The 56,436-nt window shown below is 67.8% G+C and carries 51 protein-coding genes, 1 tRNA gene and 1 riboswitch (1 of these 53 only partly in view); of the genes, 20 read left to right on the forward strand and 32 right to left on the reverse strand.

What is annotated here, in order from left to right; genetic code table 11:
* Positions 1-58 precede the first annotated feature (58 nt).
* From IE191_RS05230 to IE191_RS05245, 4 genes are all read right to left on the reverse strand, one after another.
* Positions 59-604, reverse strand: a complete 546-nt coding sequence (locus IE191_RS05230) for a hypothetical protein (protein WP_191323315.1) — start codon at positions 602-604, stop codon at positions 59-61.
* Between the two features lie 71 nt (positions 605-675).
* Positions 676-2,211 carry a methyl-accepting chemotaxis protein gene (locus IE191_RS05235; protein WP_191323316.1) on the reverse strand — a complete coding sequence of 512 codons (1,536 nt, stop codon included), beginning with the start codon at positions 2,209-2,211 and terminating at the stop codon, positions 676-678.
* Positions 2,212-2,330: 119 nt separating this feature from the next.
* Positions 2,331-3,050, reverse strand: a complete 720-nt coding sequence (locus tag IE191_RS05240) for a response regulator (RefSeq protein WP_191323317.1) — start codon at positions 3,048-3,050, stop codon at positions 2,331-2,333.
* Positions 3,047-4,591: a DUF4118 domain-containing protein gene (locus tag IE191_RS05245; RefSeq protein ID WP_229815123.1), complete on the reverse strand. Its 1,545-nt coding sequence runs from the start codon at positions 4,589-4,591 to the stop codon at positions 3,047-3,049. The genes IE191_RS05240 and IE191_RS05245 overlap by 4 nt, the downstream gene beginning before the upstream one ends.
* A gap of 179 nt (positions 4,592-4,770) precedes the next feature.
* Between IE191_RS05245 and IE191_RS05250 the strand changes: the two genes are divergently transcribed.
* The gene (locus IE191_RS05250; protein ID WP_229815124.1) at positions 4,771-6,735 is read left to right on the forward strand and encodes a potassium transporter Kup; all 1,965 of its coding nucleotides are present in this window, start codon (positions 4,771-4,773) and stop codon (positions 6,733-6,735) included.
* Positions 6,736-6,875: 140 nt separating this feature from the next.
* On the opposite strand, the gene IE191_RS05255 is transcribed toward IE191_RS05250, so the two are convergent.
* Genes IE191_RS05255 through modA form a run of 3 tightly spaced genes read right to left on the reverse strand, consistent with a single transcriptional unit; the run spans position 6,876 to position 8,964 of the window.
* Positions 6,876-7,496: an ATP-binding cassette domain-containing protein gene (locus tag IE191_RS05255; RefSeq protein WP_191323318.1), complete on the reverse strand. Its 621-nt coding sequence runs from the start codon at positions 7,494-7,496 to the stop codon at positions 6,876-6,878.
* On the reverse strand, positions 7,486-8,181 hold the full coding sequence (modB, locus tag IE191_RS05260; protein WP_373299243.1) for a molybdate ABC transporter permease subunit: 696 nt from the start codon (positions 8,179-8,181) through the stop codon (positions 7,486-7,488). The genes IE191_RS05255 and modB overlap by 11 nt, the downstream gene beginning before the upstream one ends.
* Before the next feature lie 6 nt (positions 8,182-8,187).
* The gene (gene modA, locus IE191_RS05265) at positions 8,188-8,964 is read right to left on the reverse strand and encodes a molybdate ABC transporter substrate-binding protein (RefSeq protein WP_191323319.1); all 777 of its coding nucleotides are present in this window, start codon (positions 8,962-8,964) and stop codon (positions 8,188-8,190) included.
* Between the two features lie 194 nt (positions 8,965-9,158).
* Between modA and IE191_RS05270 the strand changes: the two genes are divergently transcribed.
* From IE191_RS05270 to IE191_RS05280, 3 genes are all read left to right on the forward strand, one after another.
* Positions 9,159-9,878 carry a DsbA family protein gene (locus IE191_RS05270; RefSeq protein ID WP_191323320.1) on the forward strand — a complete coding sequence of 240 codons (720 nt, stop codon included), beginning with the start codon at positions 9,159-9,161 and terminating at the stop codon, positions 9,876-9,878.
* Positions 9,879-9,945: 67 nt separating this feature from the next.
* Positions 9,946-10,401 carry an Lrp/AsnC family transcriptional regulator gene (locus IE191_RS05275; RefSeq protein WP_191323321.1) on the forward strand — a complete coding sequence of 152 codons (456 nt, stop codon included), beginning with the start codon at positions 9,946-9,948 and terminating at the stop codon, positions 10,399-10,401.
* 21 nt (positions 10,402-10,422) lie between these two features.
* On the forward strand, positions 10,423-11,514 hold the full coding sequence (locus tag IE191_RS05280) for a serine hydrolase domain-containing protein (protein WP_191323322.1): 1,092 nt from the start codon (positions 10,423-10,425) through the stop codon (positions 11,512-11,514).
* Here IE191_RS05280 and IE191_RS05285 read toward each other — a convergent pair whose 3' ends face one another.
* Together IE191_RS05285 and IE191_RS05290 are read right to left on the reverse strand one after the other, a co-directional pair.
* Positions 11,515-12,981, reverse strand: a complete 1,467-nt coding sequence (locus IE191_RS05285; RefSeq protein ID WP_191323323.1) for an MFS transporter — start codon at positions 12,979-12,981, stop codon at positions 11,515-11,517.
* 107 nt (positions 12,982-13,088) lie between these two features.
* The gene (locus tag IE191_RS05290; protein WP_191323324.1) at positions 13,089-14,123 is read right to left on the reverse strand and encodes a LacI family DNA-binding transcriptional regulator; all 1,035 of its coding nucleotides are present in this window, start codon (positions 14,121-14,123) and stop codon (positions 13,089-13,091) included.
* A gap of 370 nt (positions 14,124-14,493) precedes the next feature.
* Between IE191_RS05290 and IE191_RS05295 the strand changes: the two genes are divergently transcribed.
* The 5 genes from IE191_RS05295 to IE191_RS05315 all read left to right on the forward strand — a co-directional run bounded on the left by IE191_RS05295 (position 14,494) and on the right by IE191_RS05315 (position 24,540).
* Entirely contained in the window at positions 14,494-17,328 is a 2,835-nt protein-coding gene (locus IE191_RS05295; RefSeq protein ID WP_191323325.1) for a TonB-dependent receptor, read from the forward strand.
* Positions 17,329-17,448: 120 nt separating this feature from the next.
* Entirely contained in the window at positions 17,449-18,969 is a 1,521-nt protein-coding gene (locus tag IE191_RS05300) for a tryptophan halogenase family protein (protein WP_191323326.1), read from the forward strand.
* A complete protein-coding gene (locus IE191_RS05305; protein ID WP_191323327.1) occupies positions 18,966-20,849 on the forward strand; it encodes an alpha-amylase family glycosyl hydrolase in 1,884 nt (627 codons plus the stop codon). The genes IE191_RS05300 and IE191_RS05305 overlap by 4 nt, the downstream gene beginning before the upstream one ends.
* Positions 20,846-22,471: an alpha-glucosidase gene (locus IE191_RS05310; protein ID WP_191323328.1), complete on the forward strand. Its 1,626-nt coding sequence runs from the start codon at positions 20,846-20,848 to the stop codon at positions 22,469-22,471. Before IE191_RS05305 ends, IE191_RS05310 begins: the two co-directional genes overlap by 4 nt.
* Before the next feature lie 5 nt (positions 22,472-22,476).
* Positions 22,477-24,540 (forward strand): glycoside hydrolase family 97 protein, encoded by a 2,064-nt coding sequence (locus tag IE191_RS05315; protein WP_191323329.1) that lies wholly within the window; start codon positions 22,477-22,479, stop codon positions 24,538-24,540.
* Positions 24,541-24,838: 298 nt separating this feature from the next.
* On the opposite strand, the gene IE191_RS05320 is transcribed toward IE191_RS05315, so the two are convergent.
* Positions 24,839-25,282: a c-type cytochrome gene (locus IE191_RS05320; RefSeq protein WP_191323330.1), complete on the reverse strand. Its 444-nt coding sequence runs from the start codon at positions 25,280-25,282 to the stop codon at positions 24,839-24,841.
* Between the two features lie 184 nt (positions 25,283-25,466).
* Positions 25,467-26,444 (reverse strand): GAF domain-containing protein, encoded by a 978-nt coding sequence (locus tag IE191_RS05325; RefSeq protein WP_191323331.1) that lies wholly within the window; start codon positions 26,442-26,444, stop codon positions 25,467-25,469.
* Between the two features lie 240 nt (positions 26,445-26,684).
* Here IE191_RS05325 and IE191_RS05330 point away from each other — a divergent pair, with 240 nt between their 5' ends.
* On the forward strand, positions 26,685-27,734 hold the full coding sequence (locus IE191_RS05330) for an aldo/keto reductase (RefSeq protein WP_191323332.1): 1,050 nt from the start codon (positions 26,685-26,687) through the stop codon (positions 27,732-27,734).
* Between the two features lie 183 nt (positions 27,735-27,917).
* Here IE191_RS05330 and IE191_RS05335 read toward each other — a convergent pair whose 3' ends face one another.
* Complete coding sequence (locus tag IE191_RS05335) at positions 27,918-28,100, reverse strand: Flp family type IVb pilin (protein ID WP_054130878.1); 183 nt, start codon at positions 28,098-28,100, stop codon at positions 27,918-27,920.
* A gap of 228 nt (positions 28,101-28,328) precedes the next feature.
* Entirely contained in the window at positions 28,329-28,793 is a 465-nt protein-coding gene (gene queF / locus IE191_RS05340) for a preQ(1) synthase (RefSeq protein ID WP_191323333.1), read from the reverse strand.
* A 209-nt stretch (positions 28,794-29,002) separates the two neighbouring features.
* Between queF and IE191_RS05345 the strand changes: the two genes are divergently transcribed.
* The 4 genes from IE191_RS05345 to IE191_RS05360 all read left to right on the forward strand — a co-directional run bounded on the left by IE191_RS05345 (position 29,003) and on the right by IE191_RS05360 (position 33,437).
* Positions 29,003-30,214, forward strand: a complete 1,212-nt coding sequence (locus IE191_RS05345; RefSeq protein ID WP_191323334.1) for a hypothetical protein — start codon at positions 29,003-29,005, stop codon at positions 30,212-30,214.
* Positions 30,215-30,356: 142 nt separating this feature from the next.
* Positions 30,357-31,214 (forward strand): 3-mercaptopyruvate sulfurtransferase, encoded by an 858-nt coding sequence (gene sseA / locus IE191_RS05350; RefSeq protein WP_191323335.1) that lies wholly within the window; start codon positions 30,357-30,359, stop codon positions 31,212-31,214.
* Between the two features lie 52 nt (positions 31,215-31,266).
* Positions 31,267-32,499 (forward strand): cystathionine beta-lyase, encoded by a 1,233-nt coding sequence (gene metC, locus IE191_RS05355; RefSeq protein WP_191323336.1) that lies wholly within the window; start codon positions 31,267-31,269, stop codon positions 32,497-32,499.
* The gene (locus IE191_RS05360; RefSeq protein WP_191323337.1) at positions 32,496-33,437 is read left to right on the forward strand and encodes a mechanosensitive ion channel family protein; all 942 of its coding nucleotides are present in this window, start codon (positions 32,496-32,498) and stop codon (positions 33,435-33,437) included. The genes metC and IE191_RS05360 overlap by 4 nt, the downstream gene beginning before the upstream one ends.
* Here IE191_RS05360 and IE191_RS05365 read toward each other — a convergent pair.
* The 9 genes from IE191_RS05365 to IE191_RS05405 form a co-directional block, all read right to left on the reverse strand.
* Positions 33,405-34,691, reverse strand: coding sequence for a chloride channel protein (locus tag IE191_RS05365; protein ID WP_373299244.1), 1,287 nt, complete (start codon positions 34,689-34,691; stop codon positions 33,405-33,407). The genes IE191_RS05360 and IE191_RS05365 overlap by 33 nt on opposite strands.
* 40 nt (positions 34,692-34,731) lie before the next feature.
* A riboswitch (Fluoride riboswitch) is annotated at positions 34,732-34,820 on the reverse strand.
* A 41-nt stretch (positions 34,821-34,861) separates the two neighbouring features.
* Positions 34,862-35,194, reverse strand: coding sequence for a hypothetical protein (locus IE191_RS05370; protein WP_229815125.1), 333 nt, complete (start codon positions 35,192-35,194; stop codon positions 34,862-34,864).
* 124 nt (positions 35,195-35,318) lie between these two features.
* Entirely contained in the window at positions 35,319-35,552 is a 234-nt protein-coding gene (locus IE191_RS05375; RefSeq protein ID WP_191323338.1) for a GCG_CRPN prefix-to-repeats domain-containing protein, read from the reverse strand.
* A 99-nt stretch (positions 35,553-35,651) separates the two neighbouring features.
* A complete protein-coding gene (locus IE191_RS05380) occupies positions 35,652-36,797 on the reverse strand; it encodes a DUF1501 domain-containing protein (protein ID WP_191323339.1) in 1,146 nt (381 codons plus the stop codon).
* A 2-nt stretch (positions 36,798-36,799) separates the two neighbouring features.
* The gene (locus IE191_RS05385; protein ID WP_191323340.1) at positions 36,800-38,239 is read right to left on the reverse strand and encodes a DUF1800 domain-containing protein; all 1,440 of its coding nucleotides are present in this window, start codon (positions 38,237-38,239) and stop codon (positions 36,800-36,802) included.
* A gap of 74 nt (positions 38,240-38,313) precedes the next feature.
* Positions 38,314-38,754: a periplasmic heavy metal sensor gene (locus tag IE191_RS05390; protein WP_191323341.1), complete on the reverse strand. Its 441-nt coding sequence runs from the start codon at positions 38,752-38,754 to the stop codon at positions 38,314-38,316.
* Positions 38,751-39,143, reverse strand: a complete 393-nt coding sequence (locus tag IE191_RS05395) for a hypothetical protein (protein ID WP_191323342.1) — start codon at positions 39,141-39,143, stop codon at positions 38,751-38,753. Before IE191_RS05395 ends, IE191_RS05390 begins: the two co-directional genes overlap by 4 nt.
* Positions 39,136-39,693: an RNA polymerase sigma factor gene (locus IE191_RS05400; protein WP_191323343.1), complete on the reverse strand. Its 558-nt coding sequence runs from the start codon at positions 39,691-39,693 to the stop codon at positions 39,136-39,138. Before IE191_RS05400 ends, IE191_RS05395 begins: the two co-directional genes overlap by 8 nt.
* 54 nt (positions 39,694-39,747) lie before the next feature.
* On the reverse strand, positions 39,748-40,185 hold the full coding sequence (locus IE191_RS05405) for an EF-hand domain-containing protein (protein ID WP_191323344.1): 438 nt from the start codon (positions 40,183-40,185) through the stop codon (positions 39,748-39,750).
* 143 nt (positions 40,186-40,328) lie between these two features.
* Between IE191_RS05405 and cobA the strand changes: the two genes are divergently transcribed.
* The 6 genes from cobA (at position 40,329) to IE191_RS05435 (ending at position 45,856) form a co-directional block, all read left to right on the forward strand.
* Entirely contained in the window at positions 40,329-41,096 is a 768-nt protein-coding gene (gene cobA / locus IE191_RS05410) for a uroporphyrinogen-III C-methyltransferase (protein WP_191323345.1), read from the forward strand.
* 8 nt (positions 41,097-41,104) lie between these two features.
* The gene (locus IE191_RS05415; RefSeq protein ID WP_191323578.1) at positions 41,105-41,401 is read left to right on the forward strand and encodes a DUF2849 domain-containing protein; all 297 of its coding nucleotides are present in this window, start codon (positions 41,105-41,107) and stop codon (positions 41,399-41,401) included.
* A gap of 2 nt (positions 41,402-41,403) precedes the next feature.
* Positions 41,404-43,038, forward strand: a complete 1,635-nt coding sequence (locus IE191_RS05420; RefSeq protein WP_191323346.1) for a nitrite/sulfite reductase — start codon at positions 41,404-41,406, stop codon at positions 43,036-43,038.
* Positions 43,031-43,471 carry a DUF934 domain-containing protein gene (locus tag IE191_RS05425; RefSeq protein ID WP_191323347.1) on the forward strand — a complete coding sequence of 147 codons (441 nt, stop codon included), beginning with the start codon at positions 43,031-43,033 and terminating at the stop codon, positions 43,469-43,471. The genes IE191_RS05420 and IE191_RS05425 overlap by 8 nt, the downstream gene beginning before the upstream one ends.
* A 4-nt stretch (positions 43,472-43,475) precedes the next feature.
* Entirely contained in the window at positions 43,476-44,273 is a 798-nt protein-coding gene (locus tag IE191_RS05430; protein WP_191323348.1) for a phosphoadenylyl-sulfate reductase, read from the forward strand.
* A 188-nt stretch (positions 44,274-44,461) separates the two neighbouring features.
* Positions 44,462-45,856, forward strand: coding sequence for an MFS transporter (locus IE191_RS05435; protein WP_229815126.1), 1,395 nt, complete (start codon positions 44,462-44,464; stop codon positions 45,854-45,856).
* A 12-nt stretch (positions 45,857-45,868) separates the two neighbouring features.
* Here IE191_RS05435 and IE191_RS05440 read toward each other — a convergent pair whose 3' ends face one another.
* The 10 genes from IE191_RS05440 to ftsZ form a co-directional block, all read right to left on the reverse strand.
* Positions 45,869-46,804 carry an NAD-dependent epimerase/dehydratase family protein gene (locus IE191_RS05440; RefSeq protein WP_191323349.1) on the reverse strand — a complete coding sequence of 312 codons (936 nt, stop codon included), beginning with the start codon at positions 46,802-46,804 and terminating at the stop codon, positions 45,869-45,871.
* Positions 46,805-46,829: 25 nt separating this feature from the next.
* Positions 46,830-47,963 carry a glutamate 5-kinase gene (gene proB / locus IE191_RS05445; RefSeq protein ID WP_191323350.1) on the reverse strand — a complete coding sequence of 378 codons (1,134 nt, stop codon included), beginning with the start codon at positions 47,961-47,963 and terminating at the stop codon, positions 46,830-46,832.
* A gap of 221 nt (positions 47,964-48,184) precedes the next feature.
* Positions 48,185-49,240, reverse strand: a complete 1,056-nt coding sequence (obgE, locus tag IE191_RS05450) for a GTPase ObgE (protein WP_191323351.1) — start codon at positions 49,238-49,240, stop codon at positions 48,185-48,187.
* A gap of 182 nt (positions 49,241-49,422) precedes the next feature.
* Positions 49,423-49,498, reverse strand: a tRNA-Ala gene (locus IE191_RS05455).
* A gap of 258 nt (positions 49,499-49,756) precedes the next feature.
* Complete coding sequence (locus IE191_RS05460; RefSeq protein WP_191323352.1) at positions 49,757-50,512, reverse strand: hypothetical protein; 756 nt, start codon at positions 50,510-50,512, stop codon at positions 49,757-49,759.
* Between the two features lie 232 nt (positions 50,513-50,744).
* The gene (locus IE191_RS05465) at positions 50,745-51,488 is read right to left on the reverse strand and encodes a Bax inhibitor-1/YccA family protein (RefSeq protein WP_191323353.1); all 744 of its coding nucleotides are present in this window, start codon (positions 51,486-51,488) and stop codon (positions 50,745-50,747) included.
* Positions 51,489-51,623: 135 nt separating this feature from the next.
* The gene (locus IE191_RS05470) at positions 51,624-52,430 is read right to left on the reverse strand and encodes a pyrroline-5-carboxylate reductase family protein (protein WP_191323354.1); all 807 of its coding nucleotides are present in this window, start codon (positions 52,428-52,430) and stop codon (positions 51,624-51,626) included.
* Between the two features lie 16 nt (positions 52,431-52,446).
* Entirely contained in the window at positions 52,447-52,950 is a 504-nt protein-coding gene (locus tag IE191_RS05475) for a type III secretion system chaperone family protein (protein WP_191323580.1), read from the reverse strand.
* 303 nt (positions 52,951-53,253) lie between these two features.
* The gene (locus IE191_RS05480) at positions 53,254-55,245 is read right to left on the reverse strand and encodes an SPOR domain-containing protein (RefSeq protein ID WP_191323355.1); all 1,992 of its coding nucleotides are present in this window, start codon (positions 55,243-55,245) and stop codon (positions 53,254-53,256) included.
* Positions 55,246-55,369: 124 nt separating this feature from the next.
* Positions 55,370-56,436, reverse strand: the 3' portion of a protein-coding gene (gene ftsZ / locus IE191_RS05485; protein WP_191323356.1) for a cell division protein FtsZ. 403 nt of this gene lie beyond the right edge of the window; the window shows 1,067 of its 1,470 coding nt (coding positions 404-1,470); its start codon lies off the right edge, out of view — the gene reads right to left on this strand; its stop codon occupies positions 55,370-55,372.

A 56,436-nucleotide genomic window follows, 5' to 3' on the forward strand; every position in this document is an offset into this window, starting at 1 on the left:
TGAATCAGCGATTTTACGCCTTGGGAATCCCAAAAATCACACTTCTGCCAAAGTAGTGCTAGAGTACGCGGCTGCGGATAAGCGCAGTTTGCGGCAGCGAGGCCATAATGGCCCTTATCTCAGTCAGACCCAACTCCGCCCACCGAGACCGGCACGTATCTTGAAAATGGACGAACCTGATCCGATCGACGTCTTTTGTGTCGTCAGCGACGTTTTCAAAAACCAACGTTACTGTATCCGAATCATCGTACGCATAAGTACATCCGCGGGGCAGGAACACCTCGTTCCGAGCTGGGGGGCGGAACGCAGCAATGCGCATCCTCAGCGCGCTTACTTGACTGCCACTTAATTGAATTTTCTCAGTTTTTACAAGTTTCCCGGTTGGGTTGCGCGATTCCACTACGATGATCCCGTTGGGTCGAAACTCCAACGTTAAGCTCGATGCTCCCTTGGCGTTGCTGGCCATGCCAATTGCGAAGGACTCATTGGTGCCCAGCGGCTCAAGCGGAGCGTTTCCATCTCCCATTGCTTCACGAAATTTGAGCTGAGGCGACCTTTCACAACTCATTAGCAAAACCGCAATGAAGATGAACAGTTTCCTCATGCAAGCGAGATTGCACCGGCAGCCGAACGTCTGCAAGGGGCGCATCCTGCCGTTGGCATTTGCCCGAGCCCCTAGAATTCCGACCAATCATCCTCAGACAGCGCGGCATTGCCGACGCTGCGGGGAGCAGGCGATGGCTTCGGGCGCGGTGGGGCAGCCGGAGTGGGCGCGGGCACGGCCGCAAGGGGGGCTGCTGGAACTGCCGCCGGCAGAGGCGCTGCCCGCACTGGCGCCGGAGCGGGAGCGGATGCGGGTATGGATGCAGGTGCCGGGGCGGCTGCGCGGGAGGTGACAGGCGCACGCGCCATGCTCTGCCCCCCGGCGAAACGGAACTTGCCCAGCTCGCGGGCCATCACCCCGGCCTGATCGGCCAGGTTGCGCGCGGTTGCCGTCGCTTCTTCGGCCATGGCGGCGTTCTGCTGGGTGATCGAATCGACATCGCGCACCGTGGCGTTGATCTGGCCCAGTGCGCCGGCCTGCTCGCTCGACGTGCCGGTGATGCGCTGCATCACATCGTTGATTTCGCCCACGCTGGCGGCGATCCGTTCCAACGCGTCGCCGGTGGCGGTGACCAGGCCCACGCCGTTGGAAACCTGTTCGGTGGAACTGCCGATGCGGGCGCGGATGTCGCGCGCGGCATCCCCGGCCCGCTGCGCCAGGGCGCGCACTTCGCTGGCGACCACGGCGAACCCCTTGCCGGCATCCCCGGCGCGGGCCGCTTCGACGCCTGCGTTCAGGGCCAGCAGGTTGGTCTGGAACGCAATAGCGTCGATCACCCCGACGATCTCGGCAATTTCCTGCGAGGATTTCTCGATCGCGGCCATCGCCTCGATCGCGCGCCCGACCACGTCGCCCGATTGGCGCGCCTCGTCCAGCGTGGTCTGCACCATGGTGCTGGCATGGCCAGCTTCCTGCGCCGATTTCTGCACGCTTTCGCTGATCTGGCGCAGTGCCGCGGCGGCTTCCTCAACGGCCGCCGCCTGCTGCTCGGTGCGGGTGGACAAGTCTTCCGATCCCGCCAGGATTTCCGAAGACCCATTGGCCACCTGCTCGGCAATGCCGCCAACCGAGCGCATCGCGCCGGCCATGGCATCGACTGCCGCGTTGAAGCTGGTGCGCAGGCACTCGTAGTCCTGCCGGAACGCGCGCGTCAGCCGGCAATCGAGATCACCCCCGGCCAGCCGCTCCAGCCCTTCGCGCAGCGCGTCGACCACCGCGGAGGTTTCGGCCTGGCTCTGCACCTGAATCATCAACGCATCGCCGCCATCGATCTGGATCGGCGTGAGCGTCACCAGCATGCGCAGCGGCTGCCCGTTGCGATCGACATTGAGCCACTCGAAGCGCGCAAAGCCGTTGCGCTGCGCTTCGGCCAAGCGCTCGCCAACATGCTCGGAAGAAGGGCGGCCATCGGCCTGGCGTGGCGCGGCCAGGGCATCGGGCGTGGCGCCGATGATCTCGTGCCGGGTGCGTTGATAGACCCGCTCGGCCGCCGCGTTGCACAGGGTGAAGCGGCCGTTCTGGAGCAAGAGGAAGCCATCGGCAGCGTGTTCGAACACGGCCTGCGCGAAACGGGTTTCAAGTGGAACGACAACGCGCCTTTTGAACATGCAACCTTTCCCCGGTTCCGCCGTCTGGAATGACAGGGAGCGGCGCTATCACCCCCGCGCTCAAACGGGCCTTAAGCCAAGGCCACGTAAAGGCCCGTGGGGGTCGCTTCAGGCTTGCCTCATCCCCGTGTCAGATCAAGGCGATAGCCGATGCCGGGTTCATTACGCAGCGCCGATTGGCCGGGCGGGCGATCGCTTTCCAGCTTGCGCCGGATACCCCGCGCGGCCACGCGCAGATACTCGACATCGGTTTCGTGGCCCGGCCCCCAGATCGTGCGCAGCAGTTGCGCATGAGTCACCACGCGGCCGGGATTGCCCGCCAATTCGGCCAGGAACGCATATTCCTTGGGCGCCAGATGCACTTCGGCCCCGCCCTTGCGCACCTGCCGCGCGGCCAGGTCGATCTCCACGTCGGCAAAGCGCAGCACGGCCTGCCCACCCGGTCCACCGGCCAACCGGGCGCGATGGCGCAGCGCCGTGCGCACGCGCGCCAGGATTTCCTCTGGATCGAACGGCTTGGTCACGTAATCGCTCGCCCCCAGATCGAGCGCAGCGACCTTTTCCGCCGTAGCGTCGCGGGCGGACAGCACCACCACCGCCACGCCGGCTGCGACCAGTTGCGGCAGGATTTCCAGGCCGTCGCGATCGGGCAAGCCCAGATCGAGCAAGGCCAGGTCGGGTGCCCGCGCAGCGCGCTCGGCCAGGGCCTGGGCCGCACTGCCGGCCTCGCTGACGCCATAGCCGGCGTGGCTTAGCGTCTGGCGCAGCAGCGCGCGGATGGCCGGATCATCATCGATCAGCAAAACGCCCGCGCTGCCGCCCTCGCCCGGCCCGCTCATGCCGGCACCACCACGGGACGGATCAGCGCCGGCGGCACGTGCAGGGCAAAGCGTGCGCCGCCATCGGGCCGGTTCGCAGCCGTTACGCGCAGCCCCATCGCCTCGGCAAATCCTTTGACGATCGCCAGGCCCAACCCCGTGCCACCCTGCCGATCCGAGCCTTCCAACCGCGTGAACATGCCGAAAATCCGCTCCTCCTCGCCGGCCGGCACGCCCGGCCCGCGGTCGCACACCGCCAGTTCGACGCCGCCCTGGGCGTCGGCCCCGGCCTCCACGCGGATGCCCCGCCCGCCGCCGTGGCGCGCGGCATTGTCGATCAGATTGATCAGGCAGTGGTGCAACAGGCGCGGATCGGCCAGCACCAGCGGCAGGTCTTCGGGCACGGCACGCTCGACGCCCGCCGCCGAAACGGCCGGGGCCAGGTGATCGAGCGCCGCGTCACAGGCCTCGGCCAGATCGACCGCTTCCGGCTCGCGCTGCACGGCGCCGATTTCCAGGCGCACCATCTCGATCAGGTTGGCCACGAAGCGATCGAGCCGCTCCGCCTCGCTGCGCGCGCTGGCCAGCGCCACCGTCTGCGCCGGGCTCAGCGGCCGCAGCGCGCGCAGCGTGCCGAGCACGGTGGTGAGCGGCGTGCGCAGATCGTGCCCGATCGACGAGAGCAGCGCGCTGCGCAGCCGCTCGCGCTCCTGCACCCGGCCCAGCGCGAGTTTCTCTTCCTCCAGCGTGATGCGGGCCAAAGCCAGCCCGGCTTGCGCCAGCAGGCTTTCCAGCAAGGGCGCCTGCGCGCCGTGCAACGGCAGATCGGCATCGGGATTACCCACGCCCACCACTGCCAGCGGCCCCTGCGTGCCGGGCACCGGCATGAACAGCCATTCCGACGCGGTCGGCACCTGCCCGCCCGGCCCGGCGGAGCGCCCGCTGTCGAGGCACCATTGCGCCGCCGCCGCTTCCAGCAAATCCAGCCGGTCCTGCGCCGGGCGCGCAGTGACCAGTTCGACCACCCCTTGCGCATCGGGCACGGCAACCAGCACGCGCACGCCAAACAGCCGCGCCACTTCCTGCGCCAGCATCGCCCACAGCGCGTCGCGCCGCGTCACGCCCATCAGGCGCCCGGCAAATCCGGCCAGCAGCGCATCGCGCCCGGCCTGGGCCTGGGCCAGCATCGCCTGTTGCCGCAGCCGCGCCGCCATCTGGCTACCCACCAGCGCCACACCCAGCAGGATGACCAGCGTGATGAGATGCGAAGGATCAGCCACCGCCAGGGTAAAGCGCGGCGGAATAAAGAAATAGTTATAGCTGAGCGACGACAGGGCCCCCGCCGCCAGCCCCGGCCGCAGCCCCAGCCGGATGGCGGCAAACATCACCGGCACCAGATAGAGCAGGCCAATATCGGCCAGATCGCCCCGCGCCAGCAGCGTCAATCCCAGCAGCGTGGCCAGCCCGACCAGCGCCACCATGGCCAGCAGCCCCGCCGCCAGGCCGCCGCCCTGGTCAGCGCCGGGCGCGGGTGCAATGCTGTGGGCGTGGGCCAGGGTCATGGCACTGGCATGCCGCAGCAAGGGGGGCGCTGTCGAGGGGCAGGCTTGTCACGGCCTGTCAATGCCGCGCGACACATGCGCGCCCGGCGTCCCGCCTTGTGACAAACACGCCGTGAAGCGGCGTAAAGAATGCATAAATTTCGTCGCACGCGGATCGGGCTGGGCGTAGCGGCGCCGCCATGACTGCCATGCCTCTTGCTGCGGGCTCTGATTCCGCAGCCGCGCGCGCCGCCGATGCGCCGGCCCAACCCTGCGAAGTTCAGGACACCGACCACCATGATGACCACCATGGCCAGGGCCTGGTGCCGCTGGCCGTGGGCGCGATCGGGGTCGTGTTCGGCGATATCGGCACTTCGCCGCTCTATTCGCTGAAGGAAAGCTTCATCGGCCACCATCGCCTGGCGGTGGATTCCGATCACATCTTCGGCGTCCTTTCGCTGATGTTCTGGACCATGACGCTGATCGTCACGGTCAAGTATGTCTTCGTGATCCTGCGGGCCGACAACAAGGGCGAAGGCGGCAGCCTGGCACTGCTGGCGCTGATCGGGCGGCAGTTGAAGCCGGGCAAGTGGACCGCGTTCACCGCCGTGCTGGGGATTGTCGCCACTGCGCTGTTCTATGGCGATGCGATCATCACCCCGGCGGTTTCGGTGCTTTCGGCCGTGGAAGGGCTCACCGTGGTGCACCCGGCCTTTGCCGAAGTGGTGCTGCCGATCTCGATCGCCATCCTGATCGGCCTGTTCGCGATCCAGTCGCGCGGCACGGCGGCGGTGGGCAAGCTGTTCGGCCCGGTCATGCTCGTCTATTTCGTGGTCATTGCGCTGCTTGGTCTTGGCGGCATTGTCCGCGCGCCGGAAATCCTGCTGGCGGTGAACCCCTGGTATGCGGTGAAGTTCTTCACTCTCGACCCGCTGCTCGCGTTCCTCGCGCTTGGCTCTGTAGTGCTGGCGGTGACCGGCGCGGAAGCACTCTATGCCGATATGGGTCACTTCGGCCGCCGCGCGATCATGGTCGCCTGGCTGTGGGTGGCGTTCCCCTGCCTGCTGATCAACTATGCCGGCCAGTCCGCGCTGCTGCTGCGCAATCCGGCCATGGTCGAAAACCCGTTCTTCCTGATGGCGCCGGACTGGGCGCGCCTGCCGCTGGTGATCCTGGCGACGCTGGCCACGGTCATCGCCAGCCAGGCGGTGATCTCGGGCGCGTTCTCGGTCTCGCAACAGGCGGTGCAACTCGGCTTCCTGCCGCGCATCCGCATCCTCCACACCAGCGCCAGCGCTGCCGGCCAGGTCTATGTGCCGCTGGTCAATTGGGTGCTTCTGGCCATGGTCATCCTGCTGGTGCTGGCGTTCCGCACCTCCAGCAACCTGGCCTCGGCCTATGGCATCGCCGTGACCGGCACGATGTTCATCACCGCCTGCATGCTCGGCGTGCTGACCTTTGCCGTGTGGAAATGGCATCCGCTGGTCGCGGGCGTGGTGACCGGTACGTTCCTGGTGATCGACGGCGCCTATTTCGCGTCCAACGCCACCAAGATCCCCGACGGCGGCTGGTTCCCGCTGCTGGTGGCGGCGATCACTTTCACCGCGCTCACCACCTGGGCCACCGGCCGGCGCATCCTGCGCGAGCGGCTGGCCGAAGATGCCATGCCGTTCGATCTGTTCCTCGGCTCGGTGTGCGAACGGGTGCGCCGCGTGAAAGGCACGGCGGTGTTCATGGCGTCGACCGTCGAGGGCATTCCCCCTGCCCTGTTGCACAATCTCAAGCACAACCACATCCTGCACGAGCGCGTTGTAGTGCTGACCGTGGTGACCGCCGGGGTGCCCCACGTGCCCGATCACAAACGGCGCGAGGTGGAAGACATGGGCCATGGCTTCTACCGCATGATCGTGCGCACCGGTTTCATGGACGAGGCCGACATTCCCGCCGAGCTGGCCGCCGAGACGCGCGCAGGCGGTCCGTTCAAGCCGATGGAAACCAGCTATTTCCTCGCCCGCCAGACACTGATCGCGTCCAAGCGGCCGGGCATGGCGATCTGGCGCGAAAAGCTGTTCGCGTGGATGGTGCGCAATTCGGAAAGCCCGATGCAGTTCTTCCGCCTGCCCACCAACCGCGTGATCGAACTGGGCAGCCAGTTGGAGATCTAGCACAGCGCATGCTCCCCCTCCTCTTCAGAGGAGGGGGTCGGGGGGTGGTGGATATCAAGCGCGAGGGTTCGCACCACCCCCAGCCCCTCCTCTGAAGAGGAGGGGAGAAAAGGCTCTTTGTGCAATCCCTTATCGCCGGTCTAAAGCGCCACGATGCGGTCCGCCAGCCGCGCCACCTCGTCCTGCTGGTGCGACACTAGCAGAACCGGCAAGGCGAAGGCATCGCGGATGCGGCCGATCAGGGCCATCACCCCTTCCCGCCGCGCCGGATCGAGCGCGGTCAGCGGTTCGTCCATCAGCAGGAAGCGCGGGGCGGACAGCAGCGCCCGGCCGATCGCCACCCGCTGCGCTTCCCCACCCGATAGCGTGTGCGGGCGGCGCCCAAGCAAGGGCGCGATGTCCAGAAACCCGGCCACCTCGTCCAGCCCCAGCACGCGGCGATCGGGCGCGGCGTGGCGCCAGCCGAACAGCAGGTTGTCGCGCACCGTCAGATGCGGAAACAGGCGCAAGTCCTGGAACACATAGCCCGCCGCGCGAGCATGGGGCGGCAGGTCGATGCCTTGGCCTGCGTCGAACAGCACGGTGCCGCCCACCGCGATCCGGCCCGAAACCGGGCGCAGCAGGCCCGCCACGGCATCGAGCGTGCTGGTCTTGCCTTGGCCAGAGGGACCAACCAGCGCGGTAATGCCCGCCGCGCCCGCCACGCGCACGGCAAATTCCCGCTCTCCCCGCGCCAGCACCACGTCGATTTCAAAGGACATGCGCGCCCTTTCCACCCTGGCGGCGGGCGAGCAGTTCCGAGGCGACCAGCGCCACCACCGAGAGCACCACCGCCACCACCGCCAGGCGCCATACCGTGGCATCGCCGCCGGGCACCTGCAACGCGGCGTAGATCGCCAGCGGCAAAGTCTGGGTTTCACCCGGAATGTTGGAGACGAACGTGATCGTCGCGCCGAATTCGCCCAGCGAACGGGCAAAGCCGAGCACGGCGCCCGCGACGATACCGGGCGCGCAGAGCGGCAGCGTGACGCGCCAGAACGTGGCCCACGGCCCCGCGCCCAGCGTGCGCGCCGCCTGTTCCAGCCGGGGATCGACCGCTTCGAGCGACAGCCGGATCGCCCGCACCATCAGCGGCAGGGCCATGATCGCGGCCGCAAGCGCCGCCCCGGTCCAGCGGAACAGCAACGTCACGCCCAGCGCGCGCCACAGCCAGCCACCCAGCGGACCGGCGGGCGCGAAGGCAACCAGCAGCATCCAGCCGATCACCACCGGCGGCAGGACGAGCGGCAGGTGAACCAGCGCATCTAGCAGAACGCGCCCGCGAAAGCGCCCCCGCGCCAAGGCCCAGGCCAGGCCAAACGCGATCGGCAACACGCCGGCAATGGCCACCCCGCTGACTTTGGCAGACAGCGCGACAACGCCCCATTCCTGCGCCGAGAGCAGCATGGCCTGTCAGTGCGCCACAAAGCCGAAGCGGCGGAAGATCGCCTTGCCCTGCGCCGAGAGCAGGAACCGGCGGAACGCTTCGGCATCGGGATGGGTCGAGCCGCTCAGCCGCGCCACGGGGTACGTGATCGGCGCGTGGCTGCCGGCAGGAAACACGCCGACCACTCTCACGCCCGGCTCGGCACGGGCATCGGTGGCATAGACAATGCCCAGCGGCGCGGCACCATGGGCGACCAACGCAAGCGCGGCGCGCACGTTTTCCGCCCGCGCCACCTGGCCCTGCACCAGGCTCCACACGCCCAGCCGTTCCAGCGCCGCTTTGCCATAGCGGCCGGCGGGCACCGCATCGGGATCGCCCATGGCCAGCTTGCCACCGCCCAGCGCGCGCGCCAGCGGAAAGCCCGGCGCCGGATAGAGGCGCAAGGCGCTGCCCGCCGGGGCCACGATCACCAGGGCATTGGTCACCAGCCGGGCGCGGCTGCGCGGGGCGAGCAGACCGGCGCGGGCCACGTCGTCCATCCAGTCTTCATCGGCCGAAACGAACAGATCGGCCGGTGCCCGCGCCTCGATCTGGCGCGCCAGCGCAGAAGACGCCGCAAACGACAGCACCGGGCGCGGATGGCCCAGCGCGGCCCAGCGATCGGCCGCCGCATTCATCGATTCCTGCAAGCTCGCCGCAGCCAGCACCAGTGGCCCTTTGCCGGCCGACTGCGCCTCGGCCGGGGCGAAAGAGGCGGCAACTACTCCAAGCAGGACAAGAAGACGAAGCAAAAGGCGGCCCATGGCATCTCCGCCAGCCCGCAGGCTGTATTTCAAGGGATATATTCAGCAGCCCTACAGGCAGCGGGCGCGAAATGCAAAGCGCGCGGGTTGCGCGCCGGGGGGCTTGCTGCCCGCAGCGGATTGCGCAACAGCACGGGCAAGGTTTGACGATGCAAGGAACAGCAATGCGCGCACGGTTCTGGGCGACGGCCCCAATGGCAATAGTCCTGGCAACGATCCTGGCGGTAGCGCCCACGCTGGCAGTGCCCGCCCTGGCGCAGGCTGCGGCGCAGACGCCCGACATTCCCGCCCCTTGGCGCAGCGTGCCCGATCTGGGCAACCTGCTGGCGCAGGACCGGGTCAGCGGCCCGGCCCAGGCGCCGATCAGCGTGGTCGTCTGGTCGGATCCGGAATGCCCCTATTGCAAGCAGTTTTCGGGCGTTCCCGATGCCGCCATCGCCCGCGCCAAGGGCAAGGCGAACCTCGCCATCCGCATGCTGCCCCTGCCCTTCCACGGCGCGGCGGCGGTGCTCGGCGGCATGGCCGCGCTCTGCGTGGCCGACCAGGGGGGCACGGCGGCCTATTACCGCTTCCTGGGGGATTACTTTGCCCAGACCGGCGGCAACGGACGCGGCCTGCCCGGCGGGCGGGCGGCGGTGGTCGCCCTGGCCCGGCAGGACGGCGCGGGCGATGGCGCCAAGCTCGACGCCTGCCTGCGCAGCGATGACACGCTGGGCCGCCTCTCTGCCGAAGGGGACGCTGCCGAGCGCGCCACCGTGCAGGGCACCCCGGCCGTTGCCGTGCGCAACAATACCACCGGCGAAACGATCATGGTCGATGGCGCGATCGATGGCGAAACCCTGGACGAAGCGATCGCCCTGATGGCCACGCGCAGCACGCGGCGCGGCCCGCCACCGGCCGATTATTCGCGTTGATCCAGAACGAGCCAAGCCTTCCCGCGAATCAGGCTTCAAACGCCAAGATTTTGCGCTAAACGGCGCCATGGACCGTATAGATCGTAAGCTGCTCGCCACGTTGCAGGCGGATTCGCAAAGTTCGCTGGCGCAATTGGCGGACCGGGTGGGGCTATCCAGCTCCGCCTGCCACCGGCGCATGCGCGCGCTGGAAGAAAACGGCACGATCACTGGCTATGGCGCGCGGGTGGACGCGGGCAAGATCGGCCTCAACCTGCATGCGCTGATCGATATCACGCTGGAAAGCCAGAGCCGCGAGGCGATGGAACGGTTCGAGCGCGCCGCGCTGGATTCGACCGAAATCCTGGAATGCTATCTCATCTCCGGCGTGGCCGACTATCGCCTGCGCATCGCCGCGCGCGACATGGCCGATTACGATCGCCTGCACCGCGATTGCCTGGCCCGCCTGCCCGGGGTGAGCGCGATGCACACCAGCTTCGTGATTCGCCCGATCAAGGCGTGGAACGGCTATGCCCTCGCCTGAGCGCGGCGCGCCGGCCCCGCGATGACCATGGCGCGGCGCGGCATCCTGGGCTGGCTGGCCGGGTTGCCGCTGGCCGGTTTGGGCTTGGGCAGCATGGCGCAAGCCGCAGCGCCTGCCTTCCCCCGCACCGCATCTGCCGCCCGGCGCCTGCGCCGCCAGTTGGGTGTGCCCGCACTGGCCGCCGGCTGGCGCAATGCCGGGGATGGCGGCGAAACCTGCGCCGGGCTGCGCATGGCCAGCGCCAAGGAGGCGCCGGTCCTGGCCGGAGATGCCTGGCACTGGGGATCGATCACCAAGCCCGTCACCGCCACGCTGATCGCCCAGGCGGTGGAAGCGGGGGAACTGGCGTGGGACGAACCGCTGGTGACGCGGCTGGCCCTGCCCGATGCCGATGCCTGGCACGGCGTTACCCTGCTGCACCTGCTGTCGCATACGAGCGGCTTTGCCCGGCTCGATCTCGACACCGAGATGGATGCGTTCCCGGCCGACGAGGCCGATCCGCGCGCCAGCCGCGTGGCACTCACCCGCATGACTCTGGCCCGCGCGCCGCAGGCCGCGCCGGGTGCGCGCTTCATCTATTCCAACCGCAATTACGTGGCGGCCGCCGCGATGCTGGAGGCTGCCTGCGGCGCGCCATGGGAAGACCTGCTGCGCCAGCGTCTGTTTCCGGCATCAGGCATGACCGGCGCCGGGTTCGGCGCGCCGGGCACGCCGGGACGGCTGGACCAGCCGGTCGGCCACGCCTGGTGGCCCGGCGAACACGGCACGCCCCATCCTCCGGGGGTGCCGCCCACCGACAATCCGGCGGTTGCCGGGCCGGCGGCAAGGCTCCACGCGCCGATCGCGGCCATGACCGCGTTTCTTGACGCGCACCGCACCCGCGCCCCGTTGCTGCGCGCGGAAACCTGGCAAAGGCTGCACACCCCGCCGTTTGGCGGCAGCTATGCGCTGGGCTGGGTGGTGCGCGCCGACGGCAGCCTGTGGCACGATGGCAGCAACAACCTGTGGACCGCGCAAGTGCTTGTCAGCCCAAGCGAAGCGCGGGCGATCGCCACCAACTGGGGCGATCACCAGCGCCTGGCCACGCCGCTGGAAGCCGCCTTGCGCGCCTGATCAGTCCTGTTCCTGCACCCGCGCCATGGCGATCACCGCACCGGCCATGACCAGCGCGGCCACCAGCATCGTCCACTTCGGCTGGTCGGGAAAGAAGCTGCGCATCACCCCGCCCATCGCCGTCGCCACGATCAATTGCGGGATCACGATGAACAAGTTGAACAGGCCGATATAGATGCCGAACTTGCGCGCAGGCAGCACCCGCGTGAGAATCACATAGGGCATGCCCAGGATCGAGGCCCAGGCCACGCCGACCAGCGCCATCGGCAGCAGCAACCATTGCGCGTCGCGGATCACCAGCAGCAGCAGGAACGCCAGCGCCCCCGCGCCCAGCCCGACCATGTGGGTGCGCACATTGCCGATCCGCCGCGCCAGCACCGGCAGGGCAAAGGCCGCCAGCGCCGCCACGCCGTTGTAGAACGCGAACATCACCCCCACCCAATCGGCCCCGGCATTATAGGCCGCGCCGCTGGTGTCGGTGGCATGGAACACTTCGCGCGTGACCACCGGCGTCGTGTATATCCACAGGATGAACAGCGCCACCCAGGTGAAGAATTGGGCCAGCGCGAGTTGCCGCATCGCGCGCGGCATTTGCGCCAGATCGCTCACCACATGGGCCAAGGCCCCGGTGCTGGCCCGCGCCCGTACCACCACCTGCAACAGGCCAAACGCCACCAGTCCACCGCCCAGCACCAGCAATTGCTTGTCCAGCCCCAGCGCGAGCACCAGGCCCAGCAGCAGCGCCCCGCCAAGCATCCACAGCGCCCCGCGCGCGGGATAGACCAGCGGTTCGTGGCTGGCCGAGTGTTCCGGCTCGTCGGCAAAGGCGGCCATTTCTGCCGGGCTGTATTCCTTCACGCGCAGCGCCGTCCACGCGACGGCGGCAACCATGGCCAGGGCGCCGAGGTAGAAGCTGTAGCGCACCGAGGGCGGGATGACCCCTTCGGGCGCAGTATTGGCAATGCCCATGGCCTTGAACGCCGCCGGCGCCAGGCTGCCGAGCACGGCGCCGGCACCAATGAACCAGGTCTGCAAGGCAAAGCCCTGGGCGCGCTGATGCGGCGGGGTCATGTCTCCCACAAAGGCGCGAAACGGCTCCATCGCCACGTTGAGCGAGGCATCGAGCACCCACAGGAACAGCGCCGCCACCAGCAGCAGCGGCGTGTTGGGCAGGCCCAGCAGCGCCAGCGCCGCCAGAACCGCGCCCGCCACGAAATAGGGCCGTCGGCGGCCAAACCGGCCCCAGGTGCGATCGGACCAGTGCCCGATCAGCGGCTGCACCACCAGCCCCGTCACCGGCCCGGCGATCCACAGGAACGCCAGGTCGTCCACCTTGCTGCCCAGCGCCTGGAAAATGCGGCTGACATTGGCGTTTTGCAGCGCGAAGGCCAGTTGGATGCCGAAAAAGCCGAAGCTGGTGTTCCACAAGCCCCAGAATGTCTGCGCAGGCTTTTGTGCCGAGCCCATGGCGTCCTCTCTTTTCATGTCCTGCCTGCCGCGATGCGCCAGAGTGGCCGCCGGGGCGATATGCATACGAATGCTATGCAGGAGGTTGCGGCAGACTCCTCACCACCCTACCCTCCCGTGCTCGCCCGCACCACGAGCCGGGTGGGCAGCACGGCGGGCGGCGGGATGCGCTCCTCGATCTGCGCCAGCACCGATTCCACCAGCGCTTCCCCGGCCAGGCGAATATCCTGCACCACGGTGGTCAGCGGCGGATTGGCAAAGCCAGCCGCCGGGATGTCGTCGAAGCCCACGATCGCCACGTCTTCGGGCACGGCGAGCCCGGCATCGGCCAGCACGCGCTGCGCGCCGATCGCGATCAGGTCGCTGGCGGCAAAGATCGCGTCGAACGGCACCCCGCGCGAAAGCAGCGTACGCGCCGCGCCGTGGCCGGATTCCTCGGAACTGATCGCGTCGACCACCAGGGCCGGGTCTTGCGACAGTCCGGCAGCGGCCAGCGCGCGCAGCAGGCCGGCGTGGCGCTGCTCGAATTCGGGATAGTGGCTGTCGGCCTGGCCCAGGAAGGCAATCCTCCGCCGTCCGCGCGCGATCAGGTGCTCGCCCGCGAGGCGCCCGGCGCCGAAATTGTCCGATCCCACGGTCGCTCCGATCGTGCCCTCGTCCACCGATCCCCAGCGCACGAAATGCGTGCCGGCCTTCACCAGTTGGCGCAGGCGGGATTCATACAGCGTGTAATCGCCGTAGCCGAGCAGGATCAGCCCGTCGGCGCGGTGACTTTCCTGATAGCGGCGATGCCAATCATCCTCCAGCTTCTGGAACGAAACCAGCAGGTCCAACCCCTTCGCCGCGCAATGCCGCGTGATCGATCCCAGCATCGAGAGAAAGAACGGATTGATGTTCGATTCGTCCGGCGTCGGATCCTCGAAGAACAGCAGCGCCAACGTGTTGGAGCGCTGTGTGCGCAGCGACGAGGCGTTCTTGTCGACGGTGTAGTTCAACTGGCGGGCGATCGCCTCGATTTTCTCGCGTGTCGCCTTGCTCACCGACCTGCTGCCGCGTAGCGCCCGGCTCACCGTGGGCTGTGACACCCCGGCGAGATAGGCGATCTCGAAACTGGTCGGCTTGTTGGATGGCTTGCGCCCCATGGCCTGCTCTCCCGCACCCCATTGTTAACCCGCACCATGCGCATAATTTCTAATTTATGCAACAAGGTGCGAGGTGCGCCTGCATGATGTGCATGAAGCACAATTCTATACGCATGGAAAAAAACAGATTTTTCCGCATAAGCGAAACGCATCCCCATGCATGGTATACGTATGCCTTATTCGCTCAAGGCCTGGATCGGCGTAATTTGAAACCAAGCGAGATCCGGTGGAACCAGATGTCACATCATCGCAAGGCGGGGTGGACGCATCTGGCGGGTGTCGCGCTTCTTGCCCGCCGCCACTTTTGGCGATGGGCACGCCAACAAGGTTCGTAGCCGGCGCGATGCCGGCTGGGGGAGTGGAAGGTATCATGGCACATCACGCAGTTTCTGCGGGCGGCTTGCGCTGCTCGCTGGTCGCGCTGGCGACCGTTCTGGCCGGCAGCAGCCCGGCCCTCGCCCAGGAAGCGCCCGCCGCAACGGCGCCGCAGGCAACCGCAGATGCCGCCCCCGAACAGGGCGCCATCGTGGTGTCGGGCATTCGCGCCTCGCTCAATGCCTCGGCCTCGATCAAGCGCAACTCGATCGCCATTGTCGAAGCGGTGTCGGCCGAAGACATCGGCAAGCTGCCCGACGTCTCGATCGCGGACTCGCTGGCCCGCCTGCCCGGCGTGACCGCGCAGCGCCTGGAAGGCCGCGACCAGCGCCTGTCGATCCGTGGCCTTGGCCCGGATTTCTCGACCACGCTGCTCAACGGCCGCGAACAGGTCACCGTGGGTGACAACCGCGGCGTGGAATACGACCAGTATCCGTCGGAGTTCTTCAAGAACGTGGTGGTCCACAAGGCCGCCGATCCCTCGCTGATCGCGGCGGGCATTTCCGGCACCGTCGATCTGCGCATGCTGCGTCCGCTGGCCCAGGCCGGCCGCGTCATCGCCGTGCAGTTGCGCGGCCAGATGAACGGCATGAAGAAGCTCAATCCCGATGGCCAGCGCTATGGCTATCGCGCTTCGGCAACCTATGTCGACAAGTTCGCCGACGACACCTTCGGCATCGCCATCGGCCTGTCGGCCACTTCGGCCCCGTCGCAGGACGAACGCTACAACGCCTGGGGCTTCCCAACGGTGTCGGACACCGACAAGACGCTCGTTCTCGGCGGCGCCAAGCCCTATGTGCAGTCCAACCTGCTCAACCGCTATGGCGCGGTGGCGACGCTGGAATACCAGCCGAACGACAACTGGCATTCGACGCTCGACGTGCTCTATTCGCACTTCAAGGAAACGCAGTACCTGCGCGGCATCGAATTCCCGATCTATCCCGGCTGGTCGGCGCTGACCAATACCGACACCACGGCGATCCAGCCGGGCTACACGGTGAAGAACGGCTTCGTCACCGATGCCACGATCACCAACGTCAAGGCGGTGATGCGCAACGACTACAACCAGCGCAAGGCCGACAACTTCTCGATCGGCTGGAACAACGTGATCGGCCTGTCCGACACGATGCACCTGACGGTCGATGCCAGCTACAGCCACGCCAAGCGCACCGACTTCCTGCTCGAAAACTATTCGGGCACCGGCTACATCACCGGTGGCGCACGCGACACGCTGCACATCACCCAGAACGGCAACGGTACGTTCGATATCGTCCCGACGCTGGATTATGGCAATGCCGCCAACTTCGGCATCACCGATCCGCGCGGCTGGGGCTACAACGGCACCACGGCCGTGGTCCAGGCAGGCTTCCTCAACAAGCCCAGCTTCAAGGACGATCTGGCCGCGCTGCGCGCCAGCCTCGATGGCGAATTCGCCCAGGGTGGCCTGCTCAAGGGCTGGGAAGTCGGCGCCAACTACAGCTATCGCAAGAAGACCTCGGCGTTCACGTCGTACTTCCTGTGCCCCAAGGGCGGCGGCACCGGCTGCACCCCGGGCAGCGGCACCACCACCTTTGCCCCGATCCCGCAGGCCGCGATCATCGGCACGGTTCCGCTCGCCTACCTCGGCGTGCCGCGCATGCTCGCGCTCGATCCGATGTACCTCTACAACAACGCCTACAACGCGGTGTACGACAACCGCCCGGTCTCGCTGGTGCGCGACAACTCGGTAACCGAAAAGGTCTGGACCGGCTATGCCATGATCAAGCTGGACGGTGACGTGGGCGGCAAGCGCCTGTCGGGCACCGTCGGCGTCCAGGGCATCTACACCGACCAGAGCAGCAACGGCTCGCTCTCGAACTTCGACTCCACCACCGGCGCGGTGATCGTCACCCCGGCCAGCGGCGGCGCGAAGTACTGGAACGTGCTGCCCAGCGCGAACTTTGCCCTGGAACTGGCCCCTGCCACTTACCTCAAGCTGGCGGGCTCGCTCACCATGGTGCGTCCGCGCCTAGATCAGGAGCGCGTGAACCAGGAATTCTCGATCAATCCTAGCAACATCGGCTCGACCGATCCGACGCGCCCGTTCTTCAGTTCCAACGGCGGCAATGCCGCGCTGCGTCCCTACAAGTCGGCCAATATCGACCTGTCGGCCGAGCACTACTTCGCCAAGGGCGGCTACGTCTCGGCGGCGCTCTACTTCAAGCGCCTGACCGACTTCGTCGATCCCAACAACTCCTACGCCTATGACTTCAAGTCGGTCGTGGCGAGCCTGCCGGCAGCGATCCGCGACCAGATCGCCACCACGGTCGGTCCGGTCACGGCACCGGGCAACACCGGCAAGGGCACGGTCAAGGGCGCGGAAGCGACCGCCTCGCTGCCCTTTGGCCTGTTCACCCCGGCGCTCGATGGCTTCGGCGTGTTTGCCTCGGTCAGCTATACCGACAGCCGCATCGTCTTTGCCAAGAACCCGGACAGCCCGATCACGCTGCCCGGCCTGTCGGACTGGGTGGCCAACGGCTCGGTCTATTATGAAAAGGCCGGCTTCCAGGCGCGCGCCAACTATCGCTTCCGCTCCAGCTTCCTGGCGGAAGTGGCGGGGCTGTCGGCCAACCCGACCTACCGCACGGCCAAGTCGGAAGGCATCCTCGACGCGCAGATCGGGTATGAATTCCAGCCCGGCTCGCGCTTTGCCGGTCTGGCCGTGATGTTCCAGGCCAAGAACCTCACCGATCGTCCGTTCATCACCTACCAGAACAACGATCCGCGCCAGGTGATCGACTATCAGCGCTATGGTCGCGATTTCTACCTGACGCTGAGCTACAAGCTGTAAGTTCCCTCAGACGGCGGGTGGTCCCAGGCTGGACCGCCCGCTGTCGCCATGACACTATTGCAATGGATTGCAGAGTCTCATGCGGGCACTGCAATCTCTTCCAGCGGGGGCGCCAGGGCCATGGACAGCCAAGTTGCACGTTCGATCACGATTGTCGGCGGTGGCACGGCAGGCTGGATGTGTGCGGCCGCCCTCGTCCATTTCCTGGGCGAGAACACCCGGATCACCCTGGTTGAAAGCGATGCCATCGGCACGATCGGCGTGGGCGAGGCGAGTATCCCGCAGATCCGCATGTTCAACCAGGCCCTGGGCATTGACGAAACCGATTTCATCCGTGCCACCGGCGCCACGTTCAAGCTGGGCATCGAATTTGCCGGCTGGCTGCGCGCCGGGCACAGCTATCTCCACGCTTTCGGCGATGTGGGCCGCGACATCGGCCTGGGCGCCTTCCGACATTTCTGGTCGCGCGCCCATCGCCTGGGCCTGGCCCGGCCGCTGGGCGATTACAGCGTCAACGACCTGGCCGCCCGCGCCGGCAAGATGCACGACGGCGCCCCGCTGACCAACCGCAACGTGCCGCAGATGCCCCATGCGTTCCATTTCGACGCCGGGCGCTATGCCGCTTACTTGCGCCGCTATGCAGAAAGCCGGGGCGTGATCCGCCAGGAAGGCACGATCGTGGCCGTGGAGCGTGATGGCGGCAGCGGCGACATCAGCGGCGTTACCCTGGCCGATCAGCGGCGGATCGATGGCGACCTGTTCATCGATTGCTCCGGCCTCAAGGGATTGCTGATCGAGGAATGCCTGGGCACCGGGTTCGACGACTGGTCGCACCTTCTGCCTGCCAACAGCGCGGTTGCCGTCCCCTGCGCCAGCGCTGCGCCGCTCACCCCCTACACCCGCGCCACCGCCCATGCCGTGGGCTGGCAATGGCGCATCCCGCTGCAACACCGCACCGGCAATGGCCGGGTCTATTGCAATGCCTTCATCAGCGACGATGAAGCCACCGCCGGCCTGCTCGCCCATCTCGATGGCGCCCCGCTCGCCGATCCGCGCGTGATCCGCTTCACCACCGGGCGGCGGCGCCAGGCCTGGTCGCACAACGTCATCGCCGTGGGGCTGGCCAGCGGCTTTCTGGAGCCGCTCGAGTCGACCTCGATCCACCTGATCCAGACGATGATCGCCAGGATCATGACCTTTGGCCCCATGCTGCGCCCGGCCCCCGCCGTGCGCGCGGCGTTCAACCGCCAGTTTGCCGACGAAATGGAGCGCATCCGCGACTTCATCGTGCTGCACTACCGGGCGAATGAGCGCGAAGAACCGTTCTGGCAGGCCTGCCGCAGCCTGCCCCTGCCTGACAGCCTGGTGGAAAAGATCGACCTGTTCCGCAGTGCCGGGCACTTGTTCCGCGACCAGGCAGACCTCTTCAGCGAAGTGGGCTGGATGCAGGTGCTGATCGGTCAGGGCATCGTTCCGGCCACCAGCCATGCCCTGGCCGAAGCCGTGCCGGCGGAGGATCTCGGCAACTGGCTGGAAACGCTGCACACGCTCTACAGCCGCGAAGTGGCGGCCTACCCTGCCCACGCCGATTTCATCGCGCGCCACTGCGCTGCGCCTGCCCCCCAAGGACTCGTCGCATGATCCTGCGTTTTTCCACCGCGCTGGCGGTGGCCCTGGCCACCACGGCACTCGCACCGGCTTTTGCCGCTCCGTCGGGCGTCCCGACCTCCATTCCCGCCACGCTGGCCACGCGCCCGGCTGACGGGGAAATGATCTATTTCGTGCTGCCCGATCGCTTCGCCAACGGCGATACCGCCAACGACACCGGCGGGATTGCCGGCGGGCGGCTCACGTCCGGCTTCGATCCCGCCGACAAGGGTTTCTATCATGGCGGCGACATCAAGGGGCTGATCGCCCGGCTCGATTACATCAAGGGCATGGGCTTTACCGCCGTCTGGGTCGGCCCGGTGTTCAAGAACAAGCCGGTACAGGGCGCGCCGGGGCAGGAAAGCGCCGGCTATCATGGCTACTGGATCACCGATTTCACCCAGGTCGATCCGCATTTCGGCACCAATGCCGAATTTGCCGCATTGGTCAGCGCCGCCCACGCGCTTGGCCTCAAAGTCTACATGGACATCGTGGTCAACCACACCGCCGACGTGATCCAGTATCGCGAGGTGCCCGCCGGCACCGCCGCCCCCTATCGCGACAAGGCCGATTATCCCTACAGCCGCAAGGGCGGCCTGGCCGGCCCGGCGATCAACGCGGGCTTTGCCGGAGACGAGGATTCCACCGAGGCCAACTTCGCCCATCTCACCGACCCGGCCTATGCCTACACGCCCTTCATTCCCAAGGGCGAAGAGCATGTGAAAGTGCCGGACTGGCTGAACAACCCGCTCTATTACCACAACCGGGGGGACAGCACGTTCAGCGGCGAGAACAGCCGCTTCGGCGATTTCAGCGGGCTGGATGACGTGTTCACCGAACACCCCCGCGTCCGCGCCGGGATGATCGCGATCTATGGCGACTGGATCCGCAAGTTCCATGTCGACGGGTTCCGCATCGATACCGCCCGCCATGTCGATCCCGGCTTCTGGCAGGCGTTCATCCCGGCGATGCAACACATCGCCCGCGCCGAGGGCATTCCCCATTTCGCGATCTTCGGCGAAGTGGCGCGCGAGAACCCGGACAATGGCTATATCGCCCGCTTCACCCGGCGCGATGGCTATCCCAACGTGCTCGATTTCGCCTTCCACGCCGCGGTTCGTGCCGTGCTCGCGCAGGACAAGGGCACCGATGTCCTGGCCGACCTGTTCGATGGCGACGTGCTCTATCAGGGCGGCGAGAAAGCCGCGCTGGCGCAACCGACCTTCATCGACAACCACGACGTCGGCCGCTTTGCCTGGCTGGTGGAGCACGACAGGCCCGGCATCGGCCAGGACGAACTGCTCGCCCGCACCGCGCTGGCGCACACCATGCTGCTCACCCTGCGTGGCAGCCCGGTGGTCTATTATGGCGATGAACAGGGCATGGTCGGCCACGGCAACGACCAGGCCGCGCGGCAGGACATGTTTGCCAGCAAGGTGCCCAGCTACAACGACCAGCCGCTGCTCGGCACCACCCGGACCACGGCGCAGGACAATTTCAATCCCGACCATCCGCTTTACAAGCTGATCGCCCGGCTCAACGCGCTGCGCGGCCGCCACCCCGCCCTCGCCCGCGGCGCTCAGGTCACGCGCAGCTATGGCGAAAAGCCCGGCCTGTTCAGCGTCTCGCGCTTCGATCCGTTCACAAACGCAGAATATCTCATCGCCTTCAACACCTCTGGCCAGCCGATCAAGGCGGCCAGCACGATCGGCACGGCGGCGCAACAACTGGAAAGCCTGTGGGGGCAGTGCCCCGCGCAGGTATCCGCTCCGGGTTCGGTTGTGCTTGACTTGCCCGCTTACGGCAGCGCTGTCTGCCGCGTCCTTCCCACGTCCATTTCCCAGCCCAATTCCTCGAACAAGCAAGGCCAATGACCCAGCAAACGCCCCCGCCTTCCGCCCAAGACCTGCCCTGGTGGCACGGCGCGGCGATCTACCAGATCTATCCGCGCAGCTTTGCCGATTCCAATGGCGACGGGGTGGGCGATCTGGCCGGGATCACCGCGCGGCTCGATCACGTGGCGCGGCTGGGCGCCGATGCCATCTGGATTTCGCCGTTCTTCACCTCGCCGATGCGCGATTTCGGCTATGACGTGTCGGATTACTGCAATGTCGATCCGGTGTTCGGCACGCTCGACGATTTCGATGCCCTGGTTGCCCGCGCCCACGAACTCGGCCTGAAAGTCACCATCGATCAGGTCTATGCCCATACCTCCGACCTGCACCCGTGGTTCGTGGAGAGCCGCCAGAGCCGCGACAATCCCCACGCCGATTGGTACGTCTGGGCCGATCCCAAGCCCGATGGCTCGCCGCCGTCGAACTGGCAATCGGTGTTCGGCGGCCCGGCCTGGCGCTGGGACGCGCGCCGCTGCCAGTATTACCTGCACAATTTCCTGGCCGAACAGCCACAGGTGAACGCCCACAACCCCGCCGTGCAGGAAGCGCTGCTGGGGGTGATGAAGTTCTGGCTGGATCGCGGGGTCGATGGCTTCCGCATCGACGCGCTCAATTTCCTGATGCACGACCCGACGCTGCGCGACAATCCGCCCGCGCCCGAGGATGGCCGCCGCCGCACCCGTCCGTTCGATTACCAGCTCAAGATCTACAACCAGTCCCACCCCGGCATCGTCACCTTCATCGAACGCCTGCGTGCGCTGTGCGACAGCTATGGCGCGGTGTTCACCGTGGCCGAAGTGGGCGGTGACCTGGCCGAAACGGAAATGAAGGAATACACCGCCGGCAGCGCACGCCTCAACAGCGCCTATGGCTTCGATTTCCTCTATGCCCCGCAGATCACGCCGGTCATGGTCCGCGATGTGCTGGCCAAGTGGCCGGACGAGCCGGGCATCGGCTGGCCAAGCTGGGCCTTTGAAAACCACGATGCGCCGCGCGCCCTCTCGCGCTGGGCCACGCCCGAAGCGCGCGACGCCTATGCCCGGATGAAAGCCGTGCTGTTTGCCACGTTGCGCGGGAACATCATCGTCTACCAGGGCGAGGAACTGGGCCTTACCCAGGTGGATATCCCGTTCGAGCAGTTGCAGGACCCCGAAGCCATCGCCAACTGGCCGCTGACCCTCTCGCGCGACGGCGCCCGCACCCCGCTGCCGTGGCAGGCGCAGGCGGCCATGGGCGGGTTCACCGCCGGCCCTGCCCCCTGGCTGCCCCTGGGCGAGGAAAACCTCGCGCGCGCGGTGGACCGCCAGGAGGCCGATCCCGCCTCGCTGCTTTCGCTCACCACGCGGCTGCTGCACTTGCGGCGCGAAACGCCCGCCCTGCGCCACGGCAGCTTCGACGTGCTGCATGCCGATGCTGCCTTGCTGGTGGCGCGCCGCCGGTATGCCGGCCAGTCGCTGCTGGTGCTGATCAACATGACCAACCAGCCCGTCGCCTGGCCGCAGGACGTGGCGCAGGAAGGCACCGTGCTGGTGGCCGAGAATGACGCAAGCCTGGGATACCTGCCCGGCTTTGCTGCCTTGATTGTCGAAGAGAGGATCTAACCCCCATGTCCGTTCTGACCCGCCTCGCAGCGCCGCTGGCGCTGACGCTGGCTTGCGCCCCGCTGCCGGCGCTGGCCCAGCAGACCCAGGATGCCCCCGTCACGCTTGCCTCGCCCGATGGCAGCCTGGTGCTGACCGTGGCGATCGACGGCGATGGCCGCCCCACCTACAGCCTCTCGCGCAAGGGCAAGCTGCTGATCGGCGCCTCCTCGCTCGGCTTCATCCTCACCGATGGCCCCACCATGGTGCGCGGCAACCACATCATCGGCAGCGAAACCGCCAGCCCCAAGCCCACCACCTGGGAACAGCCCTGGGGCGAGCGCCGCTTCGTCACCGACAACCACACCGAATTGCTGGTCAAGTTCAAGCAGGTGCCCGAATGGGGCGGGCGCGAGATGAACGTGCGCTTCCGCCTGTTCAACGATGGTTTCGGCCTGCGCTATGAGCTGCCCACGCAAGCGGCGATGACGACGATGAAGATCGCCGACGAGCTGACCGAGTTCAACCTGGCGCAGAACGGCACGGCCTGGTGGATTCCGGGCGGCGAATGGAACCGCTATGAGCAGGTCTATCAAAAGACCCCGATCGACGGCGTGTCCACCGCGCATACGCCGATTACCATGAAGCTGGCCGACGGCACGCATCTGGCGTTCCACGAAGCCGCGCTGGTCGATTATTCGGCCATGTGGTTCAAGCGCATCGACGGCACGCGCTTCCGCTCCACCCTCTCGCCCAATCCGGGCGGCCCCAAGGTCACGCGCGACCTGCCGTTCAACACCCCCTGGCGCACGATCCGCATTGCCGACAACGCGGCAGGCCTGGTCGAAAACGACCTGGAACTGAATCTCAACGAACCCAACAAGCTGGGCGACGTAAGCTGGGTCAAGCCGATGAAATACATCGGCATCTGGTGGGGCATGATCCGCGGCGACTGGACCTGGGCCGAAGGCCCGAACCACGGCGCCACCACCGCGCGCACCAAGCAGTATATCGACTTCGCCGCCAAGAACGGCTTTGGCGGCGTGCTGGTGGAAGGCTGGGACAAGGGCTGGAACGGCAACTGGTTCGGCAACGGCAAGGATTTCAGCTATACCCAGGCGACGCCCGATTTCGACATCAAGGCGGTGACCGACTATGCCCGCAAGAAAGGCGTGGAACTGATCGGCCACCACGAAACCGGCGGCAACATCGCCAATTACGAAGCCCAGCTCGACGATGCGATGAAGATGTATGCCGCGCTCGGCGTCCATTCGGTCAAGACCGGCTATGTCGCCGATGCGGGTGGCATCCTCGCCCCCGGTGCCACGCCGGGCACCTATGCGATGGCCTATCACGATGGCCAGCGGCAGGTGGAACACCACCTGAAAGTGGTGGAAACGGCGGCCAAGTATCACATCGCGATCGATGCCCACGAACCGGTCAAGGACACGGGCCTGCGCCGCACTTATCCCAACTGGATCGACCGCGAAGGCGCGCGCGGCATGGAATACAACGCCTGGGGGCAGTTCGCCAACGGCCCGAGCCACGAGCCTACGCTGGTCTATACCCGCATGCTGTCAGGCCCGATGGACTTCACCCCCGGCGTGCTCAGCCTGGAAGGCGCCAAGCACGCCGCGCTTGCCTCCACGCTGGCCAAGCAGTTGGGACTCTACCTCGCGATCTATTCACCGATCCAGATGGCGGCCGATTTCATCGAGAACCTGGCCGCCCATCCCAAGGAACTGGAATTCATCCGCCAGGTGCCGGCGGACTGGTCGGAAAGCCACCTGATCGCGGGCGAAGTGGGCGAATACGCGATCTTCGCGCGCAAGGACCACAAGAGCGACGACTGGTACGCCGGCGGCGTCAACGACGCCACCGCCCGCACCGTGACGCTCACGTTCGACATGCTCGATGCCGGCAAGACCTATACCGCCACAATCTACAAGGACGGCGAAGGCGCGACCTATGAAACCGAAGCGCGCCACAGGATCGCCTACGACACCAGGACGCTGAAAAAGGGCGACACCCTTACGATCTGGCTCGCCCCCGGCGGCGGCACCGCCATCCGGCTGCATCCGGGCAAGTAACCGCAAACAAGCAAAAAGCCCTCTCCCCTTCAGGGGAGAGGGTTGGGTGTGGGGGATGCTGGGCGCAAACAGCAACATTAACTGCCCGTCGCCCCGTGCTTGACACGGGGCTTGGCTTCCCTTGCCACCTCGCGTTTGGCATGCTGGCAAAATGGAAATGGGCGGCTGGGTATTCGGGATCAATGGTATCCGGTCGCGCCGACGCAAGGCGAGATCCCAAGTTAGCCAAGCCCCGTGTCAAGCACGGGGCGACGAGAAAATTGGTGCGCATGCAGTCGCGCTGGCGCGTCAAGAGCAATCACCGCCCCTGAGAGCGCAGATAGGCAATCACATCCGCCCGGTTGAGCGGATCGGCAATCCCCCCGAACATCATCGCTGTGCCCGGCACCACCGCCTTGGGATTCTTCAGCCAGGCGTCCAGCGTGGCATCGTCCCACTTGCCACCGGCATCGCGCAGCGCGGCGGAATAGCCGAAGCCGGGGCGGTTGCGGCCCATGGGTTGGCCATAGACGCCGTGCAGGTTCGGCCCGGCCATGTCCGGCGCGCCGGCATCGAAGGTGTGACAGGCCTTGCACGAGGCCGCCTTGCGATCTCCGATCCGCGCATCAGCCACTTTCATCAGTGCCGCGAGCGAGGGGTTCGGTCCAGCTTTGGCCAGCCGCGCATCGTGGGTCTTGTCTCCCCCACAGGCAGAGAGGCTGAGGGCGGCGGCAAGCAGCGCCAGGGTGTGCAAGGACTTCATGCCGCCGCGCTAGGCCATCACACGCGACGGCGCGATACGGCAATTTGTCCTGCCCCATTGCAGTTGCACTTTTTGCATTGCAAGCGGTTGCACCGCAAAAAAAGCGTGCGAAACCCCCTGCCGGCGGCGCCAGCAGCAGGCCAAACCCCGCCTCAGACGCCACCAGCAAGCCGTGATTCGCGAATCAGTGGCGCAGCGAGAGGCCCACGCGCTCCATCCGGCGGTAGAACGTGGCTCGGCCGATCCCCAGCAGGCGCGCCGCGCCGCTCACGTTGCCGTCTGCGCGGGCCAGGGCCTGGCGCAGCACGGCGCGGTCGCCGTCCTCGAAGCTGGCGGGCGCGCCATCGCCCAGGAACTCACCCAGCGGGCGCGGGCTGATCGTCTCGCCCGCCCCCAGGCGAAAGTGCTGGCGTGCCGCGCGCGTGGCGCCAATCACCAGGTCATCGCGGTCCACCGCCAGCAGGGCCTGCCCCCGCGCGGCCGGATCGGTGCCGGCGAGCACGATACGCGCATCGGCATAGCGACGGCAGAACAGGTCGCGCTCGATATGCCGCGCCGCATCCTGCACCAGCGCGCCGATCAGCGCCGCCATCGCGCGGTCGTGGTCGCCGCGCGCCGAAGAGATGTCGAGCGCGGCGACGAGGCGCCCCTCGGCGTCGAAAATCGGGGCATCCATGCAACTTACGCCAACGTTGCGGCTGGCAAAGTGCTCGTCGCGGTGGATCGTCACCGCGCGCCCTTCCACCAGGCAGGTGCCGATGCCGTTGGTGCCCTGCGCCGCTTCGGCCCACGATGCGCCGGGCGCCAGGCCCAGATCCTCGAAGCGGTCGGCATCGGCATCGCCCGCACGCCAGTCCAGCACCACCCCGCCGGTGTCGGCGATCAGCACGCAGGCGCCGGCCAGGCCCACGCTGCCGAACAGCCGGTCGAGCACCGGCGCGGCGACAGCGAGCAACTCGCCATTGGCCGCGCGCAACGCCTGGAGTTCCGCGCCGCCCAGCCGTTCCGCCCCGCTGCGCGGCGCGGCCGGGTCCAGCCCGTGATGCAGCGCGGAGCGACACCATGAGGCTGCCACGGCCGAAACCGCCGCGCGCGAGGATTGCACCGCGTTCAAGACCCGTGTGGCATGGTCGGGATCGGAAACGGGATGCAAAATGGCCATGGGCGATGCCTCTCCATCGATTGCGGCGCAAGGCTCGGCAGCGCCGGGTGCGCAGGTGGACCGCATGCGCCGGCGCGGCGGACGGGCCTTTGCGGCAGCAGGTCTATCTGGTTCCATCGGCTTTCTTTGCAAGGCCTTTCCCGCCTTGCCCATTGGACATTGGGCCGATGAGAAATCCTCATGTGCATTTGCGCAATTCCACGGCAAGAAGGCGCGCACCCGCAAAGATGGAGCCCCCTCATGCAAACCCGCAAGCTCGGCACGAGCGGCCTGGACGTCAGCCTGATCTGCCTGGGCACGATGACCTATGGATCGCAGAACACCGAGGCTGAAGCCCATGCGCAGCTCGACTACGCGATCGACCATGGCGTCAATTTCGTGGACACGGCCGAAGCCTATCCGGTCACGCCGTTCCACAACGACACCATCGGCCGCACCGAGGAATATATCGGTACCTGGCTGGCCCAGCCGGGCAAGCGCGAGAAAGTGATTCTGGCCACCAAAGTGGCCGGCCCGGCGCGCGACATGGTGCGCAAGTTCCGGGGCGGCGACAACAAGCTCGATCGCCGCAACATCCTCTCGGCGATCGACGGCAGCCTGGCGCGCCTGCGCACCGACTATGTCGATCTCTACCAGGTGCACTGGCCCGAACGCCATGTGCCGATGTTCGGCGCCCGCGGCCTGTCGCAGGTGGAAGACCGCGAAGACCTGACCCCACTGGAGGAAACGCTCGACACGCTGGGCGAACTGGTCAAGGCCGGCAAGGTGCGCCACGTCGGCGTGTCCAACGAAACCGCCTGGGGCGTGGGCGAATACCTGCGTTTGTCGCGCGACAAGGGGCTGCCGCGCGTGGCCTCGATCCAGAATGCCTACAATCTGGTCAACCGCCTGTTCGAAGGCGGCCTGGCCGAGGTGGCATTGCGCGAAAACGTGCCGCTGCTGGCCTATTCGCCGCTCGGCGCGGGCAATCTCACCGGCAAATATCTCGGCGGGGTGATTCCCAAGGGCTCGCGCCGCGACGTGGCCAACCAGTTCACGCGCTACAATACGCCCAATGCCAATGGCGCCATCGCCCGCTATGTGGCGATTGCCCATGCCTTTGGGCTGGACCCGGCGACTCTGGCGCTGGCCTGGGTCAACAGCCGCCCGTTCGTGGCCGCCAACATCATTGGCGCCACCACGCCCGAGCAGTTGGCCCTGGCCATCGCCAGCGCCGATGTCACCCTGCCGCCCGAAGCGATTGCCGCGATCGAGGCGGTGCACGCCGTGCTGCCCGATCCCTGCCCCTGAGAGGCTGACCGAAAAGTCCTGCGAACCATTCCGGCACGCAAAAAAGAAAGGGGGCCGTTTCCAGCCCCCTTTCCCTCTACCGTGGATGGCCCGCCCCCCGATCGCTGGCGATCGCTGCGGGCCTGGGGGATCACCCCGGCCAACGCATCGGCGCGGCCAGGGCGATCACGCCAGGATCAAGCCTTAGAGCTTGCCGTCCGAAGCGTTGTTCATGTCGTTCGACACGAGGTTGAAGGTGTTGCCGAGCGAGTTGCCGAGCGCGCCCATGGCGGTGATGGCGGCAACGGCGATGAGAGCAGCGATCAGGCCGTATTCGATGGCGGTCGCGCCTTCGGTGTCCTTGATGAGCTTGCGGAAGAAGGTCATTGTCCAAGTCTCCTGTTTGAGTAACCCCACCGCCGTTTTGCCGCTTTCCCCCTAATCATTGGTAAATGCCCTTAGAATTTTCTGCATTGCGCCTCCGCGCGAACACACCGTTGCGGAGGAATTTCTGGTTAACCAAACCTGCCCTGGGCCACGCCGATCACGCCCACGAAAAAGGGGAGCGCTTGCTCCCCTTCTCCAAAATCCGGAAATCTCGGGATTATCCCGCGATCAGCCACGCCCGCGATAGCCCGGCACGCCTTGGTCGGGCAGCCACAGTCCGGCCGGCGCCGGGCCGGATTGCCAGAACACATCGATCGGAATGCCGCCGCGTGGATACCAATAGCCGCCGATTCGCAGCCATTGCGGCTTCATCTCGTCGAACAGGCGCTGGCCAATGCCCACGGTCACGTCTTCATGAAAGCCGTTGTGGTTGCGGAACGCACCCAGGAACAGCTTGAGCGACTTGGATTCGACGATGGTTTCGCCCGGCGCATAGTCGATCACCAGATGGGCGAAATCGGGCTGGCCGGTCACCGGGCAGAGCGAGGTGAATTCGGGCGCGGCAAAGCGCACCAGATAGAGCGTGCCGACGCGCGGGTTGGGCACATAGTCCAGCACCGCTTCCTCGGGCGAGGCCGGCAAAGCGCTGGTCTGGCCCAGGTGCAGCGGGGCCGGATGGCGGGGGTCTGACATGGCAGGAGAATCCTTTCTGTTGCGCGGGCCATGCACCGAAACCCGCCGATGAAGCAACCCGGCGGCTTGCGCCTGCCCGTTCAGGCACTATTCAACGCCGTCCGGCCGTATCCGGCCATCGACGAGACATCCTGAAACGAGGCAGTTCAAACTCGGCCATGCGCGGCACTTTCCCCCCACGTTCCTTCGCACGCGGCGCGCGCTGCGCCATGCTTCTCGCCTCGGTCACGCTGGCCGGTGCAGCGCAGGCCCAGACGCAGGCGGCCCCGGCCGCGACCACGCCCGCGCCCACCCAGACGCTGAGCCCGGCAGTGCCAGCCCCCACGCTGCCCACGCTGGGCACGCCGACCCAGGCGCCGGTGATCAAGCCATCCGCGCCGATCCCGGCGGCATCGACGCCCACCGCCCCGGCGATCACGCTTCCCCAGGCCAGCCCCAGCCGTGCCGCCACCCCGGTTCGCCGCGCCACTCCGGCACCGGCACCCCGCCCGCAGCCGAGCGCGACGCCCGAAGCCGCGCCACAAGCCGCGCCAACGCCGGTTCCCTCGCCAATCGCGCAAGCCACTGCCGCGCCAAGCGAACAACCGCCTGCCCCCGACGCGAGCGCTGCGCCCGAAGCCAGCGCCTCGGCCGAACCGGCGCCCGCCATTCCGGCCGATACCAGCACCGACAGCAGCCCTGCGTGGTGGCCATGGGCTGCCGGGTTGGGCGCGCTGGCAGTGGCCCTCGCCGCCTTCGCCTGGCGCCGCCGCCGCCCCACCGCGGTCGAAGGTCCGGTCGACGCGGCCTTGCCCGTGGCGCCGCCGCCGCCGCCACCGCCAGCTCCCACGGCCCCGCAGCCGCCGCGCCCCGCTCCGGCACCTGCCCCCGTTCCGGCACCGGCGCCCATCGCCCCGCCGCCCGTCGATGTTCCGGCAGGTCTTGCCGTCACGCTCCTCGCCGATCGGCTCAGCGCCACGCTGGTCAATGCCACGCTGTCGTGCCGCCTGGTGCTGACCAACCATGCCTCCCACGCGCTGACCGATCTGGCGCTGTCGGGCGACATGACTTCGGCCCACGCTTCGCGCCCGATGGATGAACAGCTTGGCCTGGCCGGCCCGGAACTGCCGCCGCTGCGCACGCTGGAACGGCTCGATCCTGGCCAGAGCCTGACAGTCCCGGTCGAAATGCGCCTGCCGCTGTCCGCGATCCTGACGATTCGCGCCGGCAGTGCCCAGTTGTTCGTGCCGATCGTGCGCGCCAGCGTCTGGGCCACCCAGGCCGAAAACGGCGCCGCCGCCCATGCCCATGCCGCATTCCTGGTGGGCCAGCCGGCCGCGCCCGGCGATCCGGCGGCGCGGCTCCAGGCCTTCCGCCTCGACCAGGGGCCGCGCGTGTTCGATACGCTCGATCAGCGCCCGATGCCCCTGCCCGCCCTGTAACGTGCCCGTACCAGTCGCAAAGTGAAACGAAACGCGGCGTCGATTGGCCATTTTTGCAATCGACGCCATTGCGCGGTGGCTCTAAGTTCGACAGCCGAAATGAACCCGCGCCAGACGGGTCGCACGCAGGCAGGAGAAATTCATGGAACCGCTGGTCTCCACCCAATGGCTCGCCAACGAGATGGGTGCGAGCGATCTGCGCATCGTCGATGCCAGTTGCTTTTTGCCCGAACACAAGCGCGACGCCGCGCTGGAGTATGAGGCGTGCCACATTCCCGGCACTGTCTTCATGGACCTGGGCAACTTGGTGGACAGCGCCACGGGCTTGCCCAACTCGCTGCCTTCGGCCGAGAAATTCGCGATCCGCATGCAAAGCCTGGGCCTGGGCGATGGCAGCCGCATCGTTCTTTACGACGATAGCCCGATCAAGTCGTCGACCCGCGCCTGGTTCCTGCTGACCCTGTTCGGCGCGCAGAACGTGGCGCTGCTCGATGGCGGCATTGCCAAGTGGAAGGCCGAAGGCCGCCCCTGTGCGCAAGGTCGCGAGAAGCTGCGCCACCGCCATTTCACCGCGTGGAGCGACTTGCGCGCGCTACGCTCGAAGGACCAGGTGCTGGCAAATCTGTCCAGCCATGCCGAACAACTGGTCGATGCGCGCGGCGCCGGTCGCTTTACCGGCGATGTCAAGGAAACCAACCCGGCGCTCGCCAGCGGCCATATCCCCGGTGCGCGCAACGTGCCCTATGCCAGCCTGTTCGCGCCCGATGGCACCTGGAAAAAGCCCGATGGCCTGCGCGCCGCCTTTGCCGAAGCCGGGGTGGACCTCGCCCGCCCGGTGATCGCCAGTTGCGGCTCGGGCATGACTGCCAATGTCGTGATCTTCGCGCTGCACTTGCTCGGCAAGGACGACGTGGCGCTCTACGACGGCAGTTGGAGCGAATGGGGCGCCGATCCGGCCACGCCCAAGGAAACCGGCCCGGCCACCTGTCTGGTCGATTAACGCAGGCGATCGAGGCTTTCGGATCGGGCGCATCTGTGCTTTGCACGCGCACATGACTGCCTCTTCCGAAAAGCCGCTCCAGACCGCCACCCGCCTCGTTGCCGCCGGGCGTCGCCCGGAATGGACCGGCACGCCCGATCATCCCGGCGCTGTGGTCAACCCGCCGGTGTGGCGCGCCAGCACGCATCTCTATCCAGACATGGCCGCGCTGCGCCGCCATCCCGGCAATGCCGACGGGCATTTCTACTATGGCCGGCGCGGCGCCCCCACCCAGTGGGCTCTGGCCGAAGCCTTGACCGAGCTGGAACCGGGCGCGCAGGGCGGCGGCACGGTGCTCTATCCTTCAGGCGTGAGCGCGATCTGCGGCGCGCTGCTCACCGTGCTGCGGCCGGGCGATACCCTGCTGCTCACCGACAACGCCTATGAACCCAGCCGCGCCATGGCGCGCGGGCTGCTCGCCGATTTCGGCGTGAAGACCGTGTGGTTCGATCCGATGGACAGCACCGCCTTTGCCGCGCTGTGCCCCGGCGCTGCCGCCGTGCTGCTGGAGGCGCCGGGCAGCCTGACCATGGAAGTGCCGGACATGCCCGCCCTGATCGGCGCGGCCAAGGCGCAGGGCCTTGCCGTGCTGGTGGACAACACCTGGGCTTCTCCGCTCGGCTTTGCCCCGCTGGCCCACGGCGCGGATATCAGCATCATGTCGCTGACCAAGCACGTCAGCGGCCATTCCGACGTAGTCATGGGCAGCACCACGGCGGCGGCCGAGTGGTATGGCAAGCTGCGCCTGCGCAGCCAGAACCTGGGCCTGGTGGTCTCGCCCGACGATGCCGCGATCATGCTGCGCGGCCTGCGCACCATGGGCCTGCGGTTGGAAGCCTCCACCGCCGCCGCACTCGCCGTGGCGCAGTGGCTCGCCACCCGACCCGAAGTGGCGCGCGTGCTCTGCCCGATGCTGCCCGGCTCGCCCGGCCATGAGCACTGGCGGCGCGATTTCACCGGCGGCTGCGGCCTGTTCAGTTTCGTCCTGAAAGGCGGTACGGCCAAAGCGCGCGACGCCCTGATCGATGCGCTCGCCCTGTTCGGCATCGGCTACAGCTTCGGCGGATTCGAAAGCCTGGCCACGCCCGTCGATCCTGCCGCAATCCGCACCGCCAGCCCCTGGCCACGCGCCGACATGGACCCGGCCGACCGCTTCGCCGTGCGCCTGGCCATCGGCCTGGAAGACCCCACTGATTTGATCGCCGACCTCGAACAGGCGCTCGCTGCCTGGACCGCCGCGCAATGAGTGGCTGGGCCAACCGCAAGGTGCACCATCAAGTCGAAGACTTCTTCCAGTCGCTCGACGATCTGGGCTTCGATATCGGCCACTATCACATCTCGGTGTTCAACGCCGCCAAGATGGTGCTGGTGGTGGTGGCGATGTTCATGCTCGCCCGGCTGGGCAGCAAGCTGGCGCGCTATTTCTTCGCCCGCGCAACCAGTCTCGATTCCGCGCAGCAGGTGCTGGGCGAAAAGATCGTCTCGCTCATGGTCTGGGCGCTCGCCTTCTTCATGGGCATCGACCTGCTGGGGATCAACTTCACCGCGCTCACGGTGTTTTCAGGGGCCTTTGGCCTGGCCATCGGTTTCGGCTTGCAGAAGACCTTCGGCAACCTGATCGCCGGACTGATCCTGCTGATGGACCGCTCGATCAAGCCGGGCGACGTGATCGCGATCAACGACGGCAAGGGCAACACCGTGGGCCAGGTGCGCAAGATCGGCATCCGGGCAGTGTCGGTGGCCACGCGTGACCATCGCGAATACCTGATTCCCAACGAAATCCTCATGACCACCCAGGTGGAAAACTGGTCCTATTCCAACACCCAGATCGTACTGACCATTCCCGTCAGCGTGGCCTATGACACCGATCTCGATCTGGCCGAACGCCTGATGCTCCAGGCCGCGCGCGCCGCGCCGCGCGTGCTCGCCGAACCCGCCCCATCGGTGGTGATGAGCGCGCTGGGCGCCAGCGGCATCGACATGGCGATCTATGTCACCATCGAAGATCCGCAGGACGGCACCGCCAATGTCCGCAGCCAGGTGCTGCGCGCGCTGTGGCGCCTGTTCCAGGAACATGGCGTGGAAGTGCCCTTCCCGCAGCAGGATGTACGCCTGCGCGACACCGCCGCCCTGCGCGCCCTGATGGGTTCTTCAGAGCCAGACCCGGCGAACGGCGCGCAGTGACACACCGCCCCGGTGGCGGGGCCACTTGGGGCGGGCGATCCGCTGCGAGAGGTAGATGCCGCCATGGCCCGAGGCGAGGTAGGCCGCCACGCACGCCACGATCAGCGCCGGGGCCGCATCCAGCCCGAACAACTCCAGCCCCATCACCGCGCAGGCCACCGGCGTGTTCGCCGCTGCGCCAAACAGCGCAACCATGCCCAGCGCCGCCGCGAGCGGCACCGGCAGGCCGAGCAGCACGGACAGCGCGCTGCCGAGGCCCGCGCCGATGAAGAACAGCGGCGTCACTTCCCCGCCCTTGAACCCGGCGCTGAGCGTGGCAACAGTAAACACCAGCTTGAGCAGCCAGCTCCAGCGGTCAGGCCCGGTAACAAAAAAGCCGGGCAGCGTGGGCGCGCCGGGATGGGGCGAAAGCACCCCCAGCCCCAGGTAATCCTGCGTGCCGAACGCGAAGGTCAGCGCGATCACCACGCCGCCGCCGATCACCGGGCGCCACAGCGGCTGCGCCACGAACCGCTTGTAGAGATCGCCCAGGCCATGGTTCGCCTCGGCAAACAAGCGCGCCACCACCCCGCTGGCGAGGCCGACCAGCAGGGCCTTGGTCAGCAGCAGGGCAAAGCCGGCAAGGTCGGTCTGCGGCAGGCCGACATGAGGATAGGGGGTGTGATGGATGCCCCACAGGCGGCAGGCGAAATCGCCCGCCAGCGCCGCCACCAGGCAGGGCACCAGCGCGGCCAGGTCCAGCCCGCCCAGCGCCAGCACTTCGATGGCAAAGACCGCACCGGCCAGTGGGGTGCCGAATACCGCACCGAAACCGGCCGCCACCCCGCCCATCAGCAGCAGGCGCCGCGCCTTGCCGGTCAGCCCCAGCCGGTCCACCAGGCCATGCGCCAGGCTGCCGCCCAGTTGCACCGCCGTGCCTTCGCGCCCGGCCGATCCGCCGAACAGATGCGTGGCCACCGTGCCGATCAGCACCAGCGGCGCCATGGCCAGCGGCACGCCGCCGCCCGGCTCGTGAATCTCGTCAAGGATCAGGTTGTTGCCGCCTTCGGCGCGCGCCCCGAACCGGCGATAGAGCCAGGCCACCGCCAGCCCGCACAGCGGCAGGCCATAGAGCAGCCAGGGCGCGGCAAAGCGCAGGCGCGTGACAGCATCGAGCGACCAGAGGAACCCGGCGCAGGCCGTGCCTACGGCCAAGGCCATGGCCAGCAGAGCCAGCGCGAAACGGATGCGAAGACGGGTGAACAAGGCGCGCACGATTCCTCCTGTTGCAGGCGCCCGCTGGGGGCACTGCCGGTTTCAGGCAGGAATCATCAGCCCTGGCGCGGTGAAGCGTTGCGGGCGGTTCGGCCAAAGGCCCGGCGGAAATCCATCGCCTTGGGTGCGCCTATGCCGTGGCGCGCCGGCGGCGTCAAGATTGCGTGCCTTCAGGGGTTAGCCACGGCGCCCCGCACATCGACCTGGCCGCCGTTGTTGATGATGCGGCCGCCGACCATGCCTTTCATGCGCACGCGTGCGCCCTGCTCCACGATCAGGTCTCCCCCGATCATGCCGGTGATGGTCACGTCCGCACCCGCTGCCACCGTGGCATTGCCGCCGATCATGCCGCGAAAGCTGCGCTTGCCCTCCAGCCGGTAATCGCCGCCAATGGCCGTGCCATCGGCCGTCGCCTCGCGCGGCGTGTCGCGATGGCATCCCGCCAGCGCTCCGATCGTCGCCAGACTAAGGGCCAAGGGGAGAGCACGGCGAATATCAGGCATTAAAGCGGTTTCCTCATGCGAAAAGGCGGGCCGTGGGTCTGCCACCCTGCCCGCCTTCCCGGATCACCACATCGGCCGTTCGATCAACCGCAGTCGGTGTCCGACCGGTGCCGTGCCCACCGCTTTACCAACGGTGGCCCCAGCCATGGTGCCAGTAGTGGGGGTGGCCCCAATAGCCATGCCAGCCGTGGTAATAGCCCCACGCCGGCCGTTCCACCACCACAGTACGGCCCATGGGATAGCAGCTGCCATTCCAGGCGCGATACCAGCCAGCACCGCAGCCATCCCGCGCCATGGCCGGCGCGGCCGTTACCAGGGAAGCCGTGGCAAGCGCCACGCAAAGCAGGATCTTCTTCATGTCGACCTCTTGTGCTTGTTCATGCAGGCTCTTATTTCCGGCCTGACGTGACTTGAACGATAGCACGCGCCCATTCCGTCTTTCGGTTCGTCGCAGAATCTATACGATCAATCCGGTGATCGGCTTGGGCGGCCCGGCGAGCGGAAACAGCCGCCGCGCCACCAGCGCCGGATCGAGCCCCAGGCTTTCCCCGGCCACGCCCGCCAGCAGGGCATCGAGCTGGGTCGTCGGCGCCAGATCGCGCCCTTCGTAAAGCTGCGCAGGGTCCAGCCCCGGCCAATCGGCCACCACGCGCCCGCCTTTCACCGCGCCGCCCAGCACCCAGGCGACCGAGCCCGTGCCATGGTCGGTGCCCCCGGTGCCGTTGGCCGCAGCGGTGCGGCCGAATTCGGTGGCGACCAGTACGGTGGTCTGCGCCCAGGCTGGCCCCATTCCGTCGCGCAGCGCCGCCAGCAGCGTATCGAGCGCGCGCAATTGCGTGGCCAACCGCCCGTCCTGCCCGCTGTGAGTGTCCCACCCTTCGGTTTCGAGCATGGCGATGCGCGGCCCGTGCGGCTTGGTCAGGAACGTGGCGGTCAGCTTGCCCAGCGCAGCCGGATCCTGCTTGGCGCCACTGCCCTGCGCCAGCTTGCGCGCATCGAGCGCGGCGTTCCACGCCCCGCGCAACTGGCTGTCCGCACCATAGAGCGTGCCCACCCGCGTCAGCAGATCATCGGCCGGATCGGGCAGGCCTGATGGCGCGTAGGATGCCACCTGCACCGGGCCGCGCAGTGCCGGCGGCACCGTCGGCGCAATCGCGATCGCCGCATCGCCACCGCGCGGCAGCATCGCCACCAGGCGGTTGAGCCAGCCGTCGCGCGCCTGGTAGGGTTGGCTGCCACCCGTCTCCAGCACGTTCTGCCCGTCGAAATGCGACCGGTCGCGATAGGGGGACGCCACCGCATGCACGAACAGCGCCTGCCCACGCGCATACATCGCGGCGGTTTCCTTGAGCGCGGGATGCAGCGCAAACATGCCGTCCAGCCGCGTCGCGGCGGCCGGATCGACCGCCAGCGCGCCGCGCAGCCGGGCATAGCCGGGGTCGGCATAGGGCACCACGATGTTGAGCCCGTCCGCCGCTCCGCGCTGGATCACGAAGACAAAGCGCCGCTCGGTCTCGGCCGCCGCCAGGACCAGCCCCGGCGCCACCAGCAGGGAGCCAGCGGCGCCGCCGGCAAGATGCAGAAAGCTTCGGCGATGAAACATGCTTACCTCCGCAGGAAATCGGGCGAAACCAGCAGCAGCGCCAGCGCGCTGGCCGGGCTTTCGGCATGGGCAATCTCTTGCGCCGTGGCGCTGGACAACGCGGCGGGCAGCACTTGCGGCGCCCGCTGGCGCGCATCGATCTGCGCCGCGCGCGGCCCGGCCAGGCGCTGGGCGAATTCCACCCGGCGCAGCAGGGCATCGGGCGCGATCCAGCTTGCCGCGACATCGTCCCACCCGGCGGGGGAGCCGGGCTTCCACACCGGCTGGCCCAGTTGCTGCTCGATCGTGGCCACCTGCATCGTGCCGATCTCGGCCAGGCCCAGCGCGCGCAGCGACGAAATCGTCCACTCCCACGGCGTCTTGGCCTTGATCGGCCGCGCCACCCACGGTTCGGGGCTCGCCACCAGCGCGCGATAGACCGTGGGCAGGTCACCCCGGCTATGGTTGAAGGCCTCGGCCAGGCGGTCCACCAGCGCGGGCGGCGGCACGTCTCCGGCGAAGTGGCGCGCCAGCTTGGTCGCCACATGGGTGGCCGTGGCCGGTGCGCGCGCCAGGTCGGTCAACACCGCGCGTGCCTGCTCCACGCCCGGCTGGTCATAGGTCTTGCCCCGGATCGTGCGCGCGCCCGGCTCGTGCTGCGGGGCGTGAAACGCGAAGTCGCCGGGGGCATCGTCGTTGATGCCGCCCACCGTCCACCCGGTCAGCGCGCGGGCAAACTCGGTCACGTCCGCCTGGCTATAGCCGCTGCGCACGCCCAGCGTGTGCAGTTCCATGATCTCGCGCGCCAGGTTCTCGTTCAGCCCGCGCTGTCCGCCGCCGCCCGGCTTGGCCCTCGCGCGCAGGGCGGCCGGGCTGTTCGGCCCGATCGACTGGTTCTGGTTGAGATAGAGCAGCATGGCCGGATGGTGTTCCACCGCCAGCAGCATATCCTCGAACTTGCCCAGCACATGGGGGCGAATGGCATCGCGCTCGAACGCGCCGGCCAGCGCGGTTACGGGCAGGTTGTCGACCGAAACGCAGAAGTGGTTGGCCCAGAAATGGACCAGCCGCTCCACGAACGGCGCCTGGGTTTCCAGCGCGCTCTGCGCCCGCGCCTGAACCGCCTGGCGATAGAGCGCGTGGATATCCTCGCCCAGATCGCGGCGCGCGGCCTTCTGCTCGGGCGTGCGTTCAGCCTTGCCCGGCTGCGCGGCTTGCGCCCGTGCCTGGCGCAGCGCCCGCTGCTGTTCCTGGTATCCGGCGAGCAGCGCGCGGGCGTCGGCCAGCGCGGCCCAGGCGGGCGGCGTCACGTCAAAGCGGTCGAACTGGCTGGCCAGCCAAGCATGCGGATCGCCGAACGACGGATCGGCGGCGTCGTCAGGCCTCGCGCCAAGGCCGAACCGGTTGAGCGCGATGGCCGCTGGGGAAAGCGATTGTTCTGGCGGCCTGTGTTCTGGTGGCATGTGCAGAGCCCTGTGTAATGCGTCACCGCCTTGAACGCAGCATGGCCGCGCTTCCGTCGCGCGCATCTGCACGCTTACTTGTGCTGGCGGGGCTCCAGCCGGTCAGCCATGCGGGCGCGGTCGGCCAGCGGCAGGCCTGCGACGTAAGGCACCACTTGCGCTTCGACATGGGCACGCACGGCGGCATCGCCGCTGCGCAATTGCTCCAGTTGCGCCAGCAAGGCCGGCTGGTCCACGGTCGGCGCGCGCAGCAGCGCGGCGATCTGGTGACGCAGCGCACGGTTGGCGTCCAGTTGCGGGCGCACGTCGTTGCGCGCCTGGCGCACCACCTGGCGCAGCCCGTGCCGCTGCGCGGGCGCCAGGTCCGCCCCCGGCACGCGCAGCGCGCCCATGCCGATCGGCGAATTGCCGCGCGCGTGCATGCTCCACCACGCGGCGCCGCCTCCCGCCACCAGGAACACGTTGAGAAGGATCGAACCCGCGCAGACCAGGCGCAGGCGCCGCGAAGCCGTCATCCTTCTTCCCCTGCGCTTTCAAACACGCTGGCGTCCAGGCCCGGCCCCACGCGCTCCGGCCCCAGCGCCACGGCCGCGCCCAGGCCGGCCACCGCGCCGGCCAGCACCGTGCCCACGCCGATCGCAGACCACCACAGCCGCGCGCGCACGATCCACCCGCGCCGCCGTGCCGCCACCAACCGCTGGCGCATCGCCGGGGTCGGCGGCGGAACGGTCCAGGCATCCAGCCGCAAGTCCAGTGCCTCGGCCTCGGCCAAGGCGCGGGCGCAGGCGGGATCGGCGGCGGCCAGATGCCAGCCGGCGGCGCGCTCAGGCGCCGGCCAGCGTTCGATCCCGCCATAGGCCTGCGCCAGCGCGTCAAACCGCTCGCGGCTCATCGGTTCAGTCATGATCGGCCCCTTCCTCTTGTGCAAAGCGCTGGCGCAAGGCGCGGCGCCCGCGCGCCAGCAGGCTTTCCAGGGCCTCCACGCTCACCCCCAGCACGGCGGCCGCCTCGATATTGCCCAGTTCCTGATAGTGCACCAGCACGATGGCTTCGCGCTGCCGCTCGGGCAGTGCCGCTACCGCCGCGGCCACTGCGCGCGCCTGCGCCTGGGCAGCCAGCGCGGCATCGGCCAGCGGCGCTGTGTCCGCCTGCTCGGGCGGATCGGCCATCACCACCCCGCGCCGCCGCCGCAACCGGTCGCGGCACAGGTTCAACGTGACCAGGTGCAGCCAGGTGTCGAACCGCGCCTGGCCGCTGCGCCAGCGCCCGGCCTGGCGCCAGGCGCGCACGAAGACTTCCTGCGCCACGTCCTCCGCCTCGGCCCGGTCGCGCAGCAGGCGGCTGGCCAGCGCCAGCAGGCGGGGCAGCTTGGCCCCCACGAACTGGCGCACGGCCCCTTCCTCGCCCTGCGCCATGCGCGCCAGCAACGCCGCGTCGGGATCGGCCTCGCTCAAGCGAGAACCTCGCCGGCCACTGTCGGGAAAGGAGGGCGCATGCCGGCATCAGCCTCAAGACGGGTCTTGCCCGCCTTTCATGCCCTGGCCATCCATTCCGCCGCCAGCGCCACGGCCGCCTTCACCGGGCCACTTGCGCTCATCGGGCGACAGCACGCCGTCGCCGTTGGCATCCATGCGATTGAACCGCGCGGTCAGCGCGGCAGTGATTTCCGCCTTGTCGAGATACCCATCGCCATTGGTGTCCATCCGCGCGAACTGGCGATCGGGGTTGCCCCGCCCGGCCATCGCGGCAGTGAATTCCGCCTTGCTGACGCGGCCGTCGCCATCGGTATCGGCGGCCATGATCCGCCCCAGGCTGCGCGCAACAAAGGCATCGCGGGTCACGCCCTGCCCGTTCATCATCGGCGCTTGTGGAGCGGGGGTCTGGGCAAACGCGGGCAAGCCCACGGCCAGGGCGAAAAGCAGATATGCGGGGGCGAACTTTTGCATGAGACCTCCATCGAACTGCGCGCTTGAACGCATGCTGACGCGGTTTCCGTCGCTGGTCTCGCAAGCCCCGCTAAAGTTCCCCTGTTTCATGCCCAATCCATTCTCGCTGGCACCTTGGCGCCGGCACGCCCACATGCGCCATCATGACTCATGCCCCCCATCCCGGAACCGTGTTTCTGGTCGGCGCCGGCCCCGGCGATCCCGATCTGCTCACGCTGCGCGCCGCCCGCCTGCTGATGAAGGCCCGGCTCGTGGTGCACGACGGGCTGGTCGATCCGGCCGTGCTGGCCATGGTCCCGCGCGGCGCGCGCTTCATTTCGGTGGCCAAGAGCCGCGCCCGCCACACCATGCCGCAGGACGCAATCAACGCCCTGCTGGTGCGCGAGGCGTTGGCCGGGCATGATGTCGTCCGCCTCAAGGGCGGCGATCCGTTCATTTTCGGGCGCGGCGGCGAAGAGGCCGAGGCCTGCCGCGCGGCCGGCGTGCCGGTGGAAGTGGTTCCGGGCGTCAGCGCCGCGCTGGGCGCATCGGCGGCGGCGCAGATCCCGCTGACCCATCGCGAGAACGCCTCGATCGTCTCGTTCGTCGCCGGGCAGTGCAAGGGCCTGTCGGATCAGAACTGGGCGGGCCTCGCCGGTGTTGGCCGCACCCTGGTGATCTACATGGGCGTGGCCACGGCCGCCGCCATCGCGGAAAAGCTGATGGCCGATGGCCTGGCGCCGACCATGCCGGTCGCGGTGATCGAAAATGCCTCGCGCCCGCAGATGCGCGTGGTAAGGGGCGCGCTGGCGGGCCTGTCCGACATGGTGGCCCGCGAACGCATCAAGAGCCCGGCACTGATCGTCATCGGCGAAGTGACCGCGCGGGGAGACAGCATGGAACTGCAAGCGGTTGTGGAGGCAGCCCGATGAGCGCGAAGATCAAGATCATCACCGGCAACGATCTGCGCACCGGCGACGTGATCTGGTGGACCGGCGAAGGCTGGTCGCGCCATGTCGACAATGCCGTGGCGGTGGATCACGACGCCGATGCGATCATCGCGCGCGAGAATGCCCGCCAGGTGGTGACCGACACCCACGTGATCGATGCCTTTGCCGCCGATGGCACCGTGCGCCCGGCGCACATCAAGGACCGCATCCGCGCGCTCGGCCCCACCGTGCGCCTCGATCTTTCGCTCAAGCCGGCCGATCCGCAGGCCGGTAACTGGGTAATCTGACCATGTATCAATACGATCAACACGACCAGGCGATGGTCGATGCGCGCGTCGCCGAATTTCGCGGCCAGGTTGCCCGGCGCCTTTCGGGCGAACTGACCGAAGACCAGTTCAAGCCGCTGCGCCTCAAGAACGGGCTCTATCTCCAGCTTCACGCCTACATGCTGCGCGTGGCAGTGCCCTATGGCACGCTCAATTCCGCGCAGATGCGGGTGCTGGGCGATATCGCGGACAAGTATGACCGTGGCTATGGCCACTTCACCACGCGCCAGAACATCCAGTACAACTGGATCAAGCTGGCCGATGCGCCCGATATCCTTGCCGATCTCGCCAAGGTGCAGCTCCACGCGATCCAGACCAGCGGCAACTGCATCCGCAACACCACGGCCGATCACTTCGCCGGCGCCGCCGCCGATGAAGTGGCCGATCCGCGCCCCTATGCCGAACTGCTGCGCCAGTGGTCCACGTTCCACCCGGAATTCGATTACCTGCCGCGCAAGTTCAAGGTGGCGATCATCGCCAGCGAGACCGACCGCGCGGCCATGCGCCTGCACGACATCGGCATCCAGATCGTGAAGAACGAAGCGGGCGAAATCGGCTGCAAGTTCTTTGCCGGCGGCGGCATGGGCCGCACCCCGATGATCGCGCCGTGCATCGCCGAATTCGTGCCCGCGTTGCAGATGATCAGCTTCCTCGAAGCCGCCCTGCGCGTCTACAACCGCCATGGCCGCCGCGACAACAAGTACAAGGCGCGGATCAAGATCCTCGTCCACGAAATCGGCGTGGCGGAATACAGCCGCCAGGTGCAGGAAGAATTCGCTCATATCCTCACCCTGGGCCTGGAACCGCCGCCAGCCGAGCTCGACCGCATCAAGGCGATGTTCGCCGATCCGGGCCTGGAAACCGGCCTGAGCGATGACCTGGACCGCAGCGACCCCGATTTCGCACTGTGGGTGGATCAGAACGTCCACGCCCACAAGCAGCCGGGCTATGCCATCGTCACCATCAGCCTCAAGCCCACCGGCGGCATTCCCGGCGATGCGACCGCTGACCAGATCCGCCTGATGGCCGACCTGGCGCGTGACCACAGCCTGGATGAACTGCGCGTCAGCCATGCGCAGAACATCGTGCTGCCGCATGTGAAGAAGGCCGATCTCTACCGGGTGTGGCAGGCGCTCGACGCCGCCGGTCTCGCCACGCCCAACCTCGACCTGATCACCGACATCATCGCCTGCCCGGGCCTGGATTACTGCGCGCTGGCCAATGCCCGCTCGATTCCCCTGGCGCAGAAGATCACCGAGCGCTTTGCCGATGTCGGCCGCCAGCGCGAGCTTGGCGAACTGAAGCTCAAGATTTCGGGCTGCATCAACGCCTGCGGGCATCACCACGCCGGCCACATCGGCATCCTCGGCGTCGATCGCAAGGGCGTGGAAAACTACCAGCTCCTGCTCGGCGGCGCCGAAAGCGCCGATACCTCGCTGGGCACCATCACCGGGCCGGGGTTCTCGGAAGACGGCGTTGTCGATGCCATCGAAAAGGTGACCGACGTCTACCTCGCCCGCCGCGAGGGGGCGGAACGCTTCCTCGATACCTATCGCCGCATCGGCATGGTCCCGTTCAAGGAGGCGATCTATGGTTGAGACCGTGCTGCGCTATCGCACCGATGAGCCGGTGGCCGATCCGGCCGTTACCGTGGATGCCTTCGCCGCGCAGGGCAATGCCACGGCGGTGCGGATCGAGCCGGGTGACGATGCCCTGGCCCTGCTGCCCTACCTCGATCGCCTTGCCCTGATCGAGGTGAATTTCCCTTCGTTTGCCGATGGGCGCGGCTATTCGGCCGCCCGTTCCTTGCGCGAGCGCGGCTATACCGGCGAACTGCGCGCCGTGGGCGATGTGCTGCTCGATCAGCTTTCGCACATGCGCCGCTGCGGGTTCGATTCGTTCGCGCCCGACAAGCCGATCAGCGCCGAAGCGGCAGAGGCGGCCTTTGCCACCTGGCCCGAAGTCTATCAGCAGACGGTCGATGGCCGCCGCCCGATCTGGGCCGCGCGCCACGGCACCAAGGACGCCTGAGCCCATGGCCAGCCCTGCCCGCACGCCCGACACTCTCGACCTTGGCCCGCGCTTCACTGCGGCCGAAGTCGCCGCGCTCAATGCGCGCTTTGCCGATGCCAGCACGCAAGAGATGCTGGCCGCGGTGCTGGGTGAAGGGCTTGCCGGCCGGGTGGCCGTGGTCTCCAGCTTCGGCGCGGAAAGCGCGGTGCTGCTGCACCTCGTCGCGCAAGTCGATCCGGCCACGGCGGTGCTGTTCCTCGATACGCACAAGCACTTCCCCGAAACGCTTGCCTATCGCGATGCCTTGGTGGCGCAGCTTGGCCTCACCAACCTGATCGTGCTCGAACCCGATGCCGCCGTCGTCGCCAAGAAGGACGAAGCCGGCCTGCGCTGGTCGTGGGATCCCGATGGCTGCTGCGAAATCCGCAAGGTCGTGCCGCTCGCGCGCGCCATGGCCGGGTTCGATGCCTCGATCACCGGGCGCAAGGGTTTCCAGTCCGCCACCCGCGCGGGCCTGCCCCGGTTCGAGATCGACAGCAGCGACGCGGCCGGCCGCCTCAAGATCAACCCGCTGGCGAGCTGGACCAAGGACGCGCTGGACGCCTATTTCACCGTCCACGGCCTGCCCCGCCATCCGCTGGTCGACCAGGGCTACCCCTCGATCGGCTGCGCCCCCTGCACCAGCAAGGTCGCGCCGGGCGAAGACCCGCGATCGGGCCGCTGGAAAGGCTGGGACAAGACAGAATGCGGCATTCACGTGCCCGGCAGCACGGACAGCGACAGCGGCGAACTGCCGCCAGGCTACGAACCGGTGTTCTAGGCAGCTCGATCCTCCCCCCGCCCAGCGGGGGGGAGGTGGCGGCCGCAGGCCGTCGGAGGGGGGCAGCGCAACCGCAAGCCTTCACTTTCTTATGGTCCCAGCCGAAATTTGATCGCCCCGGCAGGGTTGATCCGCACCGACGCCTTGGCCAAGGCGGGCCTGTCCCGCTTGCCAGGAAAGCCCCAGCCTTGACCGAAGAGATCACCCCGCTGCGCCGCCGCCTGATCATGTGGCTGGTGACCGGCGCGCTGTTCATGGAGATTCTCGACGGGACGATCCTGACCACCGCGCTGCCGTCCATGGCGCGCACCTTCGGCACCACGGCGGTGGCGCTCGACATCGGCATTTCCGCCTATATGCTGGCGCTGGGCGTATTGATCCCCGCCAGCAGTTGGCTCGCAGACCGCTTTGGCTCGCGTCGCATTTTCGTCACCGCCATTGCCATCTTCACGCTGGCCTCGGCGCTATGCGGCCAGGCGCAATCCGTGCCCGAATTCGTCGCCCTGCGCGTGCTCCAGGGCGTGGGCGGCGCGATGATGACGCCGGTCGGGCGCCTGGTGGTGATGCGCCACACCCCGCGCGACCAGTTGATCGCCACGCTTTCGGCGCTGATCTGGCCCGCGCTGTTCGCGCCCGTGGTCGGCCCGCCGGTGGGCGGGTTCATCACCGAGCATCTTGGATGGCGCTGGATTTTCTATTTCAACGTGCCGCTGGGCATTCTCGCACTCGCCGCCGCGCTTTGGCTGATCCCCGATGTGCGCGGGGCGCGCCGTCAGTTCGACTGGACCGGCTTTGCGCTCACCGCCGCGGGCGTATTCGCGCTCCAGATCGGCTTCGAACACAGCGCGCGCCGCATCGATGCGCTGGGCTTGGGCCTAGTCGCGGCGGGCCTGGCCGTGCTCGCAGTAACCATGGCGCACTTGCGCCGCAGCCCCAATCCGCTGCTTCACCTCGGCGCGCTCACCACGCCCTCGTTCCGCGCGGCGGTCAGCGGCGGCACGCTCACCCGCATGGCGATCGGCGCCGTGCCGTTCCTCCTGCCGCTGATGATGCAGGCCGGCTTCGGCTTTGGCGCGGTGCATGCGGGGCTGTTCGTCGTCGCCCTGTTCGCCGGTGACATCACGATGAAATCGATGGTCGAGCGCATCCTGCGCCGCTTCGGCCATCGCCCCGTGCTGATCGTCAACGGGCTGCTCTGCGCCGCCTCGCTGCTCTCGCTCGCCGCGATCGGCCCTACCTCGCCCGCGCCGCTGGTCGCCGCGCTGCTCTTCGTCAATGGCCTGGGCCGCTCGCTCCAGTTTTCGACGCTGTCCACGCTCGCCTTTGCCGATGTGGACCAGGCGGCGATGGGCGATGCCAACGGCCTGTTCAACACGATCCTGCAACTCGGCGCCGCCGCCGGCGTCACCGCCGCCGCCATGAGCGTCCACGCCGGCGAAGCCCTTGCCAGCACCGTGGGCCTGTCTGGCGCCGGCGCGGACTACCGCTTTGCTTTCGTCGCCATGGCGGTCCTGTCGCTGGGCGGCGTGATCAGCGCGCTGAAATTGCCGCACGAAGCCGGGCGGACGTTGACGGCGGCTTGATAGGACGGCGTCCTAAAGCCACCCTTCTTCCTTGTACCAGGCCGCCGTGGCATGCAGCCCCAGGGTGGTTTCCACCTGCGGCTCCCACAGGCTGGCCGGTGGGCGGGCGCCATCGCTCACCGTCCAGTCCGGGTGGCACATGTAGCCTACCCGGTCGAGCGTCAGCTTGGCTTTGTCCTTGCGCGCCCAGCGGTCGGCCTTGGCCGCCCATTCCAGAACGCCGCGCGGCAGGGGCAGCGGCTTGACCCGCTTGCCGATGGCCAGCCCGATGGCGCGAGCAAGATCGGTATGGCTCCATCCGCCCGGCGTGCCATCGTCGGGCTCGAACGTCTGGCTGGTCACGTCCTCGCCACCAGGCACCAGCGCCACCAGCAACCGCGCCAGATCGCCGACGTGGATGATCGAGGCGCGACCTTCGGGCGGCAGCGGCACGATCCCCTTGCGCGCCAGCTTGAACAGCTCGAACATCTCGGTGTCGCGCGGGCCATAGACGGCGGGCGGGCGCACCACGGTCCAGTCCAGGCTGGACGCGCGCACGATCATCTCGCCCTTGCGCTTGCTGGCGCCATAGACCGAAAGCTGCGGCTCGCGCGCCGAAAGCGAGGACACGTGGATGAAACGCTCCACCCCGCCGGCCAGCGCGGCATTGACCACGTTGAGCGTGCCGGTCACGTTGCCGGCCTGAAAGCCCGCCTCGTCGGGCGCGTTGACCACGCCGGCAATGTGCAGCACCACCCCGGCACGATGCACCAGGCGCTTGAGCGCAGGGCCATCGTGCAGGTCGCCCTGCACCCATTCCACGCCATCGCGCGCCGGTTGCGGCCGCCGCGTCAGCGCGCGCACCTCCAGTCCCGCGCGCGCGGCATGGTCCAGCACGGCCTGCCCGACGAACCCGGTCGCCCCGGTCACCGCGAGCAGTTCGCCCGGCCGCTGGCGCAGCGCCATCATGCCCCGCATCCCACCGCGACAATGCTCACAACAACACCATCTGGTCCCGGTGGATCAGCGCCGAACGCGGGGCATAGCCCAGGATCGCCTCGTGCGCCGACGACGGATGGCCCAGCAAACGCGCCGCCTCGGCCGCGTCGTATTCGGCCAGCCCGCGCGCCAGCGTCTGCCCGTCCGGCCCGATCACGGCGACGGCATCGCCGCGCGCAAAATCGCCGGAAATGGCGATAACTCCGGCGGCCAGCAGGCTCGATCCCCGCGCCAGGGCCGCCGCTGCTCCGGCGTCCACGCTCACCGTGCCGCGCATGCGCAGGCGCCCGCCCAGCCAGGCCTTGCGGGCGGTGTGGCGGCGGCGCGGCAGGAACAGCGTGCCGCGCGTGGCATTGAACGCGGTCGCGATGGGCGAGCCGGGCTGCCCGTCGATGATCGCCAGGGCCATCCCGGCCATCTCGGCAATCTCGGCCGCCTGAAGCTTGGACGTCATCCCGCCCGAGCCGAGACCAGACGAAGAACCGCCCGTGGCCATCGCGTGGATTTCCGCAGTCACCCCCTGCACCACCGGGATGCGCACGGCACCCGCCTGGCGCGGATCGCGATCATAGAGCCCGTCGATATCCGACAGCAGCAGCACGCCCTGCGCCGCCGCCGCCTGCCCCACCCGCGCAGCGAGGCGGTCGTTATCGCCAAAGCGGATTTCCTGAGTCGCGACCGAATCGTTTTCATTGATCACCGGCACTGCGCCCGCCGCCAACAGGCGGCCCAGCGTGGCCGTGACATTGAGATAGCGACGGCGGTCTTCCAGGTCTTCCAGCGTCAGCAGGATCTGCGCCGCCGTGATGCCGTGGCCAGCCAGCAGTTCGGCCCAGAGCCCGGCCAGCGCGATCTGCCCGACCGAAGCGCTGGCCTGCGCATCCGCCAGGCTGCCGCGGCCGCCCTTGGCCAGCCCCAGCTTGCGCGCGCCCAGCGCAATGGCGCCGGACGAGACCACGATCACCTGCTGGCCCGCTGCGCGCGCGGCCGCGATTTCCGCCACCAGCGCCGTCAGCCATGCGCGGCGCGGCTGCCCATCCTTGCCCACCAGCAGCGCCGAGCCGACCTTGATCACAAGGCGGGGGCAAAGGGCAGGATCGGCGAGATGGGAAAGCTGGGCAATGCGCATGATCGGCGCGGCTTAGGCCAAATGCCCCGGCGCGTGAAGGGCGCTTGAAGGAATTGTGACACGCTTGGGCGCGGTGTTGTGCAGGGGTTCGCACCACCCCCACCCCCCTCCTCTAAAGAGGATGGGGCTCACCAAATCCTCCCCCCTCCTCTTCAGAGGAGGGGGTCGGGGGGTGGTGCGAGCCTGAAACAGGTGGTTTAAAGCCCGACGCTACGCCGCCATCAAATCGGCGACCAAGGCTTGGCGTCGGCCGCATCTTCCACTTCGCCGTCCGGACGCTCGGTCACGGTTGCGGCGGGCAGGTAATCCAGCACGGCGTCGAGCAGATCGTCCATGCCCTTGCCGGTCGCGCCGGAAATCGGGAACACCCGCGCCGCGCCGGCCTCGATCAGTTCGCGCGAGAATTCGCGGACCAGTTCGGCATCGACCAGGTCGATCTTGTTGAGCGCGACGACGCGCGGCTTGTCGTCCAGCCCGGCACCATAGGCGGCCAGTTCCTCTTCGACGATGGCCAGCGCTTCGGCCGGGTCGGTGCCGTGGATGTCGATCAGGTGGATCAGCACGCGGCAGCGCTCGATATGGCCGAGGAAGCGGTCGCCAATCCCCGCGCCTTCGGCCGCGCCCGCGATCAGGCCGGGAATGTCGGCCAGCACGAATTCGCGGGCGCGATGGCGCACCACGCCCAGTTGTGGCCGGGTGGTGGTGAAAGCGTAATCGCCCACCTTGGCCTTGGTGTTGGTGATCTGGTTGATGAAAGTGGACTTGCCGGCATTGGGCAGGCCCACCAGGCCAGCATCGGCCAAAAGCTTGAGGCGCAGCCAGACATACATCTCGTCGCCCGGCCAGCCCGGCCCGCACTGGCGCGGCGCGCGGTTGGTGGAAGACTTGAACGACAGGTTGCCGCGCCCGCCGTCGCCGCCGCGCAGCAGGACTACGCGCTGGCCCGGCTCGGTCAGGTCGGCCAGGACGTTCTCACGCTCGTCGTCCAGCACCTGCGTGCCCAGCGGCACCTTGATCACCAGATCGTTGCCACCGGCACCGGTGCGGTTCTTGCCGGCGCCACCATGGCCGCGCTGGGCCTTGAAATGCTGGGTATAGCGAAAATCGATCAGGGTGTTGAGGCCGGTCACCGCCTCGAAGATGATATCGCCGCCCTTGCCGCCATCGCCGCCGTCGGGACCGCCATATTCGACATACTTCTCGCGCCGGAAGCTGACCGCACCGGGGCCGCCCTGGCCGGAGCGGATGAAGATCTTAGCCTGGTCGAGAAAATGCATGGCGTTGGCGTCCGGCAGTCCTGAAACGGCGCAGCCGGCGCCTTTGCAGCAAACGCCGATTGCGCCAAGGCCCGCTTCCCCGCCCGGCCCGTCGGCGAAAGGCGCGTCGGAATTCAGGCTGGCAGCAGGCTGGCGAGCATGGGGACCGGAAGAATGGAACCGATCCGTTCATTATTTCATACTGGTGGAGCCGAGGGGGATCGAACCCCTGACCTCGTCATTGCGAACGACGCGCTCTCCCAGCTGAGCTACGGCCCCGTTCCAGTATCATCCGAGTGAGGTTCGCCGGGGCGTCCCTCGCTTCGGGAGCGCCGCCATTAGCGCAGAGCCATGGCGGCGCCAAGAGCAAATTTGATCTTTTTTTAGACTGTTTGGAAATCCGGCTTTGCCGGATTTACGGCACCGGCCCTCTCCCCCACCCGACCTCCCATAGGGTACTATCGTTGGGAGGTCGGGTGGGGGAGAGGGCCGGTGCCGCAACGAAAATGCGCCTTGGCGCATTTTCAAAACGGGCTGTTAGAGCGCCCCGGTGGCCTGCTGCTGCGGCGTGGCGGCACTGGTGCCTTCGCTGGCCACGGCCGGAATCACCAGCCTGGTGCCCGGCTGCGCATCGCCATATTGCGCCTTCCAGATCGCCAGATCGGTGCGATACTGGTCATAGCGGCGATAGAACGCATCGAACACGATCTCGATATTGGGCAGGCTGCGCACAGCAAAGGCCTCCAGCTCGGCCGGCGGCACGGTGGCGGCGTCGCGCGCCACGGCCATCGTCGCGTCGCAAAACTCGCCCATCGTCGCGGGCAGCGCGAAATGGTTGTAGACGGCGGTCATGTATTGCTCACGCGGGGCAACGAACTTGGCGCCGAACTTGGCCTTGAACTCCTGGTCCACGGCACGGTTGGCCTTGTCGAGCGCCTTGCCGTGCGTCTTGAGGAAGGCGCGATAGAGCGGGATCAGCTCGACGTGGCGCGGGCCGGTGCAGTTGAGCGCGGCGACGTTGTAGGCCGAGCGCAGGTTCCACACCATCTGCGCCGGGGTGATGTTGCGATTGACCGACTCGCGCAGGCCCGAGGCGGCCAGCGGCGGCACCACCAGATTGGCGCTGGCGCCATTGGGCGGCGTCGGCTTGGGCGGCACAATCACAACCTTGGGTGGGGGTGGCGGCGGTGGCGGCGGCGGTGGCGGAGCCTTGGCCGCGCAACCGGCCAAGACCAATCCCAGCGTGGTCGTCAGCGCATAGGCGCCCATTCTGCTGCGATATGTGCGCGACACGGTGTTCTCCCCCTGCCCTTGTTCTGAATCGTTGTTGGCGCTCACGCGCGGCATTCCTACCATCGTAGACCCCGGATCACGTAAAGCGGCACGTCCTGGTGGCGCGCCGAACCTTGCTGCAAGCTGACTGAAAGTGTTAACCCGCTTTCCCGGAAAGGAAAATGCCCGACAACCAAAAAGGTTGCCGGGCACGCAATCTAACCTAACCGCCGCAGCGCTGGCAATGGAACGATCAGCGACGATCGCCCATGAGTTGCAGCAGCATCGTGAACATGTTGATGAAATCGAGGTAGAGCGTCAGCGCGCCCATCACCACAACCTTTTCCGCCATCGCGGTGCCCGCGACATAGGCATACTGCTCCTTGAGGCGCTGCGTGTCATAGGCGGTGAGACCGGCGAAGATCAGCACGCCCAAGAAGCTGATGCCCCAGGCCAGGCCCGGCGAGGCCAGGAACAGGTTGATCACCGAGGCGATGATCAGGCCGAACAGCCCCATGATCAGGAACGTGCCCATGCCCGACAGGCTCTTGCGCGTGGTATAGCCGAACAGGCTGAGACCCGCGAAGGCGCCGGCGGTGGCAAAGAACGTGGCCGCGATCGACGGGCCAGTGTAGACGAAGAAGATCGACGAGAGCGACAGGCCCATCGTCACGCTGAACGCCCAGAACAGCGCCTTGAGCGTACCGGTGGAAATGCGGTTGATGCCAAAGCTCATGACCATGACGAAAGCGAGCGGCGCCAGCGCCACCAGCCAGCGCAGCGGGGTGCCGAACACGGCCGCAGCCATGCCGCTGGTGGCAAAGACCAGCGCGACCACGCCCGAGAGCAGGACGCCCGAGGCCATGTAGTTGTAGATCGAAAGCATGTAGCGGCGCAGGCCGGCGTCGAACACCTCGCCGCGACCAAAGGCGCCCGACAGGCTCGGAGACGCACCGAAGCCCGTCTGCGAGGGCCGAGGATCGTTCCAGTTTGCCATGTGCTTGCACTTTCTCCATTGCGGGCGACAATCGCCCATGACGGCAATATCGGCCTTCCCCGTCGCGCTTTCAAGCGAAACCGGCGGCCTGCGCGTGTGACAAAGTGTTAATCGCGGCGCACAGCCAGGGTTCATTTACCCTGCGGCGCGCGCTTCCTGTGTCATTTCCGCGCTGCGATCGCGCGCCGCACGCAGCGTATCGCGCATCAGGCTGGCCAGGCGATCGTCGGCATCGAGCACGTCGAGCCCCTTTTGCGTGGTCCCGCCAGGGCTGGCAACGCGACGCGCCAGTTCACCCGGGCCATGCTCAGAGGCGGCCGCCAGCGCCGCCGCGCCATCGACCATGGCCAGCGCGAGGCGATCGGCCTGCTCGCGCGGCAGGCCCAGGTCCGTCGCCCCGGCCGCCAGCGCATCGATGACGCGATAGATGAAGGCCGGGCCGGACCCGGCAAGCGCGGTCACCAGATCCATCTGGTCCTCGCCCGAAAGCCATTCGGCGGTGCCGAGCGGCGCCATCAGGTGCGTGACTTCGGCATTGATCGTGGCATCGCCATCACCCACCAGCGCGATCGGCGACTTGCCCAGCGCGGCGGCCAGGTTGGGCATGACCCGCACCACTGCGGCTGCATTGGGGAAGCGCGCACGCAAGGTGGCCATGTCCACCCCGGCCAGGATCGACAGCACGATCGTGCCCGGCCCCACCAGCGGGGCGATCGCCGGCGTCGCGGCGCCCAGGCCCTGCGGCTTGAAGCCCAGCAGGACAAAGCGCGGCGGAGCTTCCCCGGTCGGCGCGGTGCGCAGCAGGCGCACGCCGGCCGGTGCCTGCGGCAGATGCGGATCAACCACGGTGAAGGCCGCTGGAGCAATGCCGCTGGCCAGCCAGCCGGTCAGCATCGCGCCGCCCATGTTGCCACAGCCGAACTGGAGGAAGGAATAGGTCATCGAAACAGTCTCCGGATCAGGCTTCGCCGGCGGCATCGACCAGCGCGCTGGCCAGCGCATCGGCCGGGCTTTTGTCACCCCACAGGATGAATTGGAATGCGGGATAGAACCGGTCGCATTCGTCCACCGCCGCTTCGATCGCCACTTGCGCCTGGTGCAGGCTGAGCAGGCCATCATCGCCCAGCATCAGGCCGTGGCGGTAAAGCAGCACGCTGCCGTTGGACCAGATATCGAAATGGCCCAGCCAGACCTGTTCGTTGATCAGGGCCATGACTTCGAACATGGCGCCCTTCTTGTCATCGGGCACGCGAATGTCGGGCAAGGACAGGATTTGCAGCACGTGATCCTCGGGCCGCCAGATGCAGCGCAACTGGTAGGTTGCCCAGGAACCTTGCACTTCGCCATGGATCTCGTCGTCCGACACGAATTCGCAAGGCCAGCCCCGCGCTTCGAACAGCGACGCGAGCATGTCCACCGGCGCGGCGTCGTCGCGGTCGCTGTCGTCGTGGCCGGTTCGCATCATCACGCCCCCTCACACGGTGCCCATGCCGGCGAGAATGCCAGCGCCGTTGCCGGCAACCGTGGTTTCCCTTCGATCCATCGCGGAGGGAATTGCCGCCGACAATCGACCGTTAGCCCAGCCTTGGGCAAAACTCGACAAGCCAGTGCAAAACCTGTGGACAAGGGAGCCTTCTCTGCTCCCCCTCCTCTTCAGAGGAGGGGGTCGGGGGGTGGTGGATACCTTATGCAAGACTTCGCACCACCCCCAACCCCTCCTCCAAAGAGGAGGGGAGATTCTGTCGCCTGACCTGCTTGACGCCCCCTACTTCGCCGCAACGCCGTCCATCGCCTGGCCGGCCGGGCTGTCGAACTGGAAGGCGCCCACGCCCTTGGCCTTGAGCTTGGCCACGAATTCCTGTGCGGCGGCGTCGCTGGGGAACGGCCCGGTGACCAGGCGATAGACCCGGTTCCACGGCGTGACATAGGCCTTGCGCCCACGCAGCTCGGGTGCCTTGGCCTGAAGCCCTGCCCATTCCTTGCCCATCTTGGCCCGGTTGCCGCCGGTCAGCACCTGCACCCAGGTCCGCGCCGGATTGGCGGCAAGGCGCCGGGCCTCTTCCTTGGCCTTGCGCGCTTCCTCGGCCTTCTTGGCATCGGCCAGCTTCTTTTCGGCGGCCGCCTTGCGGTCGGCAGCGGCCTTGCGCGCATCGGCCAGCTTCTTGGCCTGCGCCGCCTGACGCGCCTCGATCGCGGCCTTTTCGGCAGCAGCGCGTTCGTTGGCCGCCTGGACTGCGGCGAGATCGACCGCGACCGTCGGGCGCTGCTGCTCCTCGGCCGGCGCGGTGAACCCGGCAAACAGCGAGGCAAAGCCATCGGGCGATGGCGCGGGTGCCGCCGCTGGCGCTGGTTGCGGCGTGGATGATTGGGGTTGCGGTTGCGGCTGGGGCACCGGCTGCACCATCGCTGTCTGCACCGGCGCAGGCGCGGTGGCCGTTGGCGTGCTGGCGGCTGGCACCGGCGGCAGCACAATGGTCGGCGTCGGGGTGGCGCTCGCCATGCTGGTCGGCACCGGGACCGGCGCGGCCTGGGGCGCGGTCTGCGGGGCCGGGCGCGTCGTCGTGCTGATGCTCGGCAGCGCCGGGGCGGGCGTCGCCTGTGCCAGTTGCGGCGCCGGCGTGGCCGCTGCGGCGGGCGTCGGTGTCGGGATCAGCCGCCCCCGGCGATCCCGGCGCGGTGCAGGTTGCGGCGTGGCGGGTGCCGATGCGGCCTGGGCCAGCACGACGGGCGCCGGGCGCGGATGGCTGAGCGCATATTGCACGATCTGCGGATCGTCGCGACCGATGTCGGCGGCGCGCGGGAAGCGGCCGAAATTCGCCGCTGCCGCCTGCTGCGCCGGGGTCAACCGCGTCAGATAGCGCAGATAGGGCGCAATCCCGGCGGCAAGCTGCGGCGGCATGGAGGAATTGGCCACGGCCACGGCTTCATCGGGCTGGCCGGCAATCGCCAGAATGAAGGTGCGCACGCGCCAGGCCGCCCGATCGGACTGCGCGATCTGCGGCGCCAGCACCTTTTCGGCCGCCGCGCGATCCCCGCCGATCGCCAGGCTCAGCGCCAGGCGGCGCGTCACTTCCGCATCGGGCGCGCGGGCCAGGGCCTGTTGGTAATAGCGCTGCGCCATGGCGTTATCGCCCACCAGATCGTGGGCCAGGCCGCGATCACCGGCCATCGCCGCCGTATCGGCCCCGGCCCGCTCGGCATCGTCGAACGCACGAATCGCCGCGAGCGGGTCGTTGTGGCGCAGCATGGCCTTGCCGATCTGCGCCTTGATCCGGCCATTGCCCGGCGAAACCTCGTCCGCACGGCGCAGGAAGCCGAGCGCTGCGTCGACATCGCCCAGTTCCATCGCCGCGTTGCCCGCATCGAGCAGCGCATCGGGGTTGCGCGGATCGCGCGCCAGGCGGGCCAGGGCGGCATCGAGCGTCTTGCCATCACCAGCAGGCAGCGGCTGCACCACCGGGCGCGAGACGCTGGGCACCGCCTGGACCACGGGGTTGGACACCATCGGCACCGGCGCGGCGCTGGGCGCCTGCTGCGGGTAAACCGGCCGTACGACAGGGCGCGACGGGCGGCTGCCGGGCGTATCCAGCACCGATTGCTGTGGCATCTGCGAGAGATCCTGCGCCAACAGCGGCGCCGGCGCACCGATCAGCAGCGCCACGGCCAGGGCGGACCGGGCGGATGCCCCCCGGACAACGCGGCCGGAGGAAAAACCCAGAGACAGGAACGGGCGAGCGGAGAGGGGGTGGAATGTCATCGTGGCGCCGCCTTAGCCGATTGCGTGTGAAGCCAAAACAACAAGCCGCCACTTTCAAGGGAGAAAGTGACGGCCTGAAGCTAGCATGGGTCCGGCGGCTGCGCACGGCAACCGCCGGCACGGATCACTGGTTGTTCTGGCGACCCAGGAAGCGCGGAATGCTCAGCGAAGCCGAATCCTCGCCTTCCTCCGCGTCTTCCGTGCGGGCCGCCCCGCGCGAAAGATTGGCCATGCGCTCGAACAGGGTGCTGCCACCAGCCCCACCGCCGACGCGCGGCGCCGGGCGCTCCGGCTCGGCGCCAGCACCAAGGCCGAGGCGCGGGGTGGGCGCGGCCGGTGCGGGATCGATGGTATAGTCCTGCGCCGGATCGGCGCCGAGGTCGAACGTCAGGTCCAGGGGATCGTCAGCCGGCGGCGCGGCTTCGGGCTGGGGCGCCCAGGCCTGAGCCGGAGGAGCGGCCGGAGCGGGCGCGGCCGGAGGCGGCGTCACGGCAGCCGGCGGCGGCGTGACCGGCGCGGCGGTCGGCGTGGCAATCGCCGGGCGCGGCGTGGCAGCAGGCGTGAATGCCGGGCCACGGGCAGCGCCAGGCAGGTTCACCGGGCGCGCTGCCTGCTCGGCCTGTTCCACGCTCTGTTCGATGCCGGTGGCCACCACCGACACGCGGATCTTGCCATTGAGATCGGGATTAAACGCCGAACCCCAGATGATGTTGGCGTTGGGATCGACCAGCTCGCGGATGTGGTTGGCGGCTTCGTCCACTTCCAGCAGCTTCATGTCGTCGCCGCCGATGATCGAGATGATCACGCCCTTGGCGCCCTGCATCGACACGCCATCGAGCAGCGGGTTGGCAATGGCGCGTTCGGCCGCTTCCAGCGCGCGGTTGGGGCCTTCGCCTTCCCCGGTGCCCATCATCGCCTTGCCCATCTCGCCCATCACCGAGCGCACGTCGGCAAAGTCGAGGTTGATCAGGCCGGGCATGATCATCAGGTCGGTGATCGAGCGCACGCCCTGCTGGAGCACTTCGTCGGCAAGCTGGAACGCTTCCTTGAACGTCGTTTCCGCCTTGGCCACCAGGAACAGGTTCTGGTTGGGAATGACGATCAGCGTATCGACGTGCTTTTGCAGCTCCTCGATACCCGCTTCGGCCGAGCGCATGCGGCGCGTGCCTTCGAACAGGAACGGCTTGCTCA

The sequence above is a fragment of the Novosphingobium pokkalii genome, assembly GCF_014652855.1.
Lineage (GTDB): Bacteria > Pseudomonadota > Alphaproteobacteria > Sphingomonadales > Sphingomonadaceae > Novosphingobium > Novosphingobium pokkalii.

What these genes read in the sequence shown, in the direction of transcription:
- IE191_RS05235 (WP_191323316.1), bottom strand. Translation starts at nt 2,211, where the DNA reads ATGTTCAAAAGGCGCGTTGTCGTTCCACTTGAAACCCGTTTCGCGCAG.
- IE191_RS05245 (WP_229815123.1), bottom strand. Translation starts at nt 4,591, where the DNA reads ATGACCCTGGCCCACGCCCACAGCATTGCACCCGCGCCCGGCGCTGAC.
- IE191_RS05310 (WP_191323328.1), top strand. Translation starts at nt 20,846, where the DNA reads ATGACCCAGCAAACGCCCCCGCCTTCCGCCCAAGACCTGCCCTGGTGG.
- IE191_RS05320 (WP_191323330.1), bottom strand. Translation starts at nt 25,282, where the DNA reads ATGAAGTCCTTGCACACCCTGGCGCTGCTTGCCGCCGCCCTCAGCCTC.
- IE191_RS05420 (WP_191323346.1), top strand. Translation starts at nt 41,404, where the DNA reads ATGTATCAATACGATCAACACGACCAGGCGATGGTCGATGCGCGCGTC.
- IE191_RS05295 (WP_191323325.1), top strand. Translation starts at nt 14,494, where the DNA reads ATGGCACATCACGCAGTTTCTGCGGGCGGCTTGCGCTGCTCGCTGGTC.
- IE191_RS05305 (WP_191323327.1), top strand. Translation starts at nt 18,966, where the DNA reads ATGATCCTGCGTTTTTCCACCGCGCTGGCGGTGGCCCTGGCCACCACG.
- IE191_RS05300 (WP_191323326.1), top strand. Translation starts at nt 17,449, where the DNA reads ATGGACAGCCAAGTTGCACGTTCGATCACGATTGTCGGCGGTGGCACG.
- IE191_RS05345 (WP_191323334.1), top strand. Translation starts at nt 29,003, where the DNA reads ATGCTTCTCGCCTCGGTCACGCTGGCCGGTGCAGCGCAGGCCCAGACG.
- IE191_RS05315 (WP_191323329.1), top strand. Translation starts at nt 22,477, where the DNA reads ATGTCCGTTCTGACCCGCCTCGCAGCGCCGCTGGCGCTGACGCTGGCT.
- IE191_RS05380 (WP_191323339.1), bottom strand. Translation starts at nt 36,797, where the DNA reads ATGTTTCATCGCCGAAGCTTTCTGCATCTTGCCGGCGGCGCCGCTGGC.
- queF (WP_191323333.1), bottom strand. Translation starts at nt 28,793, where the DNA reads ATGTCAGACCCCCGCCATCCGGCCCCGCTGCACCTGGGCCAGACCAGC.
- IE191_RS05360 (WP_191323337.1), top strand. Translation starts at nt 32,496, where the DNA reads ATGAGTGGCTGGGCCAACCGCAAGGTGCACCATCAAGTCGAAGACTTC.
- IE191_RS05330 (WP_191323332.1), top strand. Translation starts at nt 26,685, where the DNA reads ATGCAAACCCGCAAGCTCGGCACGAGCGGCCTGGACGTCAGCCTGATC.
- IE191_RS05395 (WP_191323342.1), bottom strand. Translation starts at nt 39,143, where the DNA reads ATGACTGAACCGATGAGCCGCGAGCGGTTTGACGCGCTGGCGCAGGCC.
- obgE (WP_191323351.1), bottom strand. Translation starts at nt 49,240, where the DNA reads ATGCATTTTCTCGACCAGGCTAAGATCTTCATCCGCTCCGGCCAGGGC.
- modA (WP_191323319.1), bottom strand. Translation starts at nt 8,964, where the DNA reads ATGGGCCGCCTTTTGCTTCGTCTTCTTGTCCTGCTTGGAGTAGTTGCC.
- IE191_RS05290 (WP_191323324.1), bottom strand. Translation starts at nt 14,123, where the DNA reads ATGGGGCGCAAGCCATCCAACAAGCCGACCAGTTTCGAGATCGCCTAT.
- IE191_RS05285 (WP_191323323.1), bottom strand. Translation starts at nt 12,981, where the DNA reads ATGGGCTCGGCACAAAAGCCTGCGCAGACATTCTGGGGCTTGTGGAAC.
- IE191_RS05470 (WP_191323354.1), bottom strand. Translation starts at nt 52,430, where the DNA reads ATGACCTATTCCTTCCTCCAGTTCGGCTGTGGCAACATGGGCGGCGCG.
- IE191_RS05240 (WP_191323317.1), bottom strand. Translation starts at nt 3,050, where the DNA reads ATGAGCGGGCCGGGCGAGGGCGGCAGCGCGGGCGTTTTGCTGATCGAT.
- cobA (WP_191323345.1), top strand. Translation starts at nt 40,329, where the DNA reads ATGACTCATGCCCCCCATCCCGGAACCGTGTTTCTGGTCGGCGCCGGC.
- IE191_RS05430 (WP_191323348.1), top strand. Translation starts at nt 43,476, where the DNA reads ATGGCCAGCCCTGCCCGCACGCCCGACACTCTCGACCTTGGCCCGCGC.
- IE191_RS05250 (WP_229815124.1), top strand. Translation starts at nt 4,771, where the DNA reads ATGACTGCCATGCCTCTTGCTGCGGGCTCTGATTCCGCAGCCGCGCGC.
- metC (WP_191323336.1), top strand. Translation starts at nt 31,267, where the DNA reads ATGACTGCCTCTTCCGAAAAGCCGCTCCAGACCGCCACCCGCCTCGTT.
- IE191_RS05335 (WP_054130878.1), bottom strand. Translation starts at nt 28,100, where the DNA reads ATGACCTTCTTCCGCAAGCTCATCAAGGACACCGAAGGCGCGACCGCC.
- IE191_RS05230 (WP_191323315.1), bottom strand. Translation starts at nt 604, where the DNA reads ATGAGGAAACTGTTCATCTTCATTGCGGTTTTGCTAATGAGTTGTGAA.
- IE191_RS05255 (WP_191323318.1), bottom strand. Translation starts at nt 7,496, where the DNA reads ATGTCCTTTGAAATCGACGTGGTGCTGGCGCGGGGAGAGCGGGAATTT.
- IE191_RS05280 (WP_191323322.1), top strand. Translation starts at nt 10,423, where the DNA reads ATGACCATGGCGCGGCGCGGCATCCTGGGCTGGCTGGCCGGGTTGCCG.
- IE191_RS05275 (WP_191323321.1), top strand. Translation starts at nt 9,946, where the DNA reads ATGGACCGTATAGATCGTAAGCTGCTCGCCACGTTGCAGGCGGATTCG.
- IE191_RS05465 (WP_191323353.1), bottom strand. Translation starts at nt 51,488, where the DNA reads ATGGCAAACTGGAACGATCCTCGGCCCTCGCAGACGGGCTTCGGTGCG.
- IE191_RS05480 (WP_191323355.1), bottom strand. Translation starts at nt 55,245, where the DNA reads ATGACATTCCACCCCCTCTCCGCTCGCCCGTTCCTGTCTCTGGGTTTT.
- IE191_RS05270 (WP_191323320.1), top strand. Translation starts at nt 9,159, where the DNA reads ATGGCAATAGTCCTGGCAACGATCCTGGCGGTAGCGCCCACGCTGGCA.
- IE191_RS05375 (WP_191323338.1), bottom strand. Translation starts at nt 35,552, where the DNA reads ATGAAGAAGATCCTGCTTTGCGTGGCGCTTGCCACGGCTTCCCTGGTA.
- IE191_RS05390 (WP_191323341.1), bottom strand. Translation starts at nt 38,754, where the DNA reads ATGACGGCTTCGCGGCGCCTGCGCCTGGTCTGCGCGGGTTCGATCCTT.
- proB (WP_191323350.1), bottom strand. Translation starts at nt 47,963, where the DNA reads ATGCGCATTGCCCAGCTTTCCCATCTCGCCGATCCTGCCCTTTGCCCC.
- IE191_RS05425 (WP_191323347.1), top strand. Translation starts at nt 43,031, where the DNA reads ATGGTTGAGACCGTGCTGCGCTATCGCACCGATGAGCCGGTGGCCGAT.
- IE191_RS05385 (WP_191323340.1), bottom strand. Translation starts at nt 38,239, where the DNA reads ATGCCACCAGAACACAGGCCGCCAGAACAATCGCTTTCCCCAGCGGCC.
- IE191_RS05475 (WP_191323580.1), bottom strand. Translation starts at nt 52,950, where the DNA reads ATGCGAACCGGCCACGACGACAGCGACCGCGACGACGCCGCGCCGGTG.
- modB (WP_373299243.1), bottom strand. Translation starts at nt 8,181, where the DNA reads ATGCTGCTCTCGGCGCAGGAATGGGGCGTTGTCGCGCTGTCTGCCAAA.
- IE191_RS05405 (WP_191323344.1), bottom strand. Translation starts at nt 40,185, where the DNA reads ATGCAAAAGTTCGCCCCCGCATATCTGCTTTTCGCCCTGGCCGTGGGC.
- sseA (WP_191323335.1), top strand. Translation starts at nt 30,357, where the DNA reads ATGGAACCGCTGGTCTCCACCCAATGGCTCGCCAACGAGATGGGTGCG.
- IE191_RS05325 (WP_191323331.1), bottom strand. Translation starts at nt 26,444, where the DNA reads ATGGCCATTTTGCATCCCGTTTCCGATCCCGACCATGCCACACGGGTC.
- IE191_RS05370 (WP_229815125.1), bottom strand. Translation starts at nt 35,194, where the DNA reads ATGCCTGATATTCGCCGTGCTCTCCCCTTGGCCCTTAGTCTGGCGACG.
- IE191_RS05440 (WP_191323349.1), bottom strand. Translation starts at nt 46,804, where the DNA reads ATGATGGCGCTGCGCCAGCGGCCGGGCGAACTGCTCGCGGTGACCGGG.